The 57,050-nt window shown below is 64.3% G+C and carries 56 protein-coding genes (2 of these 56 cut by a window edge); 37 read left to right on the top strand and 19 right to left on the bottom strand.

The window, feature by feature from the left end:
• The 5 genes in view from H290_RS0119910 to H290_RS0119890 are tightly spaced (at most 2 nt apart) and all read left to right on the top strand, a layout consistent with a single transcriptional unit that may run on beyond the window.
• A protein-coding gene (locus H290_RS0119910; protein ID WP_020108593.1) for an ABC transporter substrate-binding protein crosses the window boundary here: on the top strand, positions 1-1,603 show its 3' portion. It extends 11 nt beyond the left edge of the window; the window shows 1,603 of its 1,614 coding nt (coding positions 12-1,614); its start codon lies beyond the left edge, outside the window; its stop codon occupies positions 1,601-1,603.
• 2 nt (positions 1,604-1,605) lie between these two features.
• Entirely contained in the window at positions 1,606-2,610 is a 1,005-nt protein-coding gene (locus H290_RS0119905; protein WP_020108592.1) for an ABC transporter permease, read from the top strand.
• On the top strand, positions 2,603-3,505 hold the full coding sequence (locus tag H290_RS0119900) for an ABC transporter permease (protein WP_020108591.1): 903 nt from the start codon (positions 2,603-2,605) through the stop codon (positions 3,503-3,505). The genes H290_RS0119905 and H290_RS0119900 overlap by 8 nt, the downstream gene beginning before the upstream one ends.
• Positions 3,505-5,127: an ABC transporter ATP-binding protein gene (locus tag H290_RS0119895; RefSeq protein WP_020108590.1), complete on the top strand. Its 1,623-nt coding sequence runs from the start codon at positions 3,505-3,507 to the stop codon at positions 5,125-5,127. Before H290_RS0119900 ends, H290_RS0119895 begins: the two co-directional genes overlap by 1 nt.
• Positions 5,124-6,248, top strand: coding sequence for an LLM class flavin-dependent oxidoreductase (locus H290_RS0119890; RefSeq protein ID WP_020108589.1), 1,125 nt, complete (start codon positions 5,124-5,126; stop codon positions 6,246-6,248). The genes H290_RS0119895 and H290_RS0119890 overlap by 4 nt, the downstream gene beginning before the upstream one ends.
• Before the next feature lie 6 nt (positions 6,249-6,254).
• Here H290_RS0119890 and H290_RS0119885 read toward each other — a convergent pair whose 3' ends face one another.
• The 6 genes from H290_RS0119885 to H290_RS29305 form a co-directional block, all read right to left on the bottom strand.
• Positions 6,255-6,833, bottom strand: coding sequence for a TerD family protein (locus H290_RS0119885; protein WP_020108588.1), 579 nt, complete (start codon positions 6,831-6,833; stop codon positions 6,255-6,257).
• Positions 6,834-6,931: 98 nt separating this feature from the next.
• Complete coding sequence (locus H290_RS0119880; RefSeq protein WP_081631658.1) at positions 6,932-7,720, bottom strand: putative hydro-lyase; 789 nt, start codon at positions 7,718-7,720, stop codon at positions 6,932-6,934.
• Positions 7,717-8,592: a biotin-dependent carboxyltransferase family protein gene (locus H290_RS0119875; protein WP_020108586.1), complete on the bottom strand. Its 876-nt coding sequence runs from the start codon at positions 8,590-8,592 to the stop codon at positions 7,717-7,719. The genes H290_RS0119880 and H290_RS0119875 overlap by 4 nt, the downstream gene beginning before the upstream one ends.
• On the bottom strand, positions 8,585-9,229 hold the full coding sequence (locus H290_RS0119870) for an allophanate hydrolase subunit 1 (RefSeq protein WP_020108585.1): 645 nt from the start codon (positions 9,227-9,229) through the stop codon (positions 8,585-8,587). Before H290_RS0119870 ends, H290_RS0119875 begins: the two co-directional genes overlap by 8 nt.
• Positions 9,226-9,984: a LamB/YcsF family protein gene (locus H290_RS0119865; RefSeq protein ID WP_020108584.1), complete on the bottom strand. Its 759-nt coding sequence runs from the start codon at positions 9,982-9,984 to the stop codon at positions 9,226-9,228. Before H290_RS0119865 ends, H290_RS0119870 begins: the two co-directional genes overlap by 4 nt.
• Before the next feature lie 39 nt (positions 9,985-10,023).
• A complete protein-coding gene (locus H290_RS29305; RefSeq protein WP_155976948.1) occupies positions 10,024-11,193 on the bottom strand; it encodes a sensor histidine kinase in 1,170 nt (389 codons plus the stop codon).
• 154 nt (positions 11,194-11,347) lie between these two features.
• Here H290_RS29305 and H290_RS0119855 point away from each other — a divergent pair, with 154 nt between their 5' ends.
• From H290_RS0119855 to H290_RS0119840, 4 genes are all read left to right on the top strand, one after another.
• Positions 11,348-12,013, top strand: a complete 666-nt coding sequence (locus H290_RS0119855; protein ID WP_028463427.1) for a response regulator transcription factor — start codon at positions 11,348-11,350, stop codon at positions 12,011-12,013.
• 165 nt (positions 12,014-12,178) lie between these two features.
• A complete protein-coding gene (locus H290_RS0119850; RefSeq protein ID WP_231373773.1) occupies positions 12,179-13,093 on the top strand; it encodes an ABC transporter ATP-binding protein in 915 nt (304 codons plus the stop codon).
• 37 nt (positions 13,094-13,130) lie between these two features.
• Positions 13,131-13,931: an ABC transporter permease subunit gene (locus H290_RS0119845; protein ID WP_155976947.1), complete on the top strand. Its 801-nt coding sequence runs from the start codon at positions 13,131-13,133 to the stop codon at positions 13,929-13,931.
• A gap of 7 nt (positions 13,932-13,938) precedes the next feature.
• Complete coding sequence (locus H290_RS0119840) at positions 13,939-14,466, top strand: hypothetical protein (protein ID WP_020108579.1); 528 nt, start codon at positions 13,939-13,941, stop codon at positions 14,464-14,466.
• A gap of 19 nt (positions 14,467-14,485) precedes the next feature.
• Here the strand turns inward: H290_RS0119840 and H290_RS0119835 are convergent, their stop codons facing one another.
• Entirely contained in the window at positions 14,486-15,013 is a 528-nt protein-coding gene (locus H290_RS0119835; protein ID WP_020108578.1) for a DUF1697 domain-containing protein, read from the bottom strand.
• Between the two features lie 55 nt (positions 15,014-15,068).
• Between H290_RS0119835 and H290_RS0119830 the strand changes: the two genes are divergently transcribed.
• The 4 genes from H290_RS0119830 to H290_RS29300 all read left to right on the top strand — a co-directional run bounded on the left by H290_RS0119830 (position 15,069) and on the right by H290_RS29300 (position 18,624).
• Positions 15,069-15,488: a CoA-binding protein gene (locus H290_RS0119830; RefSeq protein WP_020108577.1), complete on the top strand. Its 420-nt coding sequence runs from the start codon at positions 15,069-15,071 to the stop codon at positions 15,486-15,488.
• Between the two features lie 39 nt (positions 15,489-15,527).
• Positions 15,528-16,280: an alpha/beta fold hydrolase gene (locus tag H290_RS0119825; protein WP_020108576.1), complete on the top strand. Its 753-nt coding sequence runs from the start codon at positions 15,528-15,530 to the stop codon at positions 16,278-16,280.
• Positions 16,281-16,289: 9 nt separating this feature from the next.
• The gene (locus H290_RS0119820; RefSeq protein ID WP_028463426.1) at positions 16,290-16,793 is read left to right on the top strand and encodes a nitroreductase family deazaflavin-dependent oxidoreductase; all 504 of its coding nucleotides are present in this window, start codon (positions 16,290-16,292) and stop codon (positions 16,791-16,793) included.
• A 106-nt stretch (positions 16,794-16,899) separates the two neighbouring features.
• Positions 16,900-18,624: an HNH endonuclease signature motif containing protein gene (locus H290_RS29300; protein WP_020108574.1), complete on the top strand. Its 1,725-nt coding sequence runs from the start codon at positions 16,900-16,902 to the stop codon at positions 18,622-18,624.
• 34 nt (positions 18,625-18,658) lie between these two features.
• On the opposite strand, the gene H290_RS0119810 is transcribed toward H290_RS29300, so the two are convergent.
• Together H290_RS0119810 and H290_RS0119805 are read right to left on the bottom strand one after the other, a co-directional pair.
• Positions 18,659-19,684 carry a hypothetical protein gene (locus H290_RS0119810; RefSeq protein WP_020108573.1) on the bottom strand — a complete coding sequence of 342 codons (1,026 nt, stop codon included), beginning with the start codon at positions 19,682-19,684 and terminating at the stop codon, positions 18,659-18,661.
• A gap of 60 nt (positions 19,685-19,744) precedes the next feature.
• Positions 19,745-20,395: an NUDIX domain-containing protein gene (locus H290_RS0119805; protein ID WP_036519690.1), complete on the bottom strand. Its 651-nt coding sequence runs from the start codon at positions 20,393-20,395 to the stop codon at positions 19,745-19,747.
• A gap of 70 nt (positions 20,396-20,465) precedes the next feature.
• Here H290_RS0119805 and H290_RS0119800 point away from each other — a divergent pair, with 70 nt between their 5' ends.
• From H290_RS0119800 to H290_RS29295, 3 genes are all read left to right on the top strand, one after another.
• Positions 20,466-21,395, top strand: a complete 930-nt coding sequence (locus tag H290_RS0119800; RefSeq protein WP_020108571.1) for an ADP-ribosylglycohydrolase family protein — start codon at positions 20,466-20,468, stop codon at positions 21,393-21,395.
• A gap of 11 nt (positions 21,396-21,406) precedes the next feature.
• Positions 21,407-21,916 (top strand): O-acetyl-ADP-ribose deacetylase, encoded by a 510-nt coding sequence (locus tag H290_RS0119795; protein WP_020108570.1) that lies wholly within the window; start codon positions 21,407-21,409, stop codon positions 21,914-21,916.
• A gap of 125 nt (positions 21,917-22,041) precedes the next feature.
• On the top strand, positions 22,042-22,506 hold the full coding sequence (locus H290_RS29295; RefSeq protein WP_020108569.1) for an oxygenase MpaB family protein: 465 nt from the start codon (positions 22,042-22,044) through the stop codon (positions 22,504-22,506).
• A gap of 115 nt (positions 22,507-22,621) precedes the next feature.
• Here the strand turns inward: H290_RS29295 and H290_RS0119785 are convergent, their stop codons facing one another.
• Both H290_RS0119785 and H290_RS0119780 read right to left on the bottom strand, forming a co-directional pair.
• Positions 22,622-23,827: an MFS transporter gene (locus tag H290_RS0119785; RefSeq protein WP_020108568.1), complete on the bottom strand. Its 1,206-nt coding sequence runs from the start codon at positions 23,825-23,827 to the stop codon at positions 22,622-22,624.
• Entirely contained in the window at positions 23,824-24,501 is a 678-nt protein-coding gene (locus tag H290_RS0119780) for a FadR/GntR family transcriptional regulator (protein ID WP_028463424.1), read from the bottom strand. Before H290_RS0119780 ends, H290_RS0119785 begins: the two co-directional genes overlap by 4 nt.
• Before the next feature lie 103 nt (positions 24,502-24,604).
• On the opposite strand from H290_RS0119780, the gene hydA reads away from it, so the two are divergent.
• The 5 genes from hydA to H290_RS0119755 are packed head-to-tail and all read left to right on the top strand — an operon-like array spanning position 24,605 to position 30,267.
• The gene (gene hydA, locus H290_RS0119775; protein ID WP_020108566.1) at positions 24,605-26,026 is read left to right on the top strand and encodes a dihydropyrimidinase; all 1,422 of its coding nucleotides are present in this window, start codon (positions 24,605-24,607) and stop codon (positions 26,024-26,026) included.
• Between the two features lie 27 nt (positions 26,027-26,053).
• Positions 26,054-27,073, top strand: a complete 1,020-nt coding sequence (locus H290_RS0119770; RefSeq protein ID WP_020108565.1) for a TIGR03842 family LLM class F420-dependent oxidoreductase — start codon at positions 26,054-26,056, stop codon at positions 27,071-27,073.
• Positions 27,074-27,098: 25 nt separating this feature from the next.
• Positions 27,099-28,412, top strand: a complete 1,314-nt coding sequence (locus H290_RS0119765) for a M20 family metallo-hydrolase (protein ID WP_036519652.1) — start codon at positions 27,099-27,101, stop codon at positions 28,410-28,412.
• Positions 28,412-29,803: an aspartate aminotransferase family protein gene (locus H290_RS0119760; RefSeq protein WP_020108563.1), complete on the top strand. Its 1,392-nt coding sequence runs from the start codon at positions 28,412-28,414 to the stop codon at positions 29,801-29,803. The genes H290_RS0119765 and H290_RS0119760 overlap by 1 nt, the downstream gene beginning before the upstream one ends.
• A gap of 8 nt (positions 29,804-29,811) precedes the next feature.
• Entirely contained in the window at positions 29,812-30,267 is a 456-nt protein-coding gene (locus H290_RS0119755) for an NUDIX domain-containing protein (protein WP_020108562.1), read from the top strand.
• Positions 30,268-30,285: 18 nt separating this feature from the next.
• Here the strand turns inward: H290_RS0119755 and H290_RS0119750 are convergent, their stop codons facing one another.
• Positions 30,286-30,894, bottom strand: a complete 609-nt coding sequence (locus H290_RS0119750; protein ID WP_020108561.1) for a malonic semialdehyde reductase — start codon at positions 30,892-30,894, stop codon at positions 30,286-30,288.
• 77 nt (positions 30,895-30,971) lie between these two features.
• On the opposite strand from H290_RS0119750, the gene H290_RS0119745 reads away from it, so the two are divergent.
• A complete protein-coding gene (locus tag H290_RS0119745) occupies positions 30,972-31,319 on the top strand; it encodes a helix-turn-helix domain-containing protein (protein WP_020108560.1) in 348 nt (115 codons plus the stop codon).
• Here H290_RS0119745 and H290_RS0119740 read toward each other — a convergent pair.
• Positions 31,316-31,837 (bottom strand): MarR family winged helix-turn-helix transcriptional regulator, encoded by a 522-nt coding sequence (locus H290_RS0119740; RefSeq protein ID WP_020108559.1) that lies wholly within the window; start codon positions 31,835-31,837, stop codon positions 31,316-31,318. The genes H290_RS0119745 and H290_RS0119740 overlap by 4 nt on opposite strands.
• 44 nt (positions 31,838-31,881) lie before the next feature.
• On the opposite strand from H290_RS0119740, the gene H290_RS0119735 reads away from it, so the two are divergent.
• Positions 31,882-33,021: an FUSC family protein gene (locus H290_RS0119735; RefSeq protein WP_051122132.1), complete on the top strand. Its 1,140-nt coding sequence runs from the start codon at positions 31,882-31,884 to the stop codon at positions 33,019-33,021.
• 146 nt (positions 33,022-33,167) lie between these two features.
• Positions 33,168-34,970, top strand: a complete 1,803-nt coding sequence (locus tag H290_RS0119730) for an MFS transporter (protein ID WP_036519684.1) — start codon at positions 33,168-33,170, stop codon at positions 34,968-34,970.
• Here the strand turns inward: H290_RS0119730 and H290_RS0119725 are convergent.
• On the bottom strand, positions 34,891-35,475 hold the full coding sequence (locus tag H290_RS0119725; protein ID WP_020108556.1) for a TetR/AcrR family transcriptional regulator: 585 nt from the start codon (positions 35,473-35,475) through the stop codon (positions 34,891-34,893). The two genes, H290_RS0119730 and H290_RS0119725, sit on opposite strands and share 80 nt — an antisense overlap.
• A gap of 115 nt (positions 35,476-35,590) precedes the next feature.
• Between H290_RS0119725 and H290_RS0119720 the strand changes: the two genes are divergently transcribed.
• A complete protein-coding gene (locus H290_RS0119720; protein WP_020108555.1) occupies positions 35,591-36,730 on the top strand; it encodes an acyl-CoA dehydrogenase family protein in 1,140 nt (379 codons plus the stop codon).
• Positions 36,731-36,741: 11 nt separating this feature from the next.
• Here H290_RS0119720 and H290_RS0119715 read toward each other — a convergent pair whose 3' ends face one another.
• Positions 36,742-37,683 (bottom strand): ROK family protein, encoded by a 942-nt coding sequence (locus tag H290_RS0119715; RefSeq protein ID WP_020108554.1) that lies wholly within the window; start codon positions 37,681-37,683, stop codon positions 36,742-36,744.
• Positions 37,684-37,861: 178 nt separating this feature from the next.
• Here H290_RS0119715 and H290_RS0119710 point away from each other — a divergent pair, with 178 nt between their 5' ends.
• Positions 37,862-38,812 (top strand): hypothetical protein, encoded by a 951-nt coding sequence (locus H290_RS0119710; protein WP_020108553.1) that lies wholly within the window; start codon positions 37,862-37,864, stop codon positions 38,810-38,812.
• A 105-nt stretch (positions 38,813-38,917) separates the two neighbouring features.
• On the opposite strand, the gene H290_RS0119705 is transcribed toward H290_RS0119710, so the two are convergent.
• Complete coding sequence (locus tag H290_RS0119705; RefSeq protein ID WP_020108552.1) at positions 38,918-40,126, bottom strand: acetyl-CoA C-acyltransferase; 1,209 nt, start codon at positions 40,124-40,126, stop codon at positions 38,918-38,920.
• A gap of 166 nt (positions 40,127-40,292) precedes the next feature.
• On the opposite strand from H290_RS0119705, the gene H290_RS0119700 reads away from it, so the two are divergent.
• From H290_RS0119700 to H290_RS0119655, 10 genes are all read left to right on the top strand, one after another.
• Positions 40,293-41,423: an MBL fold metallo-hydrolase gene (locus H290_RS0119700; RefSeq protein WP_028463422.1), complete on the top strand. Its 1,131-nt coding sequence runs from the start codon at positions 40,293-40,295 to the stop codon at positions 41,421-41,423.
• Positions 41,420-43,933 (top strand): HAD-IC family P-type ATPase, encoded by a 2,514-nt coding sequence (locus H290_RS0119695; RefSeq protein WP_020108550.1) that lies wholly within the window; start codon positions 41,420-41,422, stop codon positions 43,931-43,933. Before H290_RS0119700 ends, H290_RS0119695 begins: the two co-directional genes overlap by 4 nt.
• Before the next feature lie 9 nt (positions 43,934-43,942).
• A complete protein-coding gene (locus H290_RS0119690; RefSeq protein WP_020108549.1) occupies positions 43,943-44,131 on the top strand; it encodes an antitoxin in 189 nt (62 codons plus the stop codon).
• An 18-nt stretch (positions 44,132-44,149) separates the two neighbouring features.
• A complete protein-coding gene (locus H290_RS0119685; RefSeq protein WP_231373758.1) occupies positions 44,150-45,403 on the top strand; it encodes a lipase family protein in 1,254 nt (417 codons plus the stop codon).
• Between the two features lie 36 nt (positions 45,404-45,439).
• Positions 45,440-45,877 (top strand): SRPBCC family protein, encoded by a 438-nt coding sequence (locus H290_RS0119680; RefSeq protein ID WP_020108547.1) that lies wholly within the window; start codon positions 45,440-45,442, stop codon positions 45,875-45,877.
• A 105-nt stretch (positions 45,878-45,982) separates the two neighbouring features.
• A complete protein-coding gene (locus H290_RS0119675; protein ID WP_020108546.1) occupies positions 45,983-47,653 on the top strand; it encodes a substrate-binding domain-containing protein in 1,671 nt (556 codons plus the stop codon).
• Positions 47,654-47,762: 109 nt separating this feature from the next.
• A complete protein-coding gene (locus tag H290_RS0119670; protein WP_028463420.1) occupies positions 47,763-48,257 on the top strand; it encodes a hypothetical protein in 495 nt (164 codons plus the stop codon).
• 100 nt (positions 48,258-48,357) lie between these two features.
• Entirely contained in the window at positions 48,358-48,870 is a 513-nt protein-coding gene (locus H290_RS0119665) for an FMN-binding protein (RefSeq protein WP_020108544.1), read from the top strand.
• A 12-nt stretch (positions 48,871-48,882) separates the two neighbouring features.
• Complete coding sequence (locus H290_RS0119660) at positions 48,883-49,743, top strand: FAD:protein FMN transferase (protein ID WP_020108543.1); 861 nt, start codon at positions 48,883-48,885, stop codon at positions 49,741-49,743.
• Entirely contained in the window at positions 49,740-51,257 is a 1,518-nt protein-coding gene (locus tag H290_RS0119655) for a hypothetical protein (protein ID WP_020108542.1), read from the top strand. Before H290_RS0119660 ends, H290_RS0119655 begins: the two co-directional genes overlap by 4 nt.
• 266 nt (positions 51,258-51,523) lie before the next feature.
• Here the strand turns inward: H290_RS0119655 and H290_RS0119645 are convergent, their stop codons facing one another.
• On the bottom strand, positions 51,524-52,495 hold the full coding sequence (locus H290_RS0119645; RefSeq protein WP_020108540.1) for a proline dehydrogenase family protein: 972 nt from the start codon (positions 52,493-52,495) through the stop codon (positions 51,524-51,526).
• Positions 52,492-54,144, bottom strand: a complete 1,653-nt coding sequence (pruA, locus tag H290_RS0119640; protein ID WP_020108539.1) for an L-glutamate gamma-semialdehyde dehydrogenase — start codon at positions 54,142-54,144, stop codon at positions 52,492-52,494. Before pruA ends, H290_RS0119645 begins: the two co-directional genes overlap by 4 nt.
• A gap of 92 nt (positions 54,145-54,236) precedes the next feature.
• On the opposite strand from pruA, the gene H290_RS0119635 reads away from it, so the two are divergent.
• Positions 54,237-55,847: a CdaR family transcriptional regulator gene (locus H290_RS0119635; RefSeq protein ID WP_020108538.1), complete on the top strand. Its 1,611-nt coding sequence runs from the start codon at positions 54,237-54,239 to the stop codon at positions 55,845-55,847.
• Between the two features lie 83 nt (positions 55,848-55,930).
• Here H290_RS0119635 and H290_RS29290 read toward each other — a convergent pair whose 3' ends face one another.
• A protein-coding gene (locus H290_RS29290; protein ID WP_231373757.1) for a DUF3068 domain-containing protein crosses the window boundary here: on the bottom strand, positions 55,931-57,050 show its 3' portion. The gene runs 53 nt beyond the window's last position; 1,120 of the gene's 1,173 nt are visible here — the last part of the coding sequence; its start codon lies beyond the right edge, outside the window — the gene reads right to left on this strand; its stop codon occupies positions 55,931-55,933.

Genomic DNA, 57,050 nt, shown 5'->3' with positions numbered 1-57,050 from the left:
GCTACTCGCCGTGGTCGGCGCCACACTGATGTCAGCCTCGCTGCTCAGTGCCTGTGGCTCCGATGCATCGGGCACCGATGGCGACGCCGGTCCCGCACAGCCGGGCGGCACGTTGCGGTACGGGCTGTCCCAGGCTCCGACTTGCTCGGATCCGACGCAGGGCGGCAGCAACCAGACGATCTACGTCACCCGCCAGGTGGTGGATTCGCTGACCGACCAGAATCCGGAGACGGGCGAGATCACCCCCTGGCTGGCGCAGAGCTGGGACATCAGCCCCGACGCCAAGTCGTTCACCTTCCACCTCAAGGATGGCGTCACCTTCAGTGACGGCACCCCGGTGACGGCTGATTCGGTCAAGAAGAACTTCGACGCCATCATCGCCCTCGGTGCGGCCAAGGCCGCTCTGGCGGGTAGCTATCTCTCCGGCTACACCGGTACGACCGTCGTCGACCCGCTGACCGCTCAGGTGGACTTCAGCTCACCCAACGCCCAGTTCCTGCAGGCGACGTCGACCTCGCAGCTGGGTCTGCAGGCCGACGCCACCGTCGCGAAGACCGCTGAGGAGCGCTGCACCGGTACCAACATCGGCAGTGGACCGTTCACGTACGCGGATTGGCAGCAGGACCGGTCGGTCTCCCTGGCCAAGCGGGTCGGCTACAACTGGAGCTCTCCCGTCTTCAGTCACACCGGCGACGCGTACCTCGACCGCATCGACTTCACGGTTATCCCCGAATCGGGTGTGCGCACCGGATCGTTGGCTTCCGATCAGCTCGACGCGGTCAGTGACGCGCTGCCCCAGGATGCCCCGCAGATCGAGGCGGCCGGCGGCCAGATCCTCACCACGCCGAACCCGGGGGTGACCTTCGGATTCCAGCCGAACGTCACCCGCGGTGTCCTGACGGACCCCGCGGTGCGGCAGGCGATCATTCCGGCGATCAATCGGCAAGAGCTCATCGACACCGTGCTGAACTCCGACTTCAAGGTTGCAACCAGCGCGCTCGCGGCAAACACCCCCGGGTACAAGGATCTTTCTTCTGACGTGACGTTCGATCAGGAGAAGGCGAAGTCCATCCTCGATGCCGCAGGTTGGGTCGAAGGCAGTGACGGCATCCGTGAGAAGGACGGCCAGAAGCTCTCGTTCACCCTCACCTTCAGCGCCGTCTTCGCCGGTAACCAGGCGATCCTCGAACTGGTCCAGCAGCAGCTCAAGGCCGTCGGTATCGATCTGAAACTCGGACTCGTCTCCACTCCGGAGTTCACAGCCCTGCAGGGCAGTGGCGACTACGACGCGGTGTACTACAACGCAACGCGCGCCGATGGTGACATCCTGCGCACCAGCTTCGGACTCACCGGCCGCAACCTGAACCATCGCGGCCCGATCCCCGCACTCGACGATGCATTGACCGGCCAGCTGGCCGCGACCGATAAGGCCCAGCGTGATGCATTGCTGGCCACCGCCCAGGAGCAGATCATCTCGAACGGTCTGTGGCTCCCGACCGTCGAGTTGTCACAGGTCATCGGCGCGGCCACGCATACCCAGGACGTGAAGTTCGATGCATCCGCGAGACTGGCGTTCTACGACACCTGGATCTCCGGGAACTGATCATGTACCGGTATGTCGGATTGAGGGTGCTGCAGGCGATCGGCGTTCTCTGGGCGTCGTTCACCATCGCCTTCGGGATCCTGTTCATCCTGCCGTCTGACCCGGTCAGCATTGCGGTGCAGGGTAATTCGGCATCGCCGGTGGATCAGCAAGCCGTAGCGGACCTGCAGGCCCGCTACGGCTTGGACCAGTCGCTTCTGTCGCAGTATTGGACCTCCCTGTCTCACGCCGTCCGTGGCGACTTCGGTACCTCGATCTCGACGGGGCAGCCGGTGACCACCGCGATCGCGGACGCGCTGCCGAGCACGCTGCAGTTGGCGGTCGGAGCATTGGTGCTCGCCGTGCTGTTCGGTTCGCTCATCGCGTTCGCGACCACCTACAGCCGGGCGCAGTGGCTGCGCACCGCGTTGCAGGCGCTGCCACCACTCGGTGTCGCGATTCCGACTTTTTGGGTCGGTCTGATGCTGTTGCAGGTGTTTTCGTTCAACCTGCACATTTTTCCGGCATTCGGCGACAAGGGCTTCTCCAGCCTGGTGCTGCCGGCGCTCACGCTGGCGATCCCCACCGGCGCGGTGCTCGCGCAGGTGCTGGCGTCGAGTATGGGTACCACCTGGCGGCAACCCTATGTCGAAACAGCTCAGGCCAAGGGAGCCAGCAGGTTTCGGGTCGTGACGCACCATGTCGTGCGGCTGGCCAGCATTCCGGCGCTGACCATCGCGGGTGTGCTCATCGGAAATCTACTGGCCGGCGCGGTTGTCGTGGAGACGGTCTTCTCCCGGGCGGGCGTCGGTCGGCTCACGCAGACATCGGTGATGGCCCAAGACATTCCGGTGGTGCTGGGCATCGTCGTGATGTCGACGCTCGTGTTCGTCCTGGTGAACCTCATCGTCGACCTGCTGTATCCGCTCATCGATCCGCGGATCGTCGGGAACACCCGGAAGAAGAAGTCCCCGGAACCGGAAAAGACGGCCGCGGGCCGAACCGATGTGGAGGCCGCACATGTCTGACCTCATACTCGCCGAGAACGAGATCCGCGACGCCGAAGCCGCGCCAACGAGTCTCGAGATCGAACAGCATCCGGCGCCGCGCCGGTTCGGTATCCGTGCCGTCCTGAAGAATGCGGTGCTGGCACTGTCGGTCATCGTGGTGCTCCTCGTGATCGGCTTCGCGCTGTTCCCCTCGGTCTTCGCCAGTGGCGACCCGCTGAAGGGTGTACCGGCCGACAAGTTCCAGGCACCGAGCCTTCAGCACTGGTTCGGTACCGACAACATCGGCCGCGACGTCTACACCCGAGTGGTACACGGGTCCGGACTGTCTTTGACCGCAACACTGGTGGCGGTAGGTATCGCTCTGGTCGTCGGTACCCTGGTGGGTCTGGTCTCGGGAGCCATCGGCGGCATCCTCGACGCCGGATTGATGAGGCTCGTCGATGTCATGCTGTCGATCCCGGCACTGCTGCTGTCGCTGGCCCTGGTGACCGCACTCGGCTTCGGGACGATCAACGTCGCCATCGCCGTCGGCATTGCAATGGTCGCGGGCTTTGCCCGGGTGACGCGCTCGGAAGTTCTGCGGGTCCGTCGGGCCACCTATGTCGAGGCCGCCTTTGCCTCCGGCGTCCGCTGGCCCACCGTCCTGTTCCGGCACATCCTGCGCAACTCGTACGCGCCGGTCATCTCGCTGGCGGCAGTCGAGTTCGGTATGGCGATCCTGGCGGTGTCCGCCCTGAGCTTCCTCGGATTCGGTGCGGTACCGCCGACGCCGGAATGGGGATCGCTGATCGCCGAGGGCCGTAACTACCTCGCCGTCGCCTGGTGGATGACCACACTGCCCGGTCTCGTGATCATTGCGGTGGTGCTCTCCGCTCACCGCATCGGACATCAACTGAATCGGGATGGACACTGATGACCGATCCGCAACCTCTGCTCAGGCTCTCCGGTCTGCGCGTCCAATACGGTTCCGGCCCCGATGTCGTCACCGCCGTCGATGGGATCGACCTCGATGTCGCGCGCGGCGAAGTCGTTGCGATCGTGGGCGAGTCGGGATCCGGCAAGTCGACGACCGCGCAGGCCGTCATCGGCCTGCTGTCGGGTACGGGCAAGATCACCTCCGGCACGGTCACATTCAACGGTGACCGCATCGACAACGCGAGCGACCGGGCACTGGAAAAGATCCGCGGTGCGCACATCGGTTTGGTGCCGCAGGATCCCACCACCTCGCTGAATCCGGTGACGCGGATCGGCGAACAGGTCGGTGAGGTGTTGCGCATCCATGGGCGGGCGAACCGCCGCACCGCCGCAGTGGAGGCGCTGCGAATCCTGACCGAGGCGGGTCTCGATCATCCGGAGCTGCGCGTCAAGCAGTATCCACAAGATCTCTCCGGTGGGCAGCGGCAACGGGTTCTGATCGGGATTGCGCTGGCCTGCGAGCCGGAACTTATCATCGCGGATGAACCGACCAGCGCCCTCGACGTGACCGTGCAGCGCCGCATCCTCGACCATCTCGACGAACGGATTGCCGCGACCGGCGCCGCCGTCCTGCTCATCACGCACGATCTCGGTGTCGCGGCCGACCGCGCCGATCGCATCGTGGTCATGAGTGAAGGCCGCATCGTGGAAACCGGTACGGCCCATCAGGTTCTGACCAATCCGCAGCACGAGTACACACAAAAGCTCCTCGCTGCCGCCCCGAGCATGACCGCAGTATCCGGTGTGACCACACGCAAACCTCGCACGGCGGCCGAAGGCCCTGCGCTGCTGTCGGTGCGCAACCTGACCAAGACCTTCCGGATCGGGCGTGGCGCCGCGTTGACCGCGGTCAACGACGTGACGTTCGATGTGCCTCGAGGACAGACATTTTCACTTGTCGGCGAATCCGGTTCGGGCAAATCGACCACTGCCAGGATCGCTGCCCGCCTCGAGACCGCATCGTCGGGTGTCGTTGAATTCGACGGTGCGCCGATCACCGCGCTGCGCGGCAAGGACTTACGCCAGCTGCGCCGCCGGGTCCAGCTCGTCCACCAGAATCCCTATGCGTCACTCGATCCCAAGCTGACGATCGACAAGATCGTCGGCGAGCCGCTACAGGCGTTCGGAGTCGGCACCTCGGGTGAGCGCCGCGAAAAGGTGCGCGAGCTGCTCGATCAGGTGGCACTCGGAGACAAGTACCTGTCCCGGCATCCGGCCCAGCTGTCCGGTGGGCAGCGGCAGCGCGTCGCGATCGCGAGAGCGCTGGCGCTGAATCCGCAATTGGTGGTCCTCGATGAGCCGGTGTCGGCGCTTGACGTCTCGGTGCAGGCGCAGATACTCGACCTGTTGGCGCGGTTGCAGCGAGACTACGACCTGAGTTACCTGTTCATCTCTCACGACCTCGCCGTCGTCCGCCAGATCAGCGATGGGGTAGCTGTCATGCGTCGTGGCCAGATCGTCGAAACCGGGCCGATTGCAGACGTTTTCGACAATCCCCAACACGAATACACACGGGAACTGCTCGATGCGATTCCGGGTAAGAAAGTCGCCCTGCGGTGACGTCGGTCCCGCCCAGGTTTCACTGGTTCCTGCCCACCGGCGGTGACGACGAGAAACTCGGCGCGAGCTCGCATGGTGTGTCGATCGCCGGCGGTTACGCGCGCGATGCTGCAGCCGCCGACGGTCATCGTGACGCATCGCTGGAGTATCTGACCGAGCTGGCCCGGACCGTCGATGAACTCGGCTTCGATGCGGTGCTGACCCCGACGGGCGGTCACTGCGAAGACGCGTGGCTCGTCACCTCGGCCTTGATTCCGGCGACCCGGCGGCTGAAGTTCCTGGTCGCGTTCCGGCCCGGAGCGGTGGCGCCGGTCTTGGCAGCACAGATGGTCAGCACGTTTCATCGGCTGTCGGGAGGCCGCATCCTGCTCAATGTGGTTGTGGGCGGCGATGATACCGAACAGCGCGCCTTCGGTGACACGCTCGGCAAGGACGAGCGCTATGCCCGGGCCGATCAGTTCCTGCAGATCGCCAGGGACGTCGGTCAGGGCAAACCGGTGCACGTCGACGGTCCGTACTACACGGTCGACCGCCTTCAGTCATCCGGATTTGCCGGTCACCCGAATGTCCCACTGCCCGACGTCTACCTGGGCGGATCCTCCGACGCCGCAATCGGTGTCGCGGCCCGGCAGGCCGACGTCTTCCTCACCTGGGGCGAGCCCCCGGCGGCCGTCGGGGAGAAGCTCGCGCGGGTGCGGCAGGAGGCGGCAGCGGTCGGGCGCACCATCCGCGGGGGAATCCGGCTGCATGTGATCGCCCGGGACACGGCGGCGCAGGCCTGGCAGGCCGCCGAGGAGCTCATCGCCGATGTCGACCAGGACACCATCGCCACTCGCCAAAAGCAGCTCGCCGCAATCGGATCCGAGGGCCAGCGCCGGATGCTCGCTCTGCACGGCGGTGACCGCGACAATCTTGTGGTCGGGCCCAACCTGTGGGCCGGCATCGGTCTGATCCGTGGCGGCGCCGGAACAGCGCTCGTCGGTAGCCACGATGAGATCGCCGATCGCATCGACGAGTATCGCAGCGTCGGCATCGAGGAGTTCATCTTCTCGGGCTATCCCCACATCGAGGAAGCACGTCACTTCGGGACGGGCGTGCTGCCCCGATACCGCACCAACTGACCGCGTCTAGCCGATGTTCACGCCATAATCACGCGCGATGCCGGCGAGACCCGAGGCGTAACCCTGGCCGATGGCACGGAACTTCCACTCACCGCCGCGGCGATAGATCTCGCCGAACACCATCGCGGTTTCGGTGGAGGCGTCCTCGCTGAGGTCGTAGCGGGCCAGTTCCCGGTTGTCAGCGCGGTCGACGACCCGGATGAAGGCACCATGCACCTGACCGAAACTCTGGTTGAGCGAGTCCGCGTCGTGGATGGTCACCGGGAAGATGATCGACTCGACGTCCGGGGAGAGTGCCTGGAGATCGACGGTGATGGATTCGTCGTCGCCCTCGCCTTCACCGGTCCGGTTGTCGCCGGTGTGCTCGATGGCGCCGTCGGGCGAGCGAAGGTTGTTGTAGAACACGAAAAACGAATCGTTGACCACTCGCTTGGCGGAGTTGATGCCCAGCGCGCTGGCGTCGAGGTCGTAGTCGGCGCCGGTTGTCGACCGCACATCCCAACCGAGACCCACGCTGACCGCCGTGAGGTTCGGCGCCTCTTTGCTCAGCGATACGTTTCCACCCTTGGCCAGGCTGACTGACATCGTGTCCTCCGTTGCTCGACATGCGTGCGTGTGTTCATTCCAGCCTACCGATGGCCGCGGTCCGTCGGTTCGGATTTGTTGCCACGCAGGGTGGACGGTCAGGGGACGAGATAGTCGCTGTCGCGTTTGTCGGTGATGACCATGTGTCCGGGGGCGTGGCCGATCGCCAGGTCCGGGCGGGATTCCATCATCGCGGCCTGCGGGGTGACACCACACGCCCAGAACACCGGAATCTCGCCGGGAAAGATGTCGACGGGGTCACCGAAATCTGGTGTGCCGACGTCGGAGATCCCGAGGGCGCCGGGATCACCGATGTGGACCGGCGAGCCGTGGACTGCGGGATACCGGGAGGTCACCCGAACTGCGGTGGCCACCAACTCGGCGGGGACCGGTCGCATCGACACCACCAGCGGGCCGGAGATCCGGCCGGCCGGGCGGCAGCGCCGCGAGGTCCGGAACATCGGCACGGTGCGCTGCTGCTCGATGTGACGCACCGGTACGCCGGCCTCGATGAGTGCGGCTTCGAAGGTGAAGCTGCAGCCGATCAGGAACGACACCAGGTCATCTCGCCACCACGGACTGGCATCGCTTGTCTCATCGACCATTTCGCCGCCGCGGTAGATGCGGTAGAGGGGCGCGTCGGTCCGGATGTCGCTGTCCTCGCCGAGAAGTGGGCCGGTCACCGCACCGGCGTCGATGACGTCGAGAACGGGGCAGGACTTCGGGTTGCGTTGGGCGAAAAGCAGGAAGTCGTAGGCGTCGGCGCGGGGCAGCGCGATGAGATTGGCCTGCGTCCAACCCTGGGCCCAGCCGGCGGTCTGGGTGACGAGTCCGTCGCGAAACAGTGTGCGCGCCCAGGCCGGATCCAGCGTTGCGGGATCTGTCATCGGGTCCACCGCAGGTGGATGTGTTGTCCGGGCCGGATCTGTGCGGCGAGGTCGACGTCCTCGTCGACCACCACCGCGACCACCGGATATCCACCGGTGACCGGATGGTCGGCCAGGAAGATCACCGGTTCGCCGCTGGGCGGTACCTGGATGGCACCGCGCACGATGCCCTCGCTCGGGAGCTGACGGCCGGATTCGCGATGCGAGAGCCCGGAGGCTTTGCCGCTCAAGCGCATTCCGACCCGGTCGCTCCGATGGGACGCCTGCCAGCGGGTCTGCACCAGGGCATCGGCATCGACGACCCAGTCGTCGCGTGGACCACGAAGGATCCGGAGCTCGACCTCGTCGGCCGTTGGCATCGCCACCGCGGCGACATCGATGTCGGGCAGATCGCCCGGACGCGGTGCGAGACCGAGGACATCTCCGACGGCCGGCGACGGCGGACCCAAGCCGGACAGGGTGTCGGTACTGCGCGAACCCAGTGTCTCGGGAACATCGAAGCCGCCGCGTGCAGCGACGTACGCACGCAGCCCGGAGCGGGCCATGCCGAGCGTCACCACGTCGCCGGCAAGGACCCGGAACGGCGCGTTCATGCCGATCGGATGCCGGCCGGATCCGTTGTCCACGAGGACGTCCACGTCGGCGCCGGTCACGGCCAGCCAGACCTCCCGGCGCGCCCGCAGCGACAAGCCACCGAGGGTCACTTCCAGCGCGGCGGACCTTTCGCTATTGCCGAGCAGGCGGTTGGCCAATGAGTGGGAGTGCCGATCCGCCGCACCCGACCGGCCGACTCCGAGGGCGGCAAATCCGGGTCGCCCCTGGTCCTGCATGGTCGTCAACGGTCCGGTCGCGAGGACCTCGAGGTCATCCATTCGCCGACCTCCCGGAACTGCGCCCGGCGTCCCGGAACTGCACGAGGCATCCGGGTCGCAGCAGCGCCGGTGGGTCCCGGGTGGCGTCCCACATGACCAGGTCGGTGTGACCGAGCAATTGCCAGCCGCCGGGCGATGTGCGGGGATAGATTCCGCTGAACTCCCCGGCAAGTCCGACCGCACCGGCCGGGACCCGGGTCCGGGACTCGTCGCGGCGGGGGACCTCGAGCCGGTCGTCTCCACCGACCAGATACGCGAAGCCGGGCGCGAACCCGCCGAACGCGACCATCCATGGCGCTCCGGTGTGGGCGGCGACCACCTCGCCGGTCGACAGCCCGGTGAGCCGCCCGACGTCATCGAGGTCGGCCCCGTCGTAGATCACCGGAACCTCCACGAGGTCAGGGTCGCCGTCAGACGCCGTGGCCGTCTTGTCGGGGGAGAGCGCGCCGATTGTCTTGCGAAGTCGCGGGAGGTGTTCAGGCCCGTCGGCGACCAGCAGGACCGTCCGTGCCCCGGGGATGATGTCGAGAACGCCTGGGAGCTCGGCGTCTCCCAGCTCGGATGTCCAGGCGATCACCTCCTCGATGGTGTCCACCTCAACCATCAGGGACCGGTCACCGTAGGCGAGGACCTTCATGTGAAGGGCTCCACCTCAACACCTTCGGCGGTGAGTAACTCGCGGACGGCAACGGCCATCGCCACGGCCGCCGGTGAATCACCGTGTACGCAGACAGAATCCACATCAATGGCGATTTCGGAGCCGTCGACGGCCACGACGATCTTGTCGGTGACCATCCGCAACACCCGGTCGGCGACGGTGGACGGATCGTGCAGCAGTGCGCCTTCCTCGCCGCGCGGGACCAAAGTGCCGGCCGGGGTGTATCCGCGGTCGGCGAATGCCTCGCGCACCACCCGCAAGCCGCGTTCTTCGCCGAGGGCGAGCAGGCGGGAGCCGGGTAGACCGAGCAATGCCAGATCCGGGTCGAGTGCGGCGATCGCGTCGACCACGGCCAGTGCGTGTTCCTCGTGGTGAACGGCCGTGTTGTAGAGCGCGCCATGGGGTTTGACGTAGGTGACGTGTCCGCCGGCAGCTGCCGTCAACGCCTGCAGGCCACCGATCTGGTAGACGATGTCGTCGGTCAGTTCGGTGCGGGTGGCATCGACGAATCGACGCCCGAACCCGGCGAGGTCGCGATAGGAAACCTGTGCCCCGATTCGAACTCCGCGGTCGACCGACCACCCAGCGGTCCGTGCGATGGTGCTCGGATCGCCGGCGTGGAAACCGCAGGCGATGTTGGCGCTGGTGACCACGGCGAGCATGGCTTTGTCATCGCCGAGTTCCCACCGGCCGAACGATTCGCCGATGTCGCTGTTGAGGTCGATGGTGCTCACAAACCGAGCGTATCCCGCGCAACATGCGGCGCGGAACCCTCAGGCTGGGGTGCCCTGGCCCCACCGGGCAATTACGCGGTAGCCGTCGCCGGAGGATTTCGGGCCCACTTCGATTGTCCCTCGGCTCGATTCGACCCGTTCGGTCATGCCGATGATGCCGAGTCCGGTACCGGGTTCCGGTGCAACAGCTTTCGTCCCATCCGGGCGACCACCGTCGTCGGAGACACTCACCGCGAGGCTATGTGGTGGATCGGCGACCACCGAGATCTCGACCACGGGTGAGGTACCGGCGTGGCGGCGCACATTGTTGAGGGATTCCTGGATCACCCGGAAAGCCGCCGTGCTCATCGTCGATGACACCGCATCGACGTCGCCTTCGGGGCGATAGTTCACCGTCAGGCCGTCCGCGCGGGCGCGCTCGATGAGGCCGGGGACCTGGCCGAGCGTTGCCGTCGGTGATCGGGGCGCGCCTTGATCGTGGTCCCGCAAGGTCTCGAGCATGGTTCCGAGCTCGTCGAGAACTTCGCTGCTGGCCTGACGGATGGCCTCGAGCGCGGCCTTTGCCTGATGCGGTTGCCGGTCGAGGAGGTGGGCCGCCACCCCCGCCTGCACGTTGATGGTGGCCAAGGCGTGGGCGACCGAATCGTGTAGGTCGCGCGCGATGTTCAGGCGTTCATCGGTCATCGCCTGCCGGCGGCGCATCTCGTCGCGTTCACGCTGCGCCGCTGCCCGTTCGGTCCGTGCGGAGAGCAGGATGCCCGCCAATGCCAGCGTGAAAGCCCATGCCGGACCGGCAATTGCGATCGTCCCGAGATGTCCTTCGCCGATCCATTGCCCGATGATCACCGCGGCCGACATGACGGTGGCGCCCACCAGCGCCACCGTGCGCGAGGCCCGGTAGCCGGCCAGTGCCATGGACAGTGGGCCGACCAAAAGTGCTGGGCCACCAGGGTATCCGCGAGCAAGGTAGGCAAAGATCACGGTTGCGGCGACACCGATCATCACCTGCGGAAACCGGCGGGACACCGCCAGGGACAGGGCGCCGATGACACCGAGTGCGATAGCGAGGCCGTCGATGGGTTGGTCGGCCGAATCGGTGTGCCCCGAGATGCTGCCGGCGATGACCAGGATGATCACCACCAACACCAGCGCGAGGTCGGACCAATGCACCTCCAGTGCGCGGAATCTGTTCGACCATCTGACGTTCACCTGGCCGATCGTAGAGTTGATCGATGCCGCCGCGCGTCGGTTCACTGTTGAGATCGACCTGCTTCAGATATTTCTGGGCGGGACCTGTGTACGTCAGGTGTGGAGATCGGCGCGGAAGCGGTCGCGGAGATCGGCCGCTGGCTACCCTCGAAACATGATTCGGGTCGCACTGGCGGATGATCAGCTCCTGGTACGGACCGGCTTTCGTGCGTTGCTCGACGCCGAGGACGACATCGAGGTGGTCGGGGAGGCCTCCGACGGAAACGAGGCGGTCGCGGTATGCATCGACCGGCGGCCGGACGTCATCATCATGGACATCCGGATGCCTGGCTGTGATGGTCTCGAAGCGACCCGTCTGATCACGGCCCGCGACGACCTGGCTGCGGTGAAGGTGCTGATCCTGACCACTTTTGAACTCGACGAGTATGTGTTCGAGGCCCTGCGTGCCGGTGCCAGCGGGTTCTTGGTCAAACACACCCAGCCGGCCGAACTGATTCAGGCTGTCCGTGTCATCGCCGCCGGTCAGGCGCTGTTGTCGCCGGGCGTGACGCGGCGCCTGATCACCAAATTCGCGCAGGAGCCCGCCGAGACGCAGGCGCCGATCGCGCCGGATTCGATCGTCGACTTGCTCACCACGCGCGAACTCGAGGTGGTGCGCCTGGTGGCGGCCGGACTGTCCAATGATGAGATCGCGGCCCGATGGGTGGTCAGCAATGCGACGGTCCGGACCCATGTGAGCCGCGCGATGTCGAAGCTACAGGCGCGCGACCGGGCGCAAATGGTTGTCTTCGCCTACCGGCACGGATTGGTTCGCATCTGATGCGCCGGTCCACACATTCGACGTAGTCCCGATGTCCACATCAGGCTGACGACGCGAGGCCTTCGCAGCGGCATCGTTGTGTACATGAAATCGAACACATTCACCCCAGATCGAACGTCGACACATGAGTTGCCGAACCGAACTGCGCGCGTGGCGGTTTCGCCCGTGGCGGTTTCAGTTGACGGCATCACCAAGAGATATCGAAAGCGCACTGCCGTCGACACCGTGTCCTTCACGGTGCCAACGGGCTCGGTCACCGGCCTGATCGGACCGAACGGAGCCGGAAAGACGACGGTCATGGCGATTCTGCTCGGCCTCGTCAAGCCCAGCAGTGGCGATGCGACCATTCTCGGTGCACCGATTCGGCAACGTGGGCACTATCTTCCGAAGGTCGGCGCCCTCATCGAGTCACCGGCATTTCACCCGGCGGTTTCCGGTCGCGACAACCTGAGGTCGCTCGCGGCGCTGTCCGGGCACAACGGCGACGACATCGACGGATTACTCGACCTCGTTGGTCTCGGCGACCGCGGTGGTGATCGCTTCGGCAGCTATTCGCTCGGGATGAAGCAGCGGCTCGGGATTGCTGCGGCCCTGCTCGGCGACCCCGAGCTGGTGATTCTCGACGAACCGACCAACGGACTCGACCCGCAGGGAATGCAGGAGGTCCGCGATCTCATCGGCCGCATCTCGGAGCAGGGACGTACCGTCATCGTCTCGTCGCACCTGCTCGCTGAACTCGAACAGGTCTGTGACTGGCTGGTGGTGCTCGATCACGGCGGACTGGTCCATGTCGGAACCCCCGAATCGCTTGGTGCGACCGCTGATTCGCTGGTCCTCGCCTCGGAGTCGGAATCAGACCTCGATGATCTCGAAGTCATCGCCCGGGCGACGGGCCTGGAGACCGATCGCTCAGGTGGCCACGTGACGATCACGCTCACCGATGCGGTTGAGGCCCGTCGTCTGGCCGCAGACTTGAACCGCCGCGCTCACACGGCCGGGATTGTCCTGGCCGAATTGCACCATCGCCGTGCCGATCTCGAGGCCCGCTATCTGGGCTTGATCAACTCGTCCGCGCTCTGACATCGGCGATTCTGTGACACATCTGAAAGGCAATCCGATGAATCTTGTGAACTCTTTTCGGTCCGAATGGATCTTGCTGAACCGCCGACGCCTGTGGGCCGGCATGGGTATCACCACAGTGGTGTTCAGTGTGGTGGCCACCTGGTTGCTGCTCGAAGCTGCGGAGCCCGCCGGTCGAGGCGGTAATGGCCCACGAGTGCCCCTCGAAGCCCTCGGCGGATCCGGCGGTGCCACCGCCGCGATCATCTCGTCGATGAGCTTCGCCACCGTCCTCGTCGTCGCGTCATTTGCGGCCGCGATGGGAAATGAGATCAGCCGGGGCACATTGCGGGCGGCGCTGACCCGGCAACCGAGTCGGTTGTCGCTCATCGCCGGGAAACTCACGGCGCGGGTGAGCCTGGCCGCGGTGCTGATGGCAGTGGCACTGATTGTCGGAGCCGTGACGGCTGTTGTGGTGGCACCGACGGTCGATGTCGGCACCGACGGGTGGTTCGGCGCCGACGCGATCGGAAGCGGCTTGGCCGATTACGGGCGATTGCTGGTGTTCGTTTCGATGTACGCGCTGATCGGCACCACCGTGGCGATCCTGGTGAAGTCGACACCGATCGCGCTCGGCATTTGTCTCCTGTGGTTTGGTCCCATCGAAAATGTTCTCGGGGAGGGCCGCGACTGGGCGCAGCGATGGTTCCCCGGCCTGGTCATGCGGTCGCTGGTGCAACCGGATGCTCCCGATGCCCTGTCGCTGGGTGTCACGCTGACCACCCTCGCGCTCTACGCTGTGGTGTGCGGAGGTGTGATCGCGTTTGTGATGTCCCGCCAAGACGTCACCGCAGGTTAGGAATTCCATGGTTTCCAACAACTTTCAGCTCGGAAAGCGTTCGCGCCAGGCGGTCCTGACGATCCACATCGTGGTCGCTGTCGCCTGGATCGGCGTGAATCTCGCATTTCTGGCTCTCGATGCGGTTGCTTTGACCACCGCTGACGGACGACTCGTGGCGGCGTGCATCTCGGCGATAGTGATCATCATCCCGCCGGTGGTACCGGCGCTGGTTGTCGGGATGATGATCAGCGGTGTGGTGCTCGGGCTCGGAACGAAGTGGGGTCTGTTCAGGCACTGGTGGGTGACCAGCAAGCTGATCATCGGCACGGTGTTGCTGGTGTTGGTAGCAGTTTTGCTAATTCCCAATGCGTTGTCGATGGCCACGCCGGACCCGAACCGGTCGGCGGATCAACTGCGAGATCAATTCGACATGATTTCGCTGCTGATGCCGCCGATCGTGTCGTCGGTCGCGCTGGTCGCGGCCACCGTGCTGTCGGTATACAAGCCCGCCGGCCTGGTTCGGCAGCCGTCGACCCGAGTTGCGGTCTCTTGAGTAGCTGTAGCGTGAATTGCTACTGCCGGGCGAGTTCGATCAGCTTCTCGACGGTGCGGAGATTGCGGCCCGTGCCCTGAACACCGAGGCCCTTGGCGATGACCGGCGCGGTGAGCTTGGAGACTCCGGCGCCGGCTTCGTAGCGAATGTGGAGGTTGTCGCCGATGACCTTGAACTCGTCGCCACCGAAGTCGCGTTTGTGGAATGCCGTGACCGCTGTTGATGCGGGGACCGCGGTCAGGCAGTAGACGTAGGAGTACTTGGGTTCGACGACGTCGAACGGATGCTCGGCCAGCGCGGCGGCGAGATCGTCGACTGATCTGCTGATGACTTCACGGACGTAGCCATAGCGGTCGGTGATCGCTTTTTCGAGAGCGCGATCGAAGGTGGCCGGGTCGTCGGCCGGGGTACACAGCAGGTTCCCGGAGGCGATATAGGTCGAGATGTTGGTGGCACCCAGGTCGGCGGCGAGCTCGCGGAGCTCGGCCATCGGGAGCTTGGCGCCGCCGACGTTCACTGCCCGGATGAGGACCACTCGTTGTGCCATACCTTCGATTGAACACCACCGGTGCCGACTGTCAGGGGCCTCTACGATCGTAGGTATGCCTGATACAGACGACGTGGTTGAACAGATTCTCTCCACCTACGAGACCATCACGGTTGTTGGTGCCAGTACGGCCCCGGAGAAGGCCGCCCATCGAGTTCCGCTGCACATGCAGCATCACGGGTGGCGCATCATCCCGGTCAATCCGAAGGCCGATGAGCTGTTCGGTGAGAAGGTGTATCGCGTTCTGGCCGACATCCCCGAGCAGGTGGGTCTGGTCGACGTCTTCCGCCCATCACCGGACACCCCGGAGATCGCCCGCCAGGCGGTCGCAGCCGGCGCGACAGCGTTGTGGCTGCAGCTCGGCATCGTGTCGGCCGAGGCGCGCAAGATCGCCGAAGACGCCGGGCTGCTCTACGTCGAGGATCGCTGCCTGATCATCGAACAGCGTCGTCTGGGCGTGGACGCACCGAAGTAGAACCGTTTGTATGGTGGCGGGGTGACTACCCTGTCAGCGGTGAACACTTTGACCCGAATAGACGGATCCGGGGCGGTCCGGCTGGCCGTTCGTACCTCGGGTCCGCTGACCGGCAAGCCGGTGTTGCTGGTCCATGGGATGGGCGGTGATCACCAGACGTGGCGCGCGTTGGCGGGGGAACTTCGTGCCGATGGGCGCACGGTCATCTCGTACGACCAGCGTGGCCATGGTCGGAGTTCGCGATCGAAGTCGTATCTGCTGAATGACTTCCGCGACGATCTGAGTTTTGTCCTCGACGGCCTCGGCGTCGACCAGGTGGACGTGATCGGGCATTCGCTGGGCGGTCAGACCGCGATTCGGCTCGCGGCCCTCAACCCGTCCCGCATCGGCAAGCTCGTACTGGAGGAGATCCCGCCGATGCCCCGTGATCAGTCCGATGTCGACGAACACATCGTGCCCTTCAGCGGTATCGCCGACCGCATGCGTGGGTTGTGGTCGACGGTGCGCTATCCGAGTCCGGTGCTGCGTTTTGATCACCGGATGCCGGACATCGTGGCCCGGCAATTCGATGCGGTCGATACGGCGTGGTGGGAGTCGTTGTCGCAGCTGACATTTCCGACCTTGGTGGTCTCAGGTGGTCAGCGCAGCTTCTTGCCGCCCCGACACCTGGTGAGCCTCGCCGAAGCGTTGCCCGACGGCCATTTCGGTCAGATCGACGCCGGCCACAGTATCCATCGCGATCGGACCCCGGAGTTCAACAAGCTGGTGACGGACTTCCTGCGGCGTGAGTGAGTGCGGAACGTGAGCATCAAGAACTGGAACTTTCGGAGCAAGCCGACCGGGGTATGGAAACGAGTGCTCCGGCTGCCGATCTACCTCTCGCGAGCTCACCTCGGATTCCTCATGGGAGAACGGATCCTGCTTCTCAGTCATCGGGGTCGCGTGTCTGGTCAGATACACCAAACCCCGGTCGAGGTGGTCGCCCACGACCGAACCACTCGCGAGTACATCGTCTGCTCGGGAACCGGTCCCCGCGCCGATTGGTACCTGAACATCGCGGATTCGCCGGCGATCACAGTGCAGGTGGGAAGCCGTCAGTGGCGGCCTGCTCAACGAATGCTCCCGCAGGATGAAGCAGCTCTGCGGTTCAACGAGTATGAGAACTTACACCCCAAGACGTCACGTCGGCTCCTGCGGTCGATGGGCAACTCTTACGACGGCACCGACGAAGGACGATTCGAGATGATGGTTCGTATGCCGATGGTGGCCTTCTCCGACCATCGGAACGACCAGAGCGCGCGGTAGTGTCCAGGGACGTTGTCGCGGTGATTTTCGGGGAGTAGTCACACATAGATAGCCGGGTCGCCGCAACAGAAAATCAATGTCGTACCCCTCCCATAGACTCACATGTATGTTCGAGGGGGAGATCGAAGATGCGGATGGGGACGCAGAAATGAGTCCTGAAGATCTGCGTGCGAATGAACTGCTGCGCGGCACCGAGCTCGCGCGGGCGCAGCAGGGTCAGCTGGAATGGCAGCGTTACGCCAATGCGGCGAAGTTGCATGCCTTGTTGGTGGAACCGTCCGCGGGGACCGAAGCGGAGATGCGGGCAATTGATCCGTTTGCGCAGTGTGCGGCGAGATTGTCTGCCTCGCAGGAGATCACGCAGCACACCGCTGAGTTGCAGATCAATCGGGCGTTGGCGTTGCGGGATCGTTTGCCTGAGGTGAATGCACGTTTGAAGGCGGGGCGGGTGGCCGCCGAGCATATTCCGGACATTGTGTCGCGGACCGAGCTTATCGACGCTTCGGAATATCGGACTGAGATTGATCAGGCGATTGCCGACGCGTTGGGTCGGCGGGGGTCGTGGTCGAAGAACCGGATGCGGGACATGGTCGACGCGATCATCTTTCGCCGCGATCCCGACCTGGTGCGGCAGGCCCGCGAGGATGCGAAGAACCGGCGTGGGGTGTGGGGCTCGCACGCCGATCACGGCATGGCCGTCCTGGAGGCACAGTCCACCGCTGAAGAGATGACGATGATCATGGCACGGCTGGAAAAGCTGGCCACGTCGACGTGCAAGGCTGATCCGCGGCGCAAAGCTGATCGGATGGCCGACGCGTTGTTTGCGACGGTGATGGGCTGCGAGTTCGGTTGCCAGTGCCCGGACGACCCGAAACATCCCTGCACGGCCGAGATCGTCACGGTCCCAGCGGATCAGGTGATCTCCGGGGTCGACGTCAAGATTGTTCTGCACGTCATCAGTGACCAAGCCACGCTCGACGGGACGGCCGACAATCCTGGGTTTCTGGACGGTCATGGTGTTATCTCCGCCGCCCATGTCCGCGACATCGCTGACCGCACCGAAACAGTGGTGCGGCCAATGGGCAACAGGACTGCTCAACCCGCACCAGCACAGCCTGAGCCTGCTGAACCCGAACCCGCACAGCCGGAATCTGAGGAACCGCAGCCGGAACCTGAGCAGCCACAGCCGGAAACGAAACCTGGCAAGCCCACGGTGTACATGCGGTCGCCGGAAAACCCAACTCTCGGTGAGTTTTCGGATACGGGCGATGCGGTGGATGCGCCGTTCGCGCAGATCGTTCCACTGCCTGCCACCCAGCCAGGTGACGAGTATCGGCCGTCGGTGGTCCTCGACAGTTATATCCGGATCAGGGATTGCTATTGCATGTGGCCCGGCTGTGACAAGAAGGCATGGGGCGCTGATCTCGATCACACCCGCGAGTACAACCACCACAATCCGGATGCGGGTGGGTGCACGCATCCGTCAGAGATGAAGACACTCTGCAGGTTTCACCATTTGTTGAAGACCTACAGCGACTGGCTCGACGACCAATACCCGGACCCGCGGACTGGACGCCCGCGGCTGATCTTCACCACGCCGGAAGGCCGCAGCTACGACGGTCCGGCCTGGACGGGTGATGATCTGTTCCCGACACTTCGGCTGATCGTCTTCGACAACCAGCGCGGCTCACCCGGCCGGCCACCACCCACAGCACCGGACTCCCGACAGAAATCGCGTACCGCTGCCAAACATGCACGCCGCCAACAAGAACGACTACGGAACCGCAGGATCCGCGAAGAACAGGAAAGGAATGATCCGCCGCCGTTCTAATCCACAGGGCGAGTAGACCGGATTGCGAGATCGGCTATGAATAACGCACAATGCGCGATAGCTTCTTCGCGTCGGTGAGCATGCTGTCGATGATCGCACCGGCGACTGCGTCGAATTCCTCGGCCGCCTGATTGAGGCGCTCTGATCCCAATTCGTCTTCGGCTGCAACAACATACTCGTCGGAATCGTCTTCGGTGCCGATCTGGTTGACCCATTCCAGTTTGGCGAGTTGGCGGTCCACCTGCTCGATGCCGGCGCGGTAGCGTGCGAAGGCCTGGAGCCGCTGGACCAGCAGGCCGAGCCGTTCGTCGTGCACCTGGGCCCGGCCGAGGTGGATCGCGACGATGTCGGGATCATCGCCGAGATCGCCGTCAGGAAGGGGGCCGAGCTTGTCGACGGAATCTCGGAGCCGTGCGCAGCTGCGGCTGATCTCGGCGACCTCGGCGTCGAGATCGACTCGAATCATCTTGTCGTCGAAGATGTCGTGGCGCCACGAGGCACTCAGTTCGATCGCGGTTGCCGTCGAACACGCAAAGTACGCAAGCTTTCCGATGGGATGTGCGCGCATCGCGTCAATCGTCTTCTGGTCGTCTGGGGACAGCTGTGATCGGCGCAGCTGCCGGCGGAGCAAGCGCGGATAGTGCTCCTCGTCGCTGCGGACGGCCCAGTCATCGGTCTTGCTCGCGTCGCGATCCAACAGGTCGGTGAGGTCGATCCGGGTCGAGCCGCCCCGCCAGGTGTCGACCGCGATGAACGCGAAACGTATGGAGGTGGCATCACCGGGCCGGGGGCCGCCCAGATGATTGATCCAATACGGCGTGTTGGTGGTCTTCGCCAAGCCGGTCAGCCCGATGTCGGGTTCCGGCCTCCGACGCGGTGGGGCGTCGTCGTCGGGTTCGGGTAGAGGTAGATTCTGGGGTCCGGCGACGCCGCGGGGGCGCGATGCCTCCCGGAACTTCTCGGACCAGTTGATCGACTTGACCCACTCGGTGCCGACGAAGGCCAGTGCGGTCATGGCAAACATCAGCACAAAGCCGACGATTGCTGAGACGTACACCATCTGTCCTATTATCCCGATTTCGGAGACTGTGTGCTCGCACTTGGCTTGACCAGGGCATTGTCATCGTCGATCGAGGGGATTTCGCCGACGCCGGAACAATTCCGCCGGCCGCCCGGTATCTGACGAAGACCGTTCTCCGGTGCCTTCGAGTTCGCCGATGAACCGGCGGCGGAAGGTGTCTTTGGGAAATGCATCCGAGAAGATCGCCTCGTAAAGCCGGCGGAGCTCCAGCAAGGTGAACTGGTCGGGTAGCAGGTTGTCGGGGTCGGGTATCGGTGAATACCGTTGGCGCAGAACGTGAACTGCTTGTACAACCATGTCGTTGTGGTCGAAGGCCAGTGGTTCGTCGGCCACGCCGCCGGTGATCGGGACCAATCGGGTCGCCGGTGGCAATCGATCGTTCGCGATTGCCGCGCTGTGCGCCATGGACAGGACCCAGCCACGATCGTCGCGGGTCGGATCGTCGTACATCCCGAGCTGGTGGAACGCGAGGTCGGTGATCCCGGCCTTGGTTTCCAACGCCCTCGCGGCCGCGTCCCGGAGTGTCTCGCCCGGGTGGAGGAAGGTGCCGGGGAGTGATGGTCCGCGGTCAGAGTCGACGGCGACCACGCAGAGCTGGTCGCCCCGCACGGTCAGGACTGCCACATCGACCGCGATCGAAGGTCGGATGTAGTCGTCCAGTGCTTTGCCCGAGGAATCTTTCCACACCATGCCTTGCACATTAGCGCATTCATGCGCTAACCTTTAGATCAATATTGATCTAACTGATTGCGAGGGTGTGATGACACCGATCGAACGAGGGTTGACCGAGACGCAGCGGGATCGCGCCGCGGGTGTCCTGGTGGGGACCGCGGCCGGCGATGCGCTGGGCGCAGGATACGAATTCACTTATCCCACAGCGGATATGCCGATCTTCATGAAGGGCGGTGGGACCTTCAACTGGGCGCTGGGGGAGTGGACCGACGACACGTCCATGGCCCTGTGTGTGGCAGAGGGTCTGACGCGCGGACGCGCAGACCTCGATGCCATCGCGGCCGGATTCATGCGCTGGTACCGGTCGAATCCCCCGGACATCGGCAATCAGACGCGTACGGTCCTCTCGGCCGGGACGGTCGGCGCCGCGCAGATGGCGGACGCTGCGGCGAGGCTGACCGGGCGCACCGGCGGAAACGGGTCGTTGATGCGCACTGCTCCGGTGGCTCTGGCATTCCTCGACGACCTCGAGGGCTGCATCGACGCCGCGGGATCGATCAGTGATCTCACCCATTTCGACGTACGTGCCCGGGAGGCCTGTCAGATGTGGTCTGTCGGGATCCGCCACGCAGTGCTGACCGGCTCGCTCGACGGCGTGCGCCTGTTCTTGGACACGGCTCCGGCATCCACCATCGACTACTGGTCGCCGCTGCTGGATATCGCCGAAACCGGTTCGCCCGCAGACTTTCCCAACAACGGGTGGGTGGTGCACGCAGTGCAGACGGCCTGGTGGGCGATCACCACGGCCGGCGCAGACCTGCCGCAGACGCTCGAACTCTGTGTTCGGGCCGGCAATGACACCGACACCACTGCGGCGATCGCCGGTGGACTCGTCGGCGCGACTCGTGGCATCTCCTCGATTCCCGCTGATTGGGTCGACCTCCTCCACGGGTACCCGGGGGCAACGGCCGCGGATCTGCGCGCGCTCACCGACAAGATCGTCAACATCAACCCATAGGAGGCCACACCATGACCATCATCGACGTCACCCAGGGTGACATCACAAAGGTCCGCGCGGATGTCATCGTCAATGCTGCGAACTCGTCGCTGCTCGGCGGCGGGGGTGTGGATGGCGCGATCCACCGCGCCGGCGGGCCGGAGATTCTCGCCGAATGCCGCGTCCTGCGGGCGAGCACGCTTCCCGACGGTCTCGACGTGGGTGCGGCGGTGGCAACCACTGCCGGGAACCTGCCTGCTCAGTGGGTGATCCACACCGTGGGGCCGCGCTATTCCCGACACGAGGACCGGTCGGCACAATTGCGCAGCTGCTACCAGCGCAGCCTCCTGCTGGCGCGGTCGTTGGGCGCGTCGTCGATCGCGTTCCCGCTGATATCTAGCGGTGCCTACGGGTGGCCCGTCGACGATGCCGTGGCCCAGCAGGTCGGCGCGATCAAGACTGCCGACGTCAGCGTCGACATCGTCACCCTCGTCGCATTCTCGCGCCAGATCGCCGAGCTGACCAGGAGGCTCGTCGAATGATGATCGATTAAAGACCGAGCACCCGCTCGGCCGGTAGGGTGTGATGTGCCGCGAGCCACGGAAGATGACACGAAGAGATTTGCACTTCGGACGAAGACCGGTGAACTCGACCCGAACGGGATTTCGTGGAGATCAACCGGCTCCTGGCCACGGTCGAGTTTCCCTGGGACATCAATCAGGCCCTGAGTTTTGCCTTGTTCCGTACCTACGCACAGCTCACGCACAACGAGGTGGTCGGCGCGACCAACTACTACCGACAACTCGGAACACTGATGGGAATCAAGGGCATTCCCGCCAACTACACCGAGTTTGCCCGTTTCCTGGACGAATACGAGGCCACGCACTTCGCCTACAACGCGGGTGCCCGCAAGGTCGCCGACTCGACCCTGGACTTGATGACCACATTCCCGCCGAATGACAAGGCGCCGAAATGGTTGATCGACATCTTTGCGCGTTCGCTGATGGATGATCCGCTACTGAACGCATTCGGTTGTCGGCATCCAGCGCGGCCGGTCCGGGCGCTGTCGCCGGGTGCACTGAAGGCGCGCGACCTGCCCAATATCCGCACGTATCCCGGTGGCGCATGGTGATTCGGCCGACAAGTTGGAGTCCACCTCCTAATCGACCCTCAACTCTGTCAAATACAGACCCGCCGAGGGCTATCTTCCCTCGGTGCCCTGCTATTCGACAGACCTCAGGGGCGTGTCAGGTCATCTTCGAATCTTTGGCGGCGACAAGTGCGGATCCGGTGAGGGGGATCAAGGCCAGCGACAGAACGCCCATCGCCAGAGTCCAGGAACCGGTGATGTCGTGCAGTGCGCCGATGGCGAGGGGGCCGATGGCGGCAAGGCAATAGCCGATCGACTGGGCCATTCCCGAGACCTGGCTTGTCTGTGCGGTACTCGAGCTCCGGAGAACCATGAACAGCAGCACCAAACTGATGCCGGCGCCCGGTCCGCAGGCGATCAGCAGGACCCACAGAACGGTGAGCACGTCGGTGGCCACGAGGCCGACGAAACCGATGGCGCAGACGGCGCAGAAGGCGAGCGTGACCACTCGCTGGTCCCGGAAGCGGGCCGCGACAATCGGTGCCACCAACGACATCAGGAGTGCGACGGTCTGAGCCAATGCCAGCACTCCACCGGCAGCGGCCTTCGACGTCCCCCGGTCCATCAGGTACTCGGGCAGCCAGGCGCTGAAGGTGTAGAAGATGAGTGATTGCGATGCCATGAAAACCGTGATCGCCCAGGCGATCTTGTTGCGCCACAACGATGCCGGCAGAGGTGTCGTGCTGATCCGGTGGATCCTCGACAACTGCGGTATCCATAAGATCAGCCCGAGAGCCGCGAGAAGTGCCCAGCTCCCCAGGGCGACTCGCCAGTTGTCGCCCGCGGCGGCGTAGATCGGGACCGTCAGGCCGGCCGCGAGCGCCGCGCCACCGGACAACGTCATCGAGTAGAGGCCGGTCATCAGGCCGGATCGATGCGAGAAGTCGCGCTTGATCAGCGCGGGCAGGACCACATTGCAGATACCGATCGCCACGCCCGCCAGCGCGGAGCCCACGAACAGCGCAAACAGGTTGGGGATCATGCGCACCACGATGGCGATACACAGGAGGGCCATCGCGCCGAACACCGTGCGTTCGATCCCGAAGCGCGCTGCAATTCGAGGTGCAATCGGTGCGACGAGTCCGAAGAACAGCACCGGCAAGGTGGTGAGCAACCCGGCCGCGGCGCTACTGAAGCCCTCGGATGCCTTGATGTCGTCGATCAGTGGTCCGACGGCGACCACCGCCGGTCGCAGATTCGCTGCGATCACCATGATCCCGAGGGCAGCGAAGATAGCGGATGTGCGTCCGAGTGAGCCGGCGTCGGATGATGGGTTCGAGGTGGTCGCGGAAGGGTGCGTCATGACAGGGCTTCGACCGATTTGTTGAGATAGTGGTCGACGGCGGCAAGGGCGGCGGCCGAGTCACCCTTGCTGATCGCCTCGACAACCTCGGCGTGTCCGGTCGGGTGAGGATGGGCATCGACGTCGGCGGCGATCAGCGTCGCGTGCGTGCGGCCCATCACCTCGGCCACCCCGGCGTACAGCTCTGATAGCAACGAATTCCCCGCGGCGGCAACCAGAGTCGTGTGGAAAGCGATGTCTGCGTCGATGTAGCGCTGCAAGTCGTTGTCGTCGAAGGCCGACCGCATCGCGACGAGGAGGTCGCGCAGCGTCTGCACCTGATCATCGGTCCGATTCCGGGCCGCCGATCCGGCGGCCTCACGTTCGAGGGCCCGGCGCACCTGGAGCAGTTCGAGGACTTCGGTGCTCGACACACATCGGCCGATCGCGGCCGCGAGAAGGTTGCGGCTACGGACGTACGTGCCGTCGCCGCGCCGGGGTTCGAGGAATCCGGCGTGCTCCAGGGCGCGTACGGCTTCGCGGATGGTGTTGCGACCGACCCCCAATTGCTCCACCAGTTGCGGTTCGGCAGGGATACGTGAACCCACCGGCCAGTCGCCGGTTCGGATGAGTTCCTGCATCCGTTCGACCACCATCTCGCTGGTGCGGCGTGGACGCTCGATCTGCGTGGACATAGAAAGAACCTAACATCCCATGTTTGCCATCCTATGTACGGCCCAACCAGTCCAACGCAGGTAGGCTTTGCAGACGCAGAACTGCCGGAAAGCGGGGAATCTGATGGAAACAACCCTCATCCGTGGAGGCACGGTGGTCTCGGCCACCGGCCGCCAGCTCATCGATGTGCTGATCGACGGTGAAAAGATCGTCGCCCTGCTCGAACCGGGCGCCACGACGTTCGGGACCGATCTCGCCGCCACCGTCGACACCGTGATCGATGCCACCGGAAAGTACGTGATCCCCGGCGGTGTCGACACGCACACGCACATGCAGATGCCGTTCGGTGGGACCACGGCCTCGGACACATTCGAAACCGGTACGCGCGCTGCGGCATTCGGCGGAACCACCACGATCGTCGACTTCGCGATCCAGACACCGGGTGAATACCTGCAGGACACCCTCGCGCAGTGGCACCAGAAGGCCGGCGGGCAGAGCGCCATCGACTACGGATTCCACCAGATCATTGGTGACGTGAACGATCAATCCATCTCCGCGATGGGCGAATTGATCAACGAAGGTGTCACCAGCTTCAAACTGTTCATGGCCTATCCCGGGGTCTATTACTCCAACGACGCTCAGATCCTGCGGGCCATGCAACGTGCCGCCGACACCGGTGCGCTGATGATGATGCACGCCGAAAACGGCATCGCCATCGACGAATTGGTGTCGCAGCACCTCAAACGCGGTGAGACCTCGCCGTACTACCACGGCGTGTCACGGCCGTGGCAGCTCGAAGAAGAAGCCACACACCGGGCCATCATGCTGGCCGATGTCACCGGGGCGCCGCTCTACGTGGTGCACGTGTCGGCCCGCCAGGCACTCGAACAGATCGCCGCCGCTCGCGGTCGCGGGGCCAACGTGTTCGGGGAGACCTGCCCGCAATACCTGTACCTCTCGCTGGAAGAACAGCTCGGGGCGCCGGGTTTCGAGGGTGCCAAGTGGGTGTGTTCGACCCCACTGCGTTCGCGTGCCGAGGGCCATCAGGACGAGCTGTGGAAGTTCATCCGGACCGGCGACGTCGCCGGGGTCGCAACCGACCACTGCCCGTTCTGCATGGTCGATCAGAAAGAGATGGGCATCAACGATTTCTCCAAGATCCCCAATGGAATCGGTGGCGTCGAGCACCGGATGGACCTGATGTACCAGGGTGTTGTGGACGGCCGGATCAGTCTCGAGAAGTGGGTCGAGGTTTGCTGCACCACCCCGGCCCGGATGTTTGGCATGTACCCGCGCAAGGGTGTCATCTCGCCGGGTGCCGACGCCGACGTCGTCATCTACGATCCGGCCGGGCACACCAGCATCGGCTTGGGCAAGACCCACCACATGAACATGGACTACTCGGCCTGGGAAGGCTATGAGATCGACGGGGCCGTGCAGACGGTGTTGTCGCGCGGATCGGTGATCGTCGATGCCGGGGAGTATCTCGGAAAGAAGTCCGACGGACGGTTTGTGCGACGCGAGCTGTCGCAGAACCTGATCTGAGTCATCAACAACCGACAGGAGCGGGACATGGACTTTGGTGTTGTCATGCAATGTAATCCGCCGGCGTCACGGGTCGTCGAACTCGCGGTTGCGGCCGAGAACCGGGGCTTCTCGTATGTCTGGACCTTCGACTCCCACGTGCTGTGGCAAGAACCCAACGTGATCTACAGCCAGATCCTGGCCGCGACGCGCAACGTGATCGTCGGGCCGATGGTGACGAACCCGATCACCCGCGACGCCACGGTCACCGCGTCGACGTTCGCCACGCTGAACTCGATGTTCGGAAACCGGACCATCTGTGGCATCGGCCGCGGTGACTCGGCGGTCCGGGTGATCTCGGGCAAGCCGTCCACCCTGGCAACTTTGCGCGAGAGCATCTCTGTCATCAAAGAATTGGGCAATGGCCGAACCGCGACCATCAAAGACACGGACATCCGGTTCCCGTGGGCGGCACGTTCCCGGCTGGATGTCTACGGGGCGGGATATGGGCCCAAAGCGCTGGACCTGATCGGGGAGGTGGCCGACGGATTCATTCTGCAACTGGCCGATCCGGCGATCGTCGAGTGGACGGTGAAGCGGGTGAAGGCCGCTGCGGAGGCCGCCGGACGAGACCCCGACGAGGTGAAGATCGTGGTCGCGGCGCCGGCGTACGTCGGCGATGATCTTGCGCACCAACGTGATCAGTGCCGCTGGTTCGGCGGGATGGTGGGTAACCACGTTGCGGAACTGGTGGCCAAGTACGGTGGCGACGGTTCCGAGGTACCCGCCGCGTTGACCGACTACATCAAGAACCGGCAGAGCTACGACTACAACGAGCACGGCCGGGTGGGCAACTCGCATACGAGTTTTGTGCCCGACGACATCGTCGATCGCTTCTGCCTGCTGGGAACAGCGGAGCAACACATCGCCCGGCTCGGGGAGCTGCGCGACCTCGGCGTCGATCAGTTCTCGATCTACCTGCAGCACGACGGCAAGGATCAGACCCTGGAGGCGTACGGAGAGAAGATCATTCCGGCGATGGCGCCGACTCTCGCCGCCCGCTCGTAATTTCCCCAGACGAAAGGATCCTTCGATGAGTTCTTCAGGATCGGTGCCCGGCAACGCAGTTCGGGTATCCACCGACCCGGCCACCGACCGCGCGTTCATGGACGATTTCACGACCATGTCGACATTCGGTGCGACGGCGGCAGGCGGAGTCGAGCGGCAGGCCGCCACCGAAGCCGATGGCCAGAACAGGCAATGGCTGGCCGGCTGGCTGATCGAGCGTGGCTTCACGGTGGCGTACGACCGGATCGGCAACATGTTCGGTCTGTATGAGCTGGTGCCCGATGCGCCCTATGTGTTGGCCGGGTCGCATCTGGACAGTCAGCCCCGTGGCGGTCGCTATGACGGCGCCTACGGTGTGCTGGCCGCAGCGCACACGATGGACCGGCTCCGGCAGTACTACATCGCCAATCCTGGTGAGGCCGTGTACAACTTGGCAGTGGTGAACTGGTTCAACGAAGAGGGATCACGCTTCAAACCGTCGATGCAGGGTAGTGGCGTCTTCACCGGCAAGATCGAGCTGCAGGCCGCACTCGACACCGCAGACGTCGCCGGTATCTCGGTGGCCAGTGCGCTCGGTGACCTGGACATGCTGGGGGACAAGGACGTCTTCACCACCGGCGAGCACCACACTGCAGGCGGGTTGAAGGTCGCGTCGTATGCCGAAATCCACATCGAGCAGGGTCGTGAACTCGACAAGGCCGGTGTGCTCATGGGTGTGGTGCCGTCCACCTGGGGCGCCAATAAGTACGAGATCTCGGTCATCGGAGCGCAATCGCACACCGGTGCCACGGCCATCGCCGATCGGCAGGATGCGCTGTTCGGTGCCGCGAAAGCTGTTGTGGCCCTGCGTGATCTGGCCGATGAATACGGCGAGGATCTGCACACCTCCTGTGGTCAGCTGACCGTGTACCCGAACTCTCCGGTCGTTGTGGCCCGTGAGGTGCACATGCACCTGGATCTGCGTTCGCCCTCCGATGACCTCCTGGCCGAGGCCGACGTGAAACTCAATCGGGCGTTTGCGGAGATCGAGGTCGCGGCCGATGTGGAGATCGAGCGGCGTTTCGCCCACACCTGGAAGGGTCACACCTACCAGCCCGAGGGAGTTGCGTTGGCCGAGAACGTGATCGATGCGCTCGGTCACAGCCACATGCAGGTGCGGACCCGGGCCGGCCACGATTCGACGAACATGAAGGACCTGGTTCCGACGGTGATGTTGTTCATTCCCAGTGTCGACGGTGTCTCCCACGCGGAGAATGAGTACACCCATGACGCCGACCTCACGGCCGGCGTGGACGTTTTGACCGAGACCGTCGGTCGCATGGTGGAAGGTGCTCTCTGATGTCTGATGCGCTGTTCGGCGGCGACACTCCGTTTGCCGACGCGGACGAACTGGAAGCAGCCAAGGCAGCCGGGCGCAGAGCCTACGAGCTGGACCGGGCACATGTGTTCCACTCGTGGTCGGCGCAGGCCCAGGTGAAACCGATGACCATCCTCGCGGCGTCGGGCTCCTACGTCTGGGACGGTGAGGGGAACCGCCTGATCGACTTCTCGTCGCAGATGGTGAACACCAACATCGGTCATCAGCACCCCAAGGTGGTCGCGGCGATCGCCGAGCAGGCGAACAAGCTCTGCACCATCGGACCGGCGCACGTCAACGATGCCCGGTCGGAGGCGGCCCACCTGATCGCCGAGCGGACGCCGGGGGATCTCGACAAGGTGTTCTTCACCAACGGCGGTGCCGATGCAGTGGAGCATGCCGTGCGGATGGCGCGCCTGCATACCGGCCGGCGCAAGGTGCTCACCCGCTACCGCTCGTATCACGGTGGTACCGATACCGCGATCAACATGACGGGCGATCCCCGGCGCTGGCCCAACGACTACGGGTCGGCGGGTGTGGTCCATTTCTTCGGTCCCTTCCTGTACCGCAGTCAATTTCACGCAGAAGATGAGCGGCAGGAATGTGAGCGTGCGCTCGAACACCTCGAGTCCGTGATCTCGATGGAGGGACCGCAGACGATCGCAGCGATTGTGCTGGAACCGGTTCCGGGTACCGCCGGCATCATGGTGCCACCGGTTGGCTACCTGGCGGGCGTTCGCGAGCTGTGTGATCGCTTCGGGATCGTGATGGTCGCCGACGAGGTGATGGCCGGATTCGGCCGGACCGGAAAGTGGTTCTCCATCAACCACGCCGACGTGGTTCCCGATCTGATTACGTTCGCCAAAGGCGTGAACTCGGGATACGTCCCGCTGGGTGGTGTCGCCATCAACAACGAGATCGCCGAGACATTTGCCGATCGGCCGTACCCCGGTGGACTCACCTATTCGGGGCATCCGCTGGCCACGGCCGCCGCGGTCGCCACCATCAACGCGATGACCGACGAAGGCATCGTGGACAACGCCGCGACCATCGGATCAGATGTCCTCGGGCCGGGTTTGGAGAAGCTCGCCGCGCAGCATCCCAGCGTCGGTGAGGTCCGTGGCACCGGTGTTTTCTGGGCCGTGGAGCTGGTGAAAGACCCCACTACCCTCGAGCCACTTGCGCCCTATGGTGGTTCGAGTCCGGCGATGACCAAGGTGCTCGCCGCGTGTAAATCGGGTGGCCTGCTGCCTTTCGCCAACTTCAACCGGATCCACATGGTGCCGCCGTGCACCGTCACCGCCGACGAGGTGGCCGAGGGGCTGGAAATCCTGGATGCGGCGCTGACCGTGGCCGATTCGTTTGTGGACTGAGGCGGGCAATGGCCAAGCGTAGTGCGGGGATGCTCTTGTTTCGTCGCAATGATGGTCTCGAGGTGTTGATCGCACATCCGGGCGGACCGCTGTGGGCACGCAAGGACGAGGGTGCCTGGTCGATACCGAAGGGGCTCTACGCCGACGACGAAGAACCCCTCGCGGCCGCTCGGAGGGAGTTCGCCGAGGAGGTCGGGCTGGCGGTCCCCGATGGGAACGTCGTCGAACTCGGAGAGATCAAGCAACCGAGCGGAAAACTGGTGACCGCCTTCGCCGTTGAGTCCGACCTCGACATCACCGATTCCGTCAGCAACACCTTCGAGATGGAATGGCCACGCGGATCGGGCAATACGCGGTCCTATCCCGAAGTCGACAAGGTGGAATGGTTCGACGTCGAGGCGGCCCGGGACAAACTCCTCAAAGGCCAGCGCCCGTTTCTGGACCGTCTCATCGAACAGCTGTGACCGCTGTCGCGCGGTCGATCAGGCGAAGCGAAGCACGTCGTCGTCGTGCAGGCGGGGAAGCCGGTCGAACCAGGGGTCCTTGCCCGGATGACCGATGTTGACCAGGAGTGTCGATTTCCAGCGGCCGTCGCCGAAGAACTCGGAATCAACACCGGCGGAATCGAATCCGGCCATCGGGCCGGCGGTCAGTCCGACGGAGCGGACAGCGAGGATGAAGTACCCGGCCTGCAGGGTGCTGCCGAAAGTGCCCATCGAGGTACGCATGTCCTCGTTGGCCTCCAGTACTTCTTTCATCTCGGGCCGGAAGGGCAAGACGGTCGGGATATGCTCGTGGAACGCCGAATCCATCGCCAGCACGGCGGTCACCGGTGCGCTGCGGACCTTGGCGACGTTGCCCTCGGCGACATGGGGGAGCAGGCGCTCCTTGGCTTCGTCGCTGCGGACGTAGAGGACGCGCAGCGGCTGGGTGTTGGCAGCGGTGGGTGGCCACTTCGCGAGCTCCCAGACTTCCTTGAGCACGGCGTCGGAGACCGGTTCCGAGCTGAAGGTGTTGGCTGTGCGAGCGTTACTGAAGAGCAGCTCCCGCGAGTGCGCGTCGAGCGCGGTGACGGTATCGGCATGGGTCATGATGTGCTCCGGTTTCTCAAGTTACTACTAAAATAAAAGCGACTACGGATCACTGTAGCAAACGGTATGCTGGCGTGATGCCCCGGGAAATCGACGTCACGCACGAGCCGCGTGTCTGTGACGGTGCACTCCGGGACGCGTTCACCCTTCTCGGCAAGCGATGGAATGGCGTCCTGCTGGGAAGCCTGATGCACGGACCTGCGGGTTTTGCGGAACTACGCACCGCGATCGGTGGAATCAGCGACTCCATGTTGTCGGGGCGGCTGGTCGAGCTGGCCGAAGCCGGCGTGATCGAGCGCACGGTCGAATCGGGTCCGCCGGTATCGGTGTCGTATCGGCTGACGCCGTCGGGTGAGGCCCTCATGCCGATACTCGAAGGGCTGACCCGATGGGCGGCCGTGAATCTGTGTACGCGAGAGAACTAGTGATTGTCGATCGACCGGGAGATCTTGCGTAGCAAGGTGATCAGGATCGAACGTTCCTCGGCTGTCAGTGGCTGCAACAGCGCTTCGTCCCGTGCGAGCCGCCGCGGAAAGTGGGTGTCGACGAGCTGCCTTCCGGCATCGGTCAATTCGAGCAGGACGACCCGACCATCCCTCTCGGACTTCTTGCGCTGCAACAGACCCAGATCGTTGAGACGCTCGGTGAGCTTGGTGATCGAGGCACCGCTGAGCATTGTTGTCGACACGACCTCGCTGGCGCGCAGTGGTCGATCGGATCGCGCGAGCGCGCCGAGGACGTCGAACTCCGAGCGGCCGATCGAGTGGGCGTCGAGGTCCTTGTCCAGCTGATGGGCGAGGAGCGCGGAGATGCGGTTGACGCGCGCGATCACCTCGATGGGTTCGGTGTCGAGGTCCGGGTACGCGCGCGCCCATTCTCGGCTCACGCGTTCGACGACGTCGATCGGGTCGGTCTCTGGGCTCACGGAGCCATCGTAGGTCATGTTCGACATTTACTTCACTACTAAAATAGTTGTAAAGTAGTTTCATGCCGAGCAGTGGAACCCTCTCCGACCATTACCTGCGCAGGCGGTGCGCATTGGCTCACTCGCTGACGCCCGGTACCTGGCGCGACGCCGCGACGACGCTGAACCGTGGCCAGGCCACCGTGTGGGTGCCCGTTCGGGTTGGCATTGCGATCGCGGTGGTCTTTGTCGTCGGAGGATTGATCGGGCGTGGCGACATCGCGGGGTTCGCGGCGCTGGGCGCATTGACCTCGGCATTCTGCCGGGCTGATCCGTATCCCGTCCGGATGCCACGGTTACTCGTGACCTCCGGAACGCTGGTGCTGTTTGTCGTTTTCGGAGCCGTGCTCGGCGCGGCCGGTGTGTCGATGCCGGTTCAGGTGGTCGCCATGGCGATCGCGGCGGGCGTTGCCGTCCTGGTGCTGGGTGCCTGCCGCATCGTCGGACCGGGGCCGGTGGTCATGATCTTCGCCGCAGCGGCTGCGGTGGGTTTTGCGACGTCCGTTGGCGACGTCGTCGAGGTCGCGGTTGCTGCCGTGATCGGTTCGGTCATCGGGGTCGCCGCCTCGCTGGCGCCGTGGATGTTCCTTGCTGCCCGTGGTGCCGGCCGCGACAGTCACGCACCGCGGGTGTCGGTGTGGACCGATCTGCGACGCGTCACCGAGCCTGACCTGGTCATGTCTGCGCTCCGCGTCGCGGTTGCGTGCGCTGTCGCGGCCGGTGTTGCGGCTGCCGCCGGGCTGTCGCATCCGATGTGGGCCGCCATGGGTGCCATCGCCACCCTGCAGGGACTCAACTTCCATCTCAGTGTCCATCGCGGTGTTCAACGACTCATCGGAAACATCGCGGGTGCGTTGATCGCGGCGGGGTTGCTCGCGCTTCCGCTGGGCTATTGGGGTGCAGTGGTTCTCATCGTGCTGCTGCAGACCGCGGCGGAACTACTGGTCACCATCAACTACGGACTGTGCTCGCTGGCGGTGACTCCGATGGCGTTGTTGCTCACCGCACTTGGTGCCGGCCTGACGCCGGACGTCGCACTGGATCGGGTGCTGGACACCGCAGTGGGGGTTGTGCTCGGAATTGTGTTCGGAGCGTTGACCATTGCGCGGCACGACACCGTGCATCACACCGTCGCTGGCGCGCAGGTCGTCGCCGCGCGCTGACTTCGGTCTGGTGCTGAATGCCGGTGTCTCTTCTCCGACAATCCACACAATTCAGTCAATTCGGACTTTCCGATTCGATTACTTAGCAATACACAACTAATCTGGTTCGAGTAACTGCAACGAAGTGACTCTGGCTGGTGGTAGTGATGACACGAACGACCCGCAGTTCCGACTCTGATCGGACCAGGATTCGCACCGCGGCCGAACTCGGTCCGCGTTACAAGTGGGTTGCCCTTTCGAACACGACGCTCGGGATGCTCATCGCCACGATCAATTCGTCGATTGTGCTCATCGCGTTGCCGGATATTTTCAAGGGCATCAACCTCAATCCCCTGGAACCGCAGAACACCAGCTATCTGCTGTGGATGATGATGGGGTTTCTGGTCGTCACGGCGGTCCTCGTGGTCAGTTTTGGCCGACTCGGCGACATGTTCGGTCGGGCGCGGATGTACAACATGGGCTTCGCAGTCTTCACCGTGTCATCAATCTTCCTGGCGATCACCTGGTTCGACGGTGAGGCCGCCGCGATCTGGCTCATCGCCTGGCGTGTGGTGCAGGGCATCGGCGGTGCATTTCTGATGGCGAACTCATCGGCGATCCTCGCAGACGCCTTCCCGTCCGATCAGCGTGGACTCGCCCTGGGTATCAACGGTGTCGCTGCCATCGCCGGATCATTTCTGGGCCTCCTCGTCGGCGGATTGCTGGCCCCGATCAACTGGCACCTGGTTTTCCTCGTCTCGGTGCCGTTCGGGGTGATCGGGACGGTCTGGGCCTATATCAAGCTCCACGACACCGGGATTCGGCAGCGGGCCCGGATGGATTGGTGGGGCAATGCCACATTCGCGGTCGGTTTGGTGGCGGTCCTCGTCGGGATCACATACGGCATTCAGCCCTACGGTTCGGCGAACATGGGTTGGCTGAGTCCGAAGGTCCTCAACTGCCTCATCGGTGGGGTCGTGTTGCTGACCATTTTCTGCGTGATCGAGACCAAGGTCGACAATCCGCTGTTCAACTTGAGCCTGTTCCGCAACCGGTCGTTCCTGTTCGGCAACATCGCCAATTTCATGGCCTCCATCGGCCGGGGTGGACTGCAATTCATCCTGATCATCTGGTTGCAGGGAATCTGGCTGCCGCAGCACGGGTATGACTACACGCGCACACCGCTGTGGGCGGCGATCTACATGGTTCCCATCACGATTGGATTCCTGTTGTCGGCACCGGTGTCGGGGGTGCTGTCCGACCGGTTCGGGTCCAAGTGGTTCACGACGGTGGGGATGCTGATGACTGCCGGTACCTTCGTCGCGCTCATCGCCCTGCCGGTCGATTTCACCTATTGGGCCTTCGCGGTCGTGCTATTCGTCAACGGCGTCGGCATGGGATTGTTCACCTCGCCGAATCGGGCCGTGGTCGTGAACAGCCTGCCGGCAAGTGCGCGAGGGTCGGGTTCGGGCATGATGGCCACCTTTCAGAACTCTGCAATGGTGCTGTCCATCGGTTTGTTCTTCAGCCTGATGATCGTCGGCCTCAGCGAACATCTCCCGGACGCCATGAGCACCGGCCTGACCGCACACGAAGTCCCGGCGGCCGATGCCGACCAGATTTCACAGTTGCCCACGGTGGCGATCCTGTTCGCGGCGTTCCTGGGCTACAACCCGATCAAACAGCTTGTCGGCGAGCATCTTTCGACGCTTCCGGTAGATGATCAGAACACCCTGGTCGGTCTGAAGTTCTTCCCGCACCTGATCTCGGACCCGTTTGCGGACGGTCTTGCTGCGACCTTCACCTTTGCGATCGTCTGCTGTCTGATCGGGGCGGTGGCCTCCCTGTTCACCGGGCGACAGTCCGACGCCGCGCCCGTCGACGACGATGTCACCGACCGATCCCCTCGGTCAGCAGCTGGGCAAGTTCCAGATAGGCCTGAGAATCTTCGAGTCCGACAGCCGCTTTGATGGCGCGCTGCTGGATCCGCACCATGACCGAGGCGGCGACGTCGGCAACAAACGCCGCATGGACATCGCGAACGTCGCCGACGGCAACACCTTCGCTGATGAGTTCATGGACGCGATCTGCGGCCGCCCGGGTATTGCGTTCGTAGAGGTCGCGGGCCGGTGGGAATCCGGCGAGGTCTTCCATGAACTGCTCATGGGCCGGGGCCAGCGCAGCGCCGACCGCTGTCAAGTAGGCCGTCAGCCGCCCGGTTGTGCCGGTAGCGCGGGCCACCGCCGCTTCCACCTCGGTGGTCGCGGACCGGAAGAAGTGCACCGTGACTTCGCGGACCAGGTCGTCTTTGCTTCCGGCGAGTGTGTACAGCGTCGACTTCGAGCAGTGCAGACGCGAGGCGATCTGATCGAGCGTCAGGTGCGCGAAACCCTCGTCGAGGAACAGGGTGACCAACTCGTCGAACAACTGCGCACGCCGTGCCGTCGCGTGTGCCGGGGAAACGGGTGGAACCATGGGCTGATGGTACTGCGTCGTGTTGTGGAGTACTGTTTGCAGTACTGAAGGGCGTGGTGCAGTACTGTCTGCCCGGCCGTCCGATGTCTGTTCCGATGATCGAGGGAGTTTCGCGATGCCCGTCAACCGGCTGCTACCCACTGAAGAAGCCCGTGACCTGGTCCAGTTGGCGAGTGATGTCGCGGACAAGGCACTGAAGCCCATCGCCGACGAATACGAGAAGGCCGAGAAGTATCCGGCCGAGGCGTTCAAGGTGCTCGGGCAGACCGGTCTGCTGAGCCTGCCGTACCCCGAGGAGTGGGGTGGTGGCGGCCAGCCGTACGAGGTCTACCTGCAGGTGCTCGAAGAGTTGGCGGCACGCTGGGCGGCCGTCGCCGTCGCGGTGAGTGTGCACAGTCTGTCCTGCCATCCATTACTTGCGTTCGGTAGCGACGAGCAGAAGCAGCAGTGGCTTCCAGAAATGCTCGGTGGCGAGAAGATCGGTGCCTACAGCCTGTCGGAGCCGCAGGCCGGTTCCGATGCCGCGGCACTGTCGTGCAAGGCCACGGCCACCGACGGCGGATACAAGATCAATGGGTCGAAAGCGTGGATCACCCACGGTGGCGTCGCCGACTTCTACAACCTGTTCGCCCGCACCGGTGACGGGTCGAAGGGCATCTCGTGTTTCCTCGTCCCCGATGACACCGAGGGCCTCAGCTTCGGCAAGCCGGAAGAGAAGATGGGTCTGACCGCGGTCCCGACCACATCGGCCACCTACGACAATGCGTTCATCCCCGAGGGACGCCGCATCGGTGCCGAAGGCCAGGGACTCCAGATCGCTTTCAGCGCACTGGATTCGGGCCGTCTCGGGATCGCGGCGGTCGCCGTGGGTATCGCGCAGGCCGCACTCGACGACGCGGTCGCCTACGCGCACGAGCGAGAGACGTTCGGCAAGAAGATCATCGACCACCAGGGTCTGGGATTCCTGCTCGCCGACATGGCGGCCGCGGTGGATTCGGCCCGGGCCACGTATATCGACGCCGCTCGTCGTCGCGACGCCGGTGTTCCGTACTCGCGCAATGCCTCAGTGGCAAAGCTCGTGGCCACCGACGCGGCGATGAAGGTGACCACCGATGCGGTCCAGGTGTTCGGTGGATACGGCTACACCAGGGACTTCCGCGTCGAACGGTTGATGCGCGAAGCCAAGATCACCCAGATCTTCGAGGGCACGAACCAGATCCAGCGCCTGGTGATCAGTCGGTCGCTGGCGAACTAGCCGAGGCTCCGTCAGGTGCGGAGGCCGACGTGGTCGCGGCGGTAGACCAGCGCGGCGGCGCCCACCAACGGGGCCGTGTCCGGCAAGCCGGCATCGATCACCCGGACCCGTGAAACATACTGCAGCGGATGCTGTTCGACGACATCCTGGATCATCGGGAGCAGGTCGGGCGTGACCTGGGAGAAGCCGCCGCCGATGGCCACGACGTCGACCTCGACCAATGCCGCTGCACTGCAGATCGCCTGGCCTACCGCCTCGGACGTCCGGACGACGGCCCGGCGGGCGATGTCGTCGCCGTTGCGATACGCCTGTGCCAGGTCTTCGCCGGTGTGCCCGGTCCAGCCCTGGGCATTGGCCCAGGCAACGGTGTGCGGTCCGGATGCCACGGACTCGAGGGTGGTGCGACTGCCGATGCTGACCTCGCCGGTGAAGCCAGACAACTGAATCTGCCCGATGTGTCCGCTGTTACCGGCCAAAACCCGTCCGTCGATGATGAATCCGCCGCCGATACCGGTCGAGATCACCATGCCCATGAGGTTGTCGACGCCCTGGGCGGCGCCGATCCAGTGGGCCGCCATCACGATTGCGACGCCGTCGCGATGGAAGTGAACGGGGATGTCGCGCAGCGTGGTTCGGATATGACCGGATACCAGATCGCGTAGTGGATAGGCCCGCCACTGCGGGATGTTGATGGGAGAGAGGGTCCCGGCTTTCTCGTCCACCGGTCCGGCCGCGGCGATGCCGACACCGATCACCTCGGCGGTGTCGGGCACATGTGCGAGCGCGTGATCGACAACCTGCAGGACACTGCGGTCGAGGTCGGCGGATGAAGACTGTGCACCCGTCGGGGCCCGACTTCGGCTCTCCGCCAGGACACTCCCTGCCGGATCGACCAGTGCAGCTTCCACTTTGGTGCCGCCGAGGTCGATCGCGAGGACCAGCTCATCTGCCACCGCCTCAGCGTAATGGCCCCCACCCGCCCAGACGCTCCACTTATGCGAAGACGCTCCACATACAAGCGGAGCGTCGTCGCACAAGCGGAGCGTCTGGGTTGTGCACAGGAGGGGATGTTGTCCACAGATCGGCATCGGAGCGACTCGTGACGTCGCCGGCTGCGCACAGAATCGGTGGATGGGAGATTACGACCTGACCGCGGATGGACTCATCCTCAGACGAACTGCGGTGTCTGCGGGCTTCAGCGACCACGCGCTGCAGGCTGCGACGAGGCAGGGAAGTCTGGAGCGCGTCTATCGGGGTATGTACATCCCGGCGAGTTCGGACGGTGATGCTCGCGGCCGCGTCGAGCGGGAGCGTCGGTATCGACTGAAGGTGCTCGGAGCAGTTGATGCGGGGCAGGGAACCAAGGCCGTCAGCCACTGGTCGGCCGCCGCGCTCCTGGGCCTGCCGATGTTCGACGCCGACCTTGATCGGGTCCACTTCACGGTCAATCGCACCGGCGGTGGTCGAAGCCGTAATCGGGCCTGTCGCGTGCATGCCGCCACCTGGGAACCGGACGAGGTCCTTGACCTACCAGGCTTGCTGGTGACGACCCTCGCTCGCACGGCTGTCGACATCGCTCGCATCGGCAGCTTCGATCAGGCCGTCTGCGTCTGCGACGCGGCGCTTCGGATGGGTGCGACCAGGACCGAGTTCGAGAATGTGCTCGCTCGGGCAGGCCGGCGGAAGGGAGTGGGTAACGCCAGGGCAGCGGTGGCATTCGCCGACGGTGCGTCGGAGAGCGTCGGCGAATCCTTGTCGCGAGCTCGCATGTATTCGATGCCCGACATCCCGGTTCCGCAGTTGCAGCCGGAAATCTACGCTCCAGACGGTGAACAGTTGGCGCGCACCGATTTTCGGATCAAAGACCATCTGCTCGGCGAGTTCGACGGCAAAGGAAAGTACATCCGATATCTTCGGTCCGGCGAAACCCCGGCGGATGCGGTCTACCGCGAGAAGCGTCGCGAAGAGCGCCTCAACGAGCTCGGGTACGTGGTCTCACGCTGGGGTTGGGACGACCTGATGCATCCGGAACGGCTGCACGCCATATTGCGAAATGGCTTGCAGCGGGCCGGATTGCAGTGACCACGCTCGCCAAACGAGCCGGCAGTACAAAGACGAGCCACAAATATGCGGCTCGTCTTCGTAATACTGGCTCGTTTGCGGGAAGGGCGGGGGAGCGGGTGGGGGTTAGAGCCGTTCGATGATGGTGGCGTTGGCCATACCGCCGGCCTCGCACATGGTCTGCAGGGCGTAGCGGCCGCCGGTTTGCTGCAGTGCGTTGACCATGGTTGTCATGATCCGGGCACCACTGGCGCCGAGCGGGTGACCGAGTGCGATGGCGCCGCCGTTGACGTTGGTCTTCGCCAGATCAGCGCCGGTGTCCTTGGCCCAGGACAGGACCACGGGGGAGAAGGCCTCGTTGACCTCGAACAGGTCGATGTCACCAATGGTCAGACCGGCAGCCTTGAGCACCTTCTCGGTCGCGGGGATGACGCCGGTGAGCATGTACAGCGGATCGGAACCGACCACCGAGAAACTGTGCAGTCGCGCGAGTGGGGTGAGGCCGAGTTCGGACGCCTTGGCGCTGCTCATGATCAGCACTGCCGCGCTGCCGTCGGACAGCGGACTCGAGTTGGCCGCGGTGATCTGCCATACGATCTGGGGGAAACGTTCCAGAATCGCCGGGTGGTAGAAGGCCGGCTTGAGGGTCGCCAGCTGTTCGACGGTCCCGCCCGGACGAATCAGCTCGTCGGTGCTGAGCCCGGCCAGCGGTGCGATCTCACGGTCGAAGCGGCCGGCCTTGGTCGCGGCGCTGGCCTTGTCATGGCTCGACAGCGCGAACTCGTCGAGTTCGGTCCGGGAAAAGCCCCAGTCGGCAGCGATGAGTTCGGCGGCCAGGCCCTGAGAGATCAGTCCTTTTGAGTACCGCTCTGAGAATCCGATGCCGGAGGCGTCGACGCCCGGACGGACATCCGATGCCATGGGCACCCGGCTCATCGACTCCACACCGGCCGCGACCACCACGTCCTGCACGCCCGACATCACGGCCTGGGCGGCAAACGAGATCGCCTGCTGGCTCGACCCGCACTGTCGATTGATGGTGGTACCCGGAACCGACTCGGGGAAGCCGGCGGCCAGGGCGGCCTTGCGGCTGATGTTCTGTCCCTGTTCGTCGGCCTGGGTGACGGCACCGGCGATGACGTCGTCGATCAGGGCCGGGTCGATACCGGTCTGCTCGACCAGTGCCCGGAGGCTGTGGGCGAGCATGTCGACCGGATGAACGCCGTGGAGTCCGCCGGCGCCGACGGTCACACCGTCGACGACCCGCCCCGGCTTGCCCTTTCCGATCGGGGTACGTACCGCTCCGACGATTACGGCATCAACGATCTGGGTCATGACCTTCTCCTTTTGCTGACTATGGTTTATCTAAGTCAGATATACCCCGAGATATTCCCACTTGTCGACTCGGGTCTCCCGATTCGCTCTCGATCACGGCCCGCGGCTCGGAGAATTGCGACATCCGGCCGGTAGTGTGTCGGGGGTGGCGCGCCTACCGAATCCCATGACTGCTCCGAGGCTGATGGCCGGTGCTGCAACCGCCGGGGTGGCGTTTGCCGCTGCCGGGGTGACTGCCGGGACCGAGGTGTTCCGGGCCATGGGGGCACCGAAAGATCTTGTGCTCCCGCATATCAGTGCCTCCCCGTATCAAACCGGTGGAAACTTCGGCAATCTCGAGCCACCGCGACCCGTCGACGGCGATCGGGCAGCCGCGCTCGCGATGCTCCGTCGCGGTGACACCGGGAAGCCGCGGACCCGCCTGGAGTTCGATGCCTCACCTCTGCCGCAGCACGTCGCCGACCTCGCTGCCACCTGGTTCGGCCATGCCTCGGTTCTCGTCGAACTCGACGGATATCGGATTCTCACCGATCCCGTGTGGAGCAAGCGCTGCTCACCATCGAGCGTCGTCGGGCCGGCCCGGCTGCACCCGGTGCCACACCAGCTCGACGAGTTGCCGGCCATCGATGTGGTCCTGATCAGCCACGACCACTACGACCACCTCGACACCGCGACGGTCCGTAAGCTCGCCCGGACCCATCCCGAGGCCGTCTTCGTGACACCGATCGGGGTCGGTGCGCATCTGGAGTACTGGGGCATCCACTCCGACCGGATCCGCGAAGCCGACTGGGGTGAGTCGATCACCATCGGTGACCTCACTTTCAACTGTTGCTCCGCCCGCCACTTCTCCGGACGGGGACTGCAGCGCAACACCACGCAGTGGGCGAGTTGGGCCGTCACCGGACCGCGCAACAACTTCTTCTTCTCCGGCGACACCGGCATCACCGAGTCGTTCGAGCAGGTCGGTGCCGACTTCGGTCCGTTCGGGCTGTCGCTGATCGCGATCGGTGCCTACGACCGGCTGTGGCCCGACATCCACCTCAATCCAGAAGAAGCGGTCGACGTGCATCGAATGCTCAATCACGCCAACCTGTCCGAGTCGCTGTTGCTGCCCATCCATTGGGCCACATTCAATCTCGCGTTGCACGAGTGGGCAGATCCGGTGCAGCGACTGCTCCCGGCGGCCCAGGAGCTGCAGATTCCGGTCATCACCCCGATGCCCGGTGCGCGTTTTGATGTCCATTCACGCAGTGGACACGGCTTCGAGACCCAGTCTTGGTGGGAGGGCGCGGCGTGACCACGGTCGACGTGGACCATCCGACGAGCGGCCTGACCGCGGCGCAGGTGGCCGAGCGGGTTGATGCGGGCCTGGTCAACGTCCAGCCGGACCGTTCGGGCCGCAGCGTCTCGGACATCGTCCGCGCGAACATCTTCACCCGGATCAACGCGATCCTCGGTGTGCTGTTCATCATCGTGATGAGCACGGGTTCGATCATCAACGGCGCCTTCGGTTTGCTGATCATCGCCAACAGCGGCATCGGCATCATTCAGGAGATCCGGGCGAAGAAGACCCTCGATGCGCTCGCGATCGTCGGCCAGACCCGGCCGATGGTTCGTCGAGGTGGTGTTGCCGCGGAGATCGATCCGGGTGAGGTGGTACTCGATGACATCATCGAGCTCGGGCCCGGCGATCAGATCGTTGTCGACGGCGAGACCATCGAATCAGCGTCCCTCGACATCGACGAGTCCTTGCTGACCGGTGAAGCCGATGCCGTCGACAAGGCAATCGGTGATCCGATCATGTCGGGCAGCTTTGTCGTCGCCGGCTCGGGCGCATACCGCGCGACGAAGGTCGGCCGCGACGCGTACGCCGCACAACTTGCCGAAGAGGCCAGCAAGTTCACGCTGGTCAACTCGGAACTGCGCAACGGGATCAACAAGATTCTGAAGATCATCACCTACCTGCTGATCCCGGCGGGTGTGCTGACCATCGTCAACCAACTGTTCATCAGCGAGAACGGCATCAAGGCGAGTCTGCTGGGAATGGTTGCGGCACTGGTCCCGATGGTGCCCGAAGGTCTGGTTTTGATGACCTCGATCGCTTTTGCGGTGGGTGTGATCCGGCTCGGCCGGCGACAGTGCCTGGTCAACGAACTGCCGGCCATCGAGGGCCTGGCGCGGGTGAACGTGGTGTGCGCGGACAAGACCGGAACCCTCACCGAGAACGGCATGAGGCTGGCGGAACTGGTTCCGGTGCAGGGAGATCGGACCGAGCTGGAGCAGGCCCTGTCCGCAGTGGCCGCCCATGATCCCCGCCCCAATGCCAGTGTCCAGGCCATGGCCGAGGCGTTCCCGAACGCGCCGGAATGGTCGTCGAGCAGCATTGCACCGTTCACGTCTGCGAAGAAGTGGAGTGGTATCTCCTTCTACGACAGTGCTTCCGGGCAGCCGCGTGGCAACTGGCTGCTCGGCGCACCGGATATGTTGCTGCCACCGCAGAGCGAGACCGCCGCCGAGGCCGGCAAGTTGGGATCGGGTGGCCTGCGGGTCCTGCTGCTGGCGTCCACCGATGTGCCCGTCGACACCGAATCAGCCGACGGCCTGTCTGCGCCGGGGACCGTCACCCCGAGGGCACTGATCGCGCTGGAGCAGCGCGTCCGCCACGATGCCCGCGAGACCCTGGACTACTTTGCCTCGCAGGATGTCTCGGTCAAGGTCATCTCCGGAGACAATGCGATCTCGGTGGGCGCGGTGGCCGGGTCGCTGGGCCTGGGAACAGTGGATGACGCGGTCGATGCGCGCACACTCCCGACCGATACCGATGAACTCGCCGACATCGTGAACTCCCACACCACCTTCGGCAGAGTTCGGCCGGACCAGAAGCGGGCCATGGTCGGCGCGCTGCAGTCGCGGGGCAACACCGTCGCGATGACCGGGGACGGTGTCAACGACGTGCTGGCCCTCAAAGACGCCGATATCGGTGTGGCCATGGGTTCGGGTAGCTCGGCGAGCCGGTCGGTAGCGCAGATCGTCCTGCTCGACAACAGTTTTGCCACATTGCCGTACGTGGTCGGCGAAGGCCGGCGCGTCATCGGGAACATCGAACGGGTCTCCAACCTGTTCCTGACGAAGACCGTCTACGCGGTGCTCCTGGCGATGACCATCGGAGTCGCCGGGGTCCTGGGCAAGATCTTCGGATTCACACCGATGTCGTACCCGTTCCAGCCGATCCACGTCACGATCGCCGCCTGGTTCACCATCGGTGTGCCGGCGTTTGTGCTCTCTCTGGCCCCGAACAACGAACGGGCCCGACCCGGGTTCGTCGGCCGCGTCCTGCGCCTGGCGATCCCGTCGGGAATCGTCATCGCGGTCTGCACCTTTGTGGCCTACGCGCTGGTGTATCCGGGCGGGTCCGGAATCGAACTCGGCTCCAAGGATTCGGTCGACATGACACCTGATCAGATGCAGGCCGCCACCACGGCCCTGATCACGATGATCGCGATCTCCCTGTGGGTGCTCGCCGTGGTCGCGCGGCCGTACAACTGGTGGAAGATCGTGCTCCTGACCGTGTCGGTACTGATGTACGTACTGATCTTCTCGCTGCCGTTCACCCAGGAAATGTTCAAGCTGGATCCGACCGACTGGGCCAAAACCGCAATCGCGTTGGTGACCGCAGCGGTCGGTATCGTCGCGGTGGAGATCCTGTGGCATCTGAATCCGGTCATTGCGGCCTGGTCCAGTAAGCTGAAGTTCAAAATCAAAGAATCAAATATCGCCGATGAAGTATCCGGCGCCGGAGAAAGGTGAGGGGCCACCATGGACATCAAAGGTTTGATCAACAAGGGCAAGGACGCCCTGAGCAAGAACACCAAGGTCATCGACCAGGGTGCCGACGCGGTGAACAAGGCAACCAAGGGTAAGTACGCGAGCCAGGTCCGCAAGGGCGCCGACGCCGCCAGGAAGTTTGCGCAGGACGGCAACAAGAACCCGGATCAGCCCAAGTAACAACACCGAATCCAGGCGTTGACGATCAGAAGGCCTGCAGCGCGTCTGGCCGGGATGCTGCTGGTCTCGGGTCTCCTGTTCGTCACGGCTTGTTCGGGCAGCGGCGCCGACAATGGTGCGACGCCGTCGTCGGCCCCGCCGCAGTCCGGCACCACGACGTCGCTGCCACCGGCATCACCTCCGCCCGACCTGGCGGATCGTGGCGCGATCGTCGAGCAGCAGCCGTTCGAAGGTAATGACCAGCTGGCCGATGTCGGCCGGCTGATTCAGGTCGTCTACCGCTCGACCGCCGCCTACGCAGGTGGGTTCGGGACCGAGGTCTCGGGAGTGGTGGCCGTTCCGGCCGGTGATCCGCCGGCCGGTGGATGGCCGATTGTCGCGCTCGGCCACGGGACCACCGGAACCAGCGTGACCTGCGGGCCGTCGGACTACCCGGACCTGCTCGGTGAGGACGGCAACGTGGCGCGCCTCGTCGCGCGTGGATATGTGGTTGCGGCGAGTGATTACCAGGGCCTCGGGACCAGTGTCGAGCACCCGCGTCCGCATCCCTATCTGGAACCGAATACCGTGGCGTACAACATGATCGATGCAGTGAGAGCAGCACGGAATGTGGTACCCGAGGCATCTGATCGTTGGGCCGCGATGGGCGCTTCCCAGGGCGGCCAGGCGGCCTGGGCTGCCGCAGAGCACGCCGATGACTACGGCCAGGGGCTCGACTTCGTCGGCGCCGCGGCGCTCGCACCCGCTGCCGACCTGTCGCCGATCACCGATGCCGGGCTCGACGTGAAATACACCGATGCCCAGAAGATCTTCATCCCCAATCTTGTTGCGGGACTTCGGGAAGTGCATCCCGACCTCGATCCCGACGACTACATGCGCGGTGGTCTGGCAGCGGGTGCACCCGCCTTCACCTCGTGTGGCCCCACGTCGACCGGGGACAAGTTCTCCGCTGCGATGGACATCGCGCCCGGTGACGCCGCGATCGCCGACCAAGCGGCAGTCGACCGCCTGCGAGAGATCCTCGAGTCCGACGCCCTGCCTGCGGAACCGGCGGCCGGTCCACTCTTCGTCGCCTACGGGGACCAGGACACCATCATTCTGTCGGCCTGGACCACTGCCGCGCTGCAACGCGCGTGCGCTCAGGGCGACGTGATCGAGATCGTTCGCAAACCCGCGGGTGGACACACCAATCTGGGTGTCACCGGCGACGCGGTCGACTGGATCTCTGATCGCTTTGCCGGCGAGCCCGCGCCCGACACGTGCCCGAACTGACGGACGCCGGCGGATCCGGACCGATAACGTCAGCGCATGGCAAAGGTGAAGGACTCGATAGAGGTCGGTGTGGCGCCGGACCAAGCCTGGGCGCGCGTACTGGACCTGGCGAGCTACGACGAATGGCTGACGATCCACGACGCCTGGCGCAGTCCGCTCCCCGCGCCGGACGAAGTGGGCAAGGGCACGAAGGTGTCGTCGATCATCGCGTCCAGGGGCACTCGGGTCCGCTTCGAATGGACGGTCAACGCCTACGACCCGCCGCACCGGGTCAGCCTGAAGGGCACCGGCAAGGGCGGGGTCAAGGTGACGCTGATCCTCACCGTGGATCCGGCGCCGGAGGGTTCGAAGGTGACGTTCGAGATCGAACTCGGGGGACTGGCGTTGATCGGCCCGATCGGAAAGATCACGGCCAAGGTTGTCAAGAGCGAGATCGAAGCTTCACTGAAGAAATTTCACGATCTGTATTCCTGAGTAGTACCGCCCACAAATCGCTGATCCACGCTGTCACATGCGGTTCGGCGCCCGATGCCGCTGTGTATAGAATCCCGGCGAACCTCGAAACAAGGGCGGTAACGGATGGGGCGGCATGGGGTCGACAGCAACGCTGAAGGCGAATTCGGATTCAGCGGGCATCGGGATGGCGACCGGGGGCACGGGACAGCATGGATGCTGGGAGCTTTGGTACTCGTAGCGCTGCTGGTTGCCGGCGTGATCTTGTGGCGGACGATCGGCACCGGATCCGGTACCGATTGTGACTCGCGCGAGGCCGTGTCGGTCATCGCGGCTCCCACGATGGCGGCCACCATCAAACCTCTCGCGGCCACCGCGTCGGGCGACTCCTGCTATGACTTCAACGTCACCGCCGTCACCGGCGCCAATGTCGCCGGCCAGCTCACCAAGGGCGAGAACGCACCGGACCTCTGGATCGCCGACTCGACGACCCGCGCCCGGACGGTCACCGACCAGACTCGTGTCGGCAACGATGTGGTCGCCGCATCCGTTGCAGTGAGCCCGGTGGTGGTCGCCGGTAAAGACGTTCCGCCACTGGAGAACTGGGTCGACGTGATGAAGTTGCCCGGCCTTCGCCTGGGCAACCCGATCGATTCGAGTACCGGAGACGCCCCGATCGTCGGAGCCCTCGCGGCCCAGCAAGCTGGTGCCATCGACCAGAAGTCGTTCACGGACGCGATGACCCTGCTGGCCTTGCAGCAGGGCAACGCCCGGATGCCCCAGGATTCAGACAATCACCGCCTCGGCCTCGCCGCGACGAGCGACTCCGCGACAGTGGTCAGTGAACAGAACTTCATCGATTATCAGCGCGCCAGTCCGGACAGTGGATTGTCTGCCTCGGTCCCATCCGATGGCACGGTTGTTCTCGATTTCCCGATGCTCAACACGGCATCCGCGGCGCGCAAAGAGATCGTCGACGAGGCCGGAAAAGAACTGCTGGACGTGGTCACGTCCAGCACCGGAGCCGAAGCCCTGACCGCCGCGGGGTTCCGAACATCGATGGATGAACCCGCGCCTCCGGGCGGAGTGGGCGATGTGACTGTTCTCACACTGTCTGATCCTGATCGGGAGGCAAAGGCGTTGCGGCAGTGGGCGGTACTCGGCGTGCCGATCCGCACCCTGGTCGTGGAGGATGTGTCGGGCTCGATGTCATCGGCGGCCGGGGCTTCGACGCGGGCCGAGATGTTGGTGGACGCCAGCATGAACGGACTGAAGCTGTTCCCCAACTCCACCGCTCTGGGTGCCTGGCTGTTCTCCATCGATCTCGGGGGCAAGGGCCAGGACTGGATGCCACTCGCGCAGATCGAACCCCTCGACGCAGAGGGTGCCGACGGAGAGACCCATCGTGAGTACCTCGAATCGCAGATTCTGACGTTGCCTGATCGGGTGGGTGGGGCCACCGGTCTGTACGACACCACTCTGGCGGCATTCAAAGAGGTTCAGAACACGTATGACCCCAACTACTCCAACAGCGTCATCATTCTCACCGATGGGCAGAACGAGGACCCCAACTCGATCAGCCTCGATGAACTCCTGGCCGAGTTGAAACGGCTCGAGGATCCGGCTCGTCCGGTGCTGGTGCTGACGATCGGTATCACCGAGGATGCCGACGCCGTGTCGTTGAAGAAGATCGCGGATGCGACCGGCGGCACCAGCTACATCGCCGAGACGCCGGCCGACATCTCGTCGGTGTTCGTCGATGCGGTGGCGGCCCGGATCGAGGCTGCGGGGCGATGAACGAACGTGACAGGCACCACATCGAATGTTTGTAAAGTGAGGTGAGACTAACCTAACAATCTGCCGGATTAAGTGGACTGCGGTCCTGTCCGGCGGTGATGATTCACGCATGACTTTTTCGACTACATCGTCACGGCGATCACGCCTCGCCTATGCGGGTAAAACCGTGGCCCTCGTCGGTGGCGCAACCGCCGCACTCGTCGCGTGCGGTGGCAGCGACACTCCCACTTCCGCTCCCTCGACGGCCACGCAGACCTCCGAAGTTGCCGTTGCCAACGCCGGGGCGATCGCCGATTCCCCCTACAAGGACGGCCAATACACCGCGGTTGGCACGTACACGACGCCCGGTGGCAAAGAAGAGAAGATCGGCGTCACCGTCAATCTCGCGAACTCGGTGATCACCACCTTCGAGGTCGACACCAGCCTGTCGGATGGTCTGCCGCAGGTCTTCCAGAACAACGTCAAAGAAGCGCTGATCTCCGACAATCTCGTCGCGGGCAAGAGCATCGACGACCTGGTGATCAGCACCATGGCCGGCTCGTCGCTGTCGCCGTGGGGATTCAATGACGCGATTGATCAGATCAAAGAGCAGGCGAAGGCATAAGGTGTAGGCGTTTTAAACGCTGGTACCACATACACGCTTAAAGCTGGATGAGAACAAACCGCCTTGTAGGCGTACCACGGTTGACCCCAGAGGAGGCACAATGGATTTCATGACCTCGACACCCACTTCATCGTCAAAGAGCCGAATTGTCAACGCGGGCAAGGTTGCTGCCGTCATAGCTGCAGCCGGCGCCACCATCGCCGCGTGTGGTGACGATGGCGGCGGCAGTTCGGACGCCACCACCACAACAGCAGCAGCAGTGGAGAGTACCGCAACGGTCGAATCCGGTGCGGTACAAAATGACTCGGCATCCTCGCCCTATCAGGACGGGGAATACACGGCGACCGGCCACTACACGTCCCCGGGTGGGCACCAGCAGCTCGGCGTCACGGTCACCCTGTCGAACTCGGTGATCACCGCGCTCACACTGGACACCAGTCAGACCACGGGCACGGCTGCGGAGTTCCAGGGGAAGTTCAAAAGCGGAATCGATCCACTGGTCGTCGGTAAGAATATCGACGAGCTCGACGTGAGCAAGGTGTCGGGATCATCGCTGACCTCAGGTGGTTTCAACGACGCGATCGATCAGATCAAGTCCGAGGCCCAGGCCTGAATCCATGACACAGTGAATGACCCGACCACCTGGGAGTTCAACGCACTCGGCACCTCGTGGGGAGTTGCTCTCGGGCGATCGGTTCCTGACGACCTGAAGTCGGCGATCACCGCCGAGCTCGATCGGATCGATCTGATGTGGTCGAGGTTCCGCGACGATTCGACGGTGGCCGAGATGGCCACCACCACCGGCCGCTTCCCGATCCCGTCGTCGGATCAGCCTGTGATCGACCTGCACCGCACGTTGTACGAGGTGACGGGCGGGATGGTGACGCCGATGGTCGGACAGACCCTCGATGACGCCGGATACGACTCCACCTACTCCCTGCGGCCGGCGGAAGTGATTGCCGCGGTACCTCTGTGGGACGACGTTCTCGCCGGCTGGCAGGGCGAACTCGACGTCGTGCGTCCGGTGCTGATCGACATCGGCGCCACCGGAAAAGGCTTCGCGGTCGACCGGGTTGCGCAATTGGTCCGGGAGCACGGATTCGACGAATTCCTGGTCGACGGCAGCGGCGACATCCGGTCCGGTGATCACCCTCACCGAATCGGGTTGGAGCATCCCACCGATCCGACCAAGGCGATCGGCACGGTGGTGATCGAGAACAACGCGATCTGCGCTTCGGCGGGCAACCGGCGCGCCTGGGCGGATTGGCATCACATCGTGGATCCGCGATCCGGTGGTCCCACCCGGGAAGTCCTGGCCACCTGGGCGATCGCCGAAGACACGATGACAGCTGACGGACTCGCGACGGCACTGTTTTTCACATCTCCCCAAAAGCTGTTGAGCCACTTTGATTTCGACTATGTGGTGGTGCGGGCAAACGGCACTGTCGAACATTCACACGCGCGAGAACTGGAGTTGTTCCTATGAGGTTCGTCAGGCTGATCGATCGCCTCTCGATGTATCGGTTTGTGTTGCTCGCCTTGGTGGTGCTGGCCGTCTACGCACTGGGGGTCGCGGCGTTCGATTCCGAATTCGCCTATACGGCAAGTCAATTGCTCGGATCGCTGGCGATTCTCGTGGTGACCTGCGGGGTCGTGACCTACGCCTGCGCGGCCGTCGTCCGGGTTCCGCCGGGTAGCGAATCATGGCTGATCACCGCGTTGATCCTGTTCTTCATCTTCCCGGGACTCACCGATGCCGACACCGGGTGGGGACTCGTGCTGGCGGGTGCCATCGCAAGCGCCTCGAAGTACGTGATCGCATTCCGCCGTCGTCACATCGTGAACCCGGCTGTCGCGGCAGCGGTGATCTGTTATCTGTTCGCGTACTTCGACGTCGGACCGTTCTTGTTCGGATTCTGGTGGGTCGCCGCCGAACAACTGATGATCCCGATGATCGTGATCGGGCTCGCGGTGGTCTGGAAGTTGCGCGAATGGTGGTTGGTGGGAACATTTCTCGTCGTCTCCCTGGTGACGGCCATCTATGTGGCACTCGACGTCGACACCCCGGTCGGCGACGCGCTCGAACTCGCCATCAAGTCGAGTCCGCTGCTGTTCGCGGGCGCGATCATGCTCACCGAACCGCTCACGTCTCCGTCGACGCGCGTGCAGTCGGTCATCTATGCGGCGCTCGTCGGATTCCTCATGTACTGGGGTGAGTCGTTCGAGATCACCGACAAATACACGCTTGAATTCACACCGGAGATCGCATTGCTGGCGGGCAATCTGTTCGCCTACATCGTTGCGCGCAGATGGCGCCGCACGGTGCTCACCGTTGACTCCGTGCAGCCGATCGGCACGGACACCTACGAGGTGATCGCCTCGCCCGGGCTGCGATTCCGGCCCGGACAGTGGGCACAGATCTCTGCGCCCAGATGGAATCCGACGCCCGAGAAGCAGGGCACGCGACGGGTGTTGTCGCTGGCCGGAGCGCCCGGCGAATCGACGCGTTTCGGTTTCACCGCGGCCGGGGACATCTCGGCATTCAAGAAGCGGCTCATCGAGGGCAATGTGGCGGGCTCGAAGCTGTATGTCGACGAGGTCGGTGGCAACTTCACACTCCCGCGCAAACTGACGGCGCCGACGGTCCTGATTGCCGGTGGCATCGGCATCACGCCGTTCCGATCGATGCTTGCCGACCTGCTGGAACGGGGTGCGGACCTGTCGAAGGTGTCGTTGATCTATGCGGCCAACGGTGATGATCGGCTGGTGTACGCCGATGTACTCGATGCCGTCCGTGCCGCCGGCGCCACCGTGCTGACGGTGACCGGTGGCCTGGTGGGTGCCGGCGATATCGCTGCGGTAGCGCGTCCGGGGTCGCACTACTATCTGTCCGGCCCGCCGGCCATGCTCGACGCCATCAAACCGATGTTGCTGGGTGCCGAACCCGGATTGCGGTGGCAGCCCTGGCGCCTGCACACCGATCGATTCATCGGCTACTGACGGGCGAGTCCGAGTGGGCGGGAACTTTCTGCCGTCGCCGGTGCTCCTATCTTCGACCGCCGCACAACGCGGCACCACCGAAGACCACGCACCCGACACGAATAGGACTCACCCTCATGGCGATCGAACAGTACGACACCGACTACGACGGTTACTACGACACGGTGGTCGCCGCCTGATTCGGCGAACCCCACAAACTTCCCGACCGCGGCACTGCCGTACCCGAGACCGGGCCACCTGAACACAGGTGGCCCGGTTTTGGTATGTCAGTCGCGGGAGACCAGGGCCCGGAGGAAGAACTTCAGGTTCTCGGGACGTTCTGCCAGCCGGCGCATGAAATAGCCGTACCACTGCGAACCGAACGGAACGTAGACCCGGATCTGCCGACCGGCCCGGGCCAGTCTGAGCTGTTCGGAATCACGGATGCCGTAGAGCATCTGGTGCTCCCAGTCGTCGGCGCGTCGGCCGGCGGCGGTGGCCATCGCCTCGGCGGCAGCCACCATCACCGGATCGTGGCTGGCGACCATCGGGTAGCCGTCGCCGGCCATCAACACCTGCAGGCAGCGCACATAGGCGGCGTCGACGTCCGGCTTGTCCTGGAAAGCCACTGCCGGTGGTTCGGCATATGCGCCCTTGCACAGCCGGATCCGTGATCGGGGTCCGGCAAAAGCGTGGCAGTCGTCCTCGGTGCGGTGCAGATAGGACTGCAGCACGGTCCCGAGGTCGGGGAAGTCGGACTGCAGCTCGCGGACGATCCGCAAGGTCGAGTCGGTGGTGGTGTGATCCTCGGCGTCGATCGTCACCCACACGCCTGCCCGGGTGGCCGCGGAGGCAATGCGGTGTGCATTCTCCAGTGCGATCTTCTCTCCGTGCCGGGGGAGTGCACGACCGAGTGCGGACAGCTTCAGCGACACCTCCATCGGATGACCGGGCGGGGTCGGGTTCGGGCCCCCGGCGTGATCGGCGAGCATCCCGATCAGTCGCAGGTAGGCCTGGACGGTCCTTTCGGCCTGGGTTTCGTCGGTGGTGTCCTCGCCGAGGTGGTCGATGGAGATCATCCGCCCGGATTCGAGCAGCGATCCGCAGACATCCATGACATCGTCATGGGTTTCACCGGGGACGAAGCGCTGCACAACATTCCGTGTCACGGGCAGCCGCCCGCTGAGGCGCTTGATCCGGTCGCTCCGGCCGGCCGCGGTGATGATGCTGCGCGTTGCGGCAGCGGTGGTCGGCTTCACGGTCGGCCCTCTTCGGGATCGGCGGCCATATGCGGATATCCGGCAGCTGTTGCGGGAGTGAATGTCTCCTTGATGGTCCGGGTCGAGGTCCAGCGCATCAGATTCTGCTTCGACCCCGCCTTGTCGTTGGTGCCCGATGCCCGTCCACCACCGAAAGGCTGCTGTCCGACCACCGCCCCGGTGGGTTTGTCGTTGATGTAGAAGTTTCCGGCCGCGTTCCGGAGCCCTGAGAGCGCGGAACCGACCGCGGACCGGTCATCGGCGATGACAGCTCCGGTGAGCGCGTAGCGGGCCGTCGAATCGACCTGCTGCAGAATCGAATCGAAGTTGTCGTCCGGATAGACGTGGACCGAGAGGATCGGGCCGAAATACTCCGTGGAGAAAGCCTCGTCGGTGGGATCGTCGCCGAGGAGCACCGTCGGCCGTACGAAGTAGCCCTCGGAGTCGTCGTGATCCCCGCCGGCGGCGATGGTCAGGGAGGGAACGGATTTGGCCCGCTCGATGGCGGCCGACGATTTGTCGAAGGCGCGCTGGTCGATCACCGCGGCGCCGAAATTGGACAGGTCCCGGACGTCACCGTAGGTCAGGCTGTTCGCCTCGGCGAGGAAGTCGTCGCCCATGGTGTCCCACACCGAACGCGGGATGTAGGCACGCGATGCGGCCGAACACTTCTGGCCCTGATATTCGAAGGCTCCGCGGATCAGTGCGGTTCGCAGCACCTCCGGATCTGCCGAACTATGCGCCAGCACAAAGTCTTTGCCGCCGGTTTCGCCGACCAGTCGCGGATAGCTGCGATAGCGGTCGATGTTCGTTCCGACTTCACGCCACAGATGCTGAAAGGTGTTGGTCGAACCGGTGAAATGGATACCGGCCAGATTCGGATCGCTCAGCGCCACATCGCTGACCGCGATACCGTCTCCGGCAACCAGATTGATCACGCCGGGTGGCAATCCCGCCGCCTCCAGGAGCTTCATCGTGAGATATGCCGAATAGGTCTGTGTCGGTGAGGGTTTCCAGACCACGGTGTTACCCATCAACATCGGGGCGGTGGGCAGGTTGGCGGCGATCGCCGTGAAGTTGAACGGGGTGATCGCGTAGACAAAGCCTTCGAGTGGGCGGTGGTCGAGTCGGTTCCACACCCCGGCACCGGAGACGGGTTGTTCGGCGAGTATCTCCCGCGCGAATCCGACGTTGAAGCGCCAGAAGTCGACGAGTTCGCAGGGCGCGTCGATCTCGGCCTGCTGCACCGTCTTCGACTGTCCGAGCATCGTGGCCGCGGCGATCGTTTCGCGCCAGGATCCGGCCAACAGGTCTGCGGCCCGCAGCAGGATCGCGGCCCGGGAATCGAAGTCGGTTGCATTCCACGCCGGCGCAGCCGCCAGTGCGGCGTCGACCGCTGCGCGGGCGTCGTCGTGGGTGGCATTGGTGAACGTGCCGAGCACCTCGTGATGGGCATGAGGCTGAACCACGGGGGTCGGTGTTCCGGTGCCGGTGACGTGGGCACCGTTGATCACATGGGGTAGGTCGATCGGGCCGTCGGCGGTGAGGCTGCCCAACTCGGCGATGATCCGGCGGCGTTCCGGAGATCCCGGGGCGTAGGTGTGCACGGGTTCGTTGTGCGCGCGTGGCGGCGTGGTGATGGCGTCCATCTACCCATCACAGCCCGGCAGCGACCACGAAACGATAGCCGATAGGCCAAAGCATGTGCGTATCCTTGGTTCAGTTGAACAAAGGGGATCGGATGTCGGAACCCGGAACACCGGCATCGAGCACACTCGGGCGATTGCTCCTGGCGTTGGACGGCACGCTGGTCACACTCGTCGAGGCGCCCGAGGGCCTGGATCGACCCGTGTCGTCGATGGCGCTGCTCGACGACGACGACCTGAGACTCGGTGTGGGCCGGGCCGCGAGAGGTGCGGACCTGGCGCTGCTGGTCGGCGTGGGTGCAGATTCGGTGATCGCGTGGTTGGCAACGCTGGGTATCCGGACACCCGTCGCGATTCTGGTGAAGTCGCCGACGACGACGATGGTGCGCCGGGCGGCGGCCGCCGGTGTCGCGGTGGTTGCCGTTGACCCCCATGCGCGCTGGGAGCGTATCTACAACCTGATCGGACGAGTTCTGGAGCAGGCCCGCGCGGGGAGCGCGGAGTCGATGGCCACTGGCACCGCGGGAGATCTGTTCGCACTGGCCCAGGCGGTCGCGGACCGGACCGGTGGACTGGTGAGCATCGAAGACGCCGACTCGCATGTCCTGGCCTACAGCACCTCTGACGAGCACGCCGACGAACTCCGCCGGCTGTCGATTCTCGGACGTGAGGGTCCGCCGGAGATGCTCGACTGGCTGCGGCAGTGGGGCGTTTTCGGTGCCCTGCGGGCCACGACGGACGTGGTGTCGGTGGCTCAGCGCGATGACCTCGGTCTGCGCCCACGGCTGGCCGTCGGTATCCGGGAACCCGGCGGTCAGGCATATCTCGGGACCCTGTGGTTGCAGCAGACCGACGCTGCCCCGGCTCCGGATTCGGCGGAGGTGATCACCGGCGCAGCCGCCGTCGCCGCCCGCATCATCGCGCAATCGGTGTCGATGCCGTCCGTACACGGCGAGCAGGTTCAGCGGCTTCTCGGATTTCGGGGGGACGGCATCGACGTCACCTATCTTGCTCAGGCACTGAACATTCCGGCCGACGGCCCGGTGGTTGTCGTCGGGCTGGGGCCACGAGAACGAAACGGGACCACCGATCGCCGCGACGAACCAGGGGAGCAGAGCCTGCCGGCACTCACACTGCACGCCAGCGCCTTTCGGCCCGACTCGGTGACCGCCGCGGTCGGCGGCCGGGTCTACGTGCTGTTCCCCCGGACCGGCGGCGGGCCGGCGACGGTGCAGTGGGCACGCGCCACCGTGGCGGCCGCGGAACGAAGATTCGGCGTCCGGATCCGGGCCGTGATCGCCGAGGGTTCCGGGGTGATCGATGCGGCGCGGTTGCGTGGCGAGGTCGACCGGGTGATCGGTGCCGCGCTCCATGAGGGTGCACTGATCGACCAGGTGACCACGGTCGAGCAGTCACGGACGCCGGTGCTCCTCGGCGAGATCGTCGGATTGCTTGCCGCCAACGCCGACCTGGTCGATCCGCGGGTGGCCGAGCTCCGGGTTTACGACACCGCGCACGGGACGGAATTGGTGCCGAGTGTGCGGGCGTACCTCGATGCGTTCGGTGATGTCCGGGCGGCTGCCACCGATCTACACATCCATCCGAACACGCTCCGGTACCGGCTGCGACGGGCCCACGAACTGACCGGGCTGGATCTGGGCGATCAGGCCACTCGCCTGGTTGTGGCCCTCGCACTTCGTATTTGACGGTAGCGGCAGCAGCTGCAGATACGACAGAGTCCTCGAGCTTTCGCTCGAGGGCTCTTGTCAGACGTCAGATCGGACCGAGATCAGGGGGTCTTCGCGAATTGCACGGTGTCGTCATTGGATGCGTCGCCGCCGGGACGACGTCGGAGCAGCAGGATCACACCTCCGATGAGGAGCAGAACACCGACTACGCCGAGGATCGCCGGAACGATCACACCACCGATCCGGAGCTGATCGACGTAACCGGAAGCCTTGTCGGACTGATGGTCGACAGTGGTGTCATTCCACTCCATGGTGGCCGCGAAGGCGTCCATCCGGAACTCCCGGATCGGTGCGGCCAGATCAGGATCTTCCCAGCCCGGGGACTTGAAGTACTGATGCTGCTCTTCCAGACCCTTGAGGATCGTGCCGGTCTCCGGTTCCACCCAGACGTGGCGGGTGGCTTTTGCAAAACGGTCCATCACGACGGGCTCGTTGGCCGGGACGCCTTTGATACCCCACCAGCTGGCCGGCTTCTCGAGCGAGGTGCCGAGTGCCGGCTGCCCGTTCGGCGTCGGCAGCGTCACCTGATCGACCTCGGGAACGTCGCTGACGAAGTGGTAGGCGGTGAGGCCGTTGATCTTTTCTTCCTCAACGAACTTCGCGGGCACGTCCTGCCGGGTGTTGGCGTCGTAGTACAGCTGATCGGTCTTCTTCACGTCGAAGCCGAACTTGTACTGGTATCCCTTGCGAGGTGCTTCGACGAAGTTGTCGGTGCCGTCGATGGTCACCGTGCCTTCCGGTGCCTCGAGGGTGTGGATGCGCGCGATGTTGCCGTTCGGCTTGCTCGTTTCGCGATCCACGGACACGACATCGACGTTCGAGGTGAGAACGGCGTCTTTACAGGTGCGCTTGGCATTGACCGGTTCTGCAGTGGGCTCGGTCGTCTTGTCGCCGTCGCGGAGCAGGTCGATCATCACCGTCTGTCCGGACTGCAGCGTTGCCTGATCGGAGTCCGACGGATTGATGATGATGCTGCGACGCTGCTGTGTCAGATGGGCGTCGAGGACCTCAGCCCTCGGTTCATTGATCGAACAGCGATTGAAAACGCGTGCCGGGGTGTTGTTGTCATCAGTCAGACCTGCCGGAACCGACGTCGACACCGAGGTGATATCCAAGTCCAGCGGGACCACTTTGAGCTTGGGAACCAGCCACAACGGGACT

Source organism: Nocardia sp. 348MFTsu5.1 (assembly GCF_000383535.1).
GTDB lineage: Bacteria > Actinomycetota > Actinomycetes > Mycobacteriales > Mycobacteriaceae > Williamsia > Williamsia faeni.
This window is presented reverse-complemented; position numbering and strand designations above follow the sequence as displayed.

Coding starts and splice junctions, on each gene's coding strand:
- H290_RS0119905 (WP_020108592.1), top strand. CDS start 1,606: ATGTACCGGTATGTCGGATTGAGGGTGCTGCAGGCGATCGGCGTTCTC.
- H290_RS0119900 (WP_020108591.1), top strand. CDS start 2,603: ATGTCTGACCTCATACTCGCCGAGAACGAGATCCGCGACGCCGAAGCC.
- H290_RS0119895 (WP_020108590.1), top strand. CDS start 3,505: ATGACCGATCCGCAACCTCTGCTCAGGCTCTCCGGTCTGCGCGTCCAA.
- H290_RS0119885 (WP_020108588.1), bottom strand. CDS start 6,833: ATGTCAGTCAGCCTGGCCAAGGGTGGAAACGTATCGCTGAGCAAAGAG.
- H290_RS0119880 (WP_081631658.1), bottom strand. CDS start 7,720: ATGACAGATCCCGCAACGCTGGATCCGGCCTGGGCGCGCACACTGTTT.
- H290_RS0119875 (WP_020108586.1), bottom strand. CDS start 8,592: ATGGATGACCTCGAGGTCCTCGCGACCGGACCGTTGACGACCATGCAG.
- H290_RS0119870 (WP_020108585.1), bottom strand. CDS start 9,229: ATGAAGGTCCTCGCCTACGGTGACCGGTCCCTGATGGTTGAGGTGGAC.
- H290_RS0119855 (WP_028463427.1), top strand. CDS start 11,348: ATGATTCGGGTCGCACTGGCGGATGATCAGCTCCTGGTACGGACCGGC.
- H290_RS0119845 (WP_155976947.1), top strand. CDS start 13,131: ATGAATCTTGTGAACTCTTTTCGGTCCGAATGGATCTTGCTGAACCGC.
- H290_RS0119840 (WP_020108579.1), top strand. CDS start 13,939: ATGGTTTCCAACAACTTTCAGCTCGGAAAGCGTTCGCGCCAGGCGGTC.
- H290_RS0119835 (WP_020108578.1), bottom strand. CDS start 15,013: ATGGCACAACGAGTGGTCCTCATCCGGGCAGTGAACGTCGGCGGCGCC.
- H290_RS0119830 (WP_020108577.1), top strand. CDS start 15,069: ATGCCTGATACAGACGACGTGGTTGAACAGATTCTCTCCACCTACGAG.
- H290_RS29300 (WP_020108574.1), top strand. CDS start 16,900: ATGTTCGAGGGGGAGATCGAAGATGCGGATGGGGACGCAGAAATGAGT.
- H290_RS0119810 (WP_020108573.1), bottom strand. CDS start 19,684: ATGGTGTACGTCTCAGCAATCGTCGGCTTTGTGCTGATGTTTGCCATG.
- H290_RS0119805 (WP_036519690.1), bottom strand. CDS start 20,395: ATGGTGTGGAAAGATTCCTCGGGCAAAGCACTGGACGACTACATCCGA.
- H290_RS0119800 (WP_020108571.1), top strand. CDS start 20,466: ATGACACCGATCGAACGAGGGTTGACCGAGACGCAGCGGGATCGCGCC.
- H290_RS0119795 (WP_020108570.1), top strand. CDS start 21,407: ATGACCATCATCGACGTCACCCAGGGTGACATCACAAAGGTCCGCGCG.
- H290_RS0119785 (WP_020108568.1), bottom strand. CDS start 23,827: ATGACGCACCCTTCCGCGACCACCTCGAACCCATCATCCGACGCCGGC.
- H290_RS0119780 (WP_028463424.1), bottom strand. CDS start 24,501: ATGTCCACGCAGATCGAGCGTCCACGCCGCACCAGCGAGATGGTGGTC.
- hydA (WP_020108566.1), top strand. CDS start 24,605: ATGGAAACAACCCTCATCCGTGGAGGCACGGTGGTCTCGGCCACCGGC.
- H290_RS0119770 (WP_020108565.1), top strand. CDS start 26,054: ATGGACTTTGGTGTTGTCATGCAATGTAATCCGCCGGCGTCACGGGTC.
- H290_RS0119765 (WP_036519652.1), top strand. CDS start 27,099: ATGAGTTCTTCAGGATCGGTGCCCGGCAACGCAGTTCGGGTATCCACC.
- H290_RS0119760 (WP_020108563.1), top strand. CDS start 28,412: ATGTCTGATGCGCTGTTCGGCGGCGACACTCCGTTTGCCGACGCGGAC.
- H290_RS0119755 (WP_020108562.1), top strand. CDS start 29,812: ATGGCCAAGCGTAGTGCGGGGATGCTCTTGTTTCGTCGCAATGATGGT.
- H290_RS0119750 (WP_020108561.1), bottom strand. CDS start 30,894: ATGACCCATGCCGATACCGTCACCGCGCTCGACGCGCACTCGCGGGAG.
- H290_RS0119745 (WP_020108560.1), top strand. CDS start 30,972: ATGCCCCGGGAAATCGACGTCACGCACGAGCCGCGTGTCTGTGACGGT.
- H290_RS0119740 (WP_020108559.1), bottom strand. CDS start 31,837: ATGACCTACGATGGCTCCGTGAGCCCAGAGACCGACCCGATCGACGTC.
- H290_RS0119735 (WP_051122132.1), top strand. CDS start 31,882: ATGCCGAGCAGTGGAACCCTCTCCGACCATTACCTGCGCAGGCGGTGC.
- H290_RS0119730 (WP_036519684.1), top strand. CDS start 33,168: ATGACACGAACGACCCGCAGTTCCGACTCTGATCGGACCAGGATTCGC.
- H290_RS0119725 (WP_020108556.1), bottom strand. CDS start 35,475: ATGGTTCCACCCGTTTCCCCGGCACACGCGACGGCACGGCGTGCGCAG.
- H290_RS0119720 (WP_020108555.1), top strand. CDS start 35,591: ATGCCCGTCAACCGGCTGCTACCCACTGAAGAAGCCCGTGACCTGGTC.
- H290_RS0119710 (WP_020108553.1), top strand. CDS start 37,862: ATGGGAGATTACGACCTGACCGCGGATGGACTCATCCTCAGACGAACT.
- H290_RS0119705 (WP_020108552.1), bottom strand. CDS start 40,126: ATGACCCAGATCGTTGATGCCGTAATCGTCGGAGCGGTACGTACCCCG.
- H290_RS0119700 (WP_028463422.1), top strand. CDS start 40,293: ATGACTGCTCCGAGGCTGATGGCCGGTGCTGCAACCGCCGGGGTGGCG.
- H290_RS0119690 (WP_020108549.1), top strand. CDS start 43,943: ATGGACATCAAAGGTTTGATCAACAAGGGCAAGGACGCCCTGAGCAAG.
- H290_RS0119680 (WP_020108547.1), top strand. CDS start 45,440: ATGGCAAAGGTGAAGGACTCGATAGAGGTCGGTGTGGCGCCGGACCAA.
- H290_RS0119675 (WP_020108546.1), top strand. CDS start 45,983: ATGGGGCGGCATGGGGTCGACAGCAACGCTGAAGGCGAATTCGGATTC.
- H290_RS0119670 (WP_028463420.1), top strand. CDS start 47,763: ATGACTTTTTCGACTACATCGTCACGGCGATCACGCCTCGCCTATGCG.
- H290_RS0119665 (WP_020108544.1), top strand. CDS start 48,358: ATGGATTTCATGACCTCGACACCCACTTCATCGTCAAAGAGCCGAATT.
- H290_RS0119655 (WP_020108542.1), top strand. CDS start 49,740: ATGAGGTTCGTCAGGCTGATCGATCGCCTCTCGATGTATCGGTTTGTG.
- pruA (WP_020108539.1), bottom strand. CDS start 54,144: ATGGACGCCATCACCACGCCGCCACGCGCGCACAACGAACCCGTGCAC.
- H290_RS0119635 (WP_020108538.1), top strand. CDS start 54,237: ATGTCGGAACCCGGAACACCGGCATCGAGCACACTCGGGCGATTGCTC.